This is a genomic window from Oceanobacillus sp. CF4.6, from assembly GCF_051262635.1.
Lineage (GTDB): Bacteria > Bacillota > Bacilli > Bacillales > Amphibacillaceae > Oceanobacillus.
Window position 1 is genome coordinate 173,014 of the sequence record NZ_JBIMEX010000001.1, and the last position, 57,051, is coordinate 230,064.

Here is a 57,051-nt window from a genome sequence, read left to right on the forward strand (position 1 = left end):
GCAAAGTCGGCGTTTTCGGCCAAAAATCCATAACCAGGATGGATTGCATCGACTCCTGTCAATGTAGCTACACTTATTATATTTGTGAAGTTCAGATAGCTGTCTTTACTTAGTTTTGGTCCAATGCAATAGGCTTCATCCGCCAATTGGACATGTAATGATTCTTTATCTGCTTCTGAAAAGACAGCTACAGTTTCTATATCGAGTTCCTTGCAAGCTCGTATAATCCGGACTGCAATCTCTCCCCTGTTAGCAATTAACAGCTTCTTAATCAATTGCTCCATCCCCTTATTTTTTCTTTACTCGGAATAATGGTTGCCCATATTCTACTAGTTCACCATTCTCTGCGATGATTTCTACGATATCACCAGATACTTCTGCTTCAATTTCATTAAATAATTTCATTGCTTCTACAATACATACTACCGTATCTGGTTCAACAGAACTTCCTTCTGTAACAAACCTGTCATTCTCAGGGGAGGATGCAGTATAGAAGGTACCAACCATAGGAGAAACTATTTCGAAATCGTAGTTAACACTGCTGGGTTGATCTTCAGTACTGATTTTTATTTCTGTCTGTGCCTGCTCCGATTGCCCCTGAACTGGCAGATTTTCTTCTTGCTTGAACTGTGTTTCAATCGTTTCTGTTCCTACAAAAGGTTTTTGATTTATATCTTGATTACTTTTTTTCAGAGAAACGCTTGTCCCATTCGTTTCATACGTAAACTCAGATATACTTGATTGATCAATTAATTTTATTATCTCTCTTATTTCCTGAACTTTTAACATTTCCGGCACCCCTCTAGTTTTCATAGTTTATGTGGATACAGATTTTTTATCAAATTATTATTAGGTACTAATAACTTCCCTTAACATAGTACGATAAAAGAGTGCAAAACATCAAGTCTGTACGTCCATGTTTGTATTTCAGATTTTAGACTTCAAGTTAATTATACCAGTATTCAAGTATCATTGCGAATAGAAACGAAAGAGAAATAACAAAACCCAGACGTGGAAATCGTCTGGGTCAATTCATTGTTTTCAAATTTTGCGAAAGTTGTATACTCTACTCACCAGTTGGTTGAAAGTTAACTTCAGCAGTTATTTCACCGAATTCGTCACGAACCATTTGCATAATATTTACAACTTCTGTTTCTGATAGTTGATCAGCTTTTACATGGACATGAACTTTTTGGCCATCTGATCTAACCAAAACATCTTGATATTCGGTTGCTCCAATTATTTGATCTTCAAGAATAGATTCTTTTGTAGTCAGACCCTCTAATACATCAATGTCTTTCATCGCTTGTTCCTTTTCATCTGTATTTGCGGATGCTGAAGCAACAATATCGGTTAAACGATCCTTTTTCATGCTTCTATCATCTAGTATTTCCATTCTGATTGTTGTAAACAATTCATCTTTCCCCAAGTTTGTGATGTTGTTTACTTCAGCCTCATTTGACTCTGACTCCTCTGTTCCTGTACTCGTAGTTTCTTCAGAATTTGCTTGTCCATCATCAATATAGGCCAAATCTTCACTACTTGGTGAAATGATATAATAAACACTTAGTACAATCATAAGACTCAACATTGTTAAAAGCCACACTGTTTGTTTTTTTAACATTAATAATTCCTCCTTAGTTTTTTGGCATTACAGAGATTTTGTGAGTTGGAGCATCAAGAACTCGTGAAATGGCTTCAACTATCTGACTTTTAAGAGACGGGTGGTCAGCCCCTTTTGCTACTACAAAGACGCCTCTTACTTCCGGCTGTTTCGTTTGTATTAGTAAAGGAACTTCCTGATCTCCTTTTCGAACGAGTACAACTTGATTCTCTTCGGTATGGTCCTCAATTTTTCTCGTCCCACCATTTGTATCATTTTCATCTGTCGTCTGCTGGCCCTTCATTAAGTTCTTCTCATAAACATGAGCACTCGTTGCATCGAGATTTACCATTACCTCTGTCTCTGTTACCCCTTGTATTTTATTAAGCATTTCTGCCAGTTCTTGCTCCAAGCTGTTTTCCAGCTCTTTTATATCAGAAGCAGATAACTCTGCTGAATTGTCAGCCTGTGATGAATTCTGAACTTCATTTTGAGACTGCATAATTATATCGGGTTCCTCTTCTGACGAAAAAATATTACTGATTATAATCAGGAATACTCCAGCCAGCCCTAGTAGTATAAGATACCCGATTCTTTTTGATGGAGGCTTGTCACCACCCTCTTTTTTTGGTCGAAAGAAATCTTCCAATTTATTCTTCAAGATGTCCCCCCTCCCAATAAATAGATACTTTCTTATCTGTCAACTCCCATACTTCCATTAATAAAACTTCAATTTCTGAGAGATCTTCCTCGGGCTCTTCCTGATTACGTTGAGAATTTATTACTACATCTTCAACTGTATTCACCGCTCCCTCCCCGTTTTGTGCTTCATTTATATAAACAATGACTTCTGTAAGCTCCTCGAAGGAAATATCCGGAGTATCATTAAAGCGAAACTCCATCGTTGTTATCTCGACCTGATATTCTTCCTTCAAGGGGTCCGCTGCTAAATTTTTCAGTTGGACAGCCATTTGTTCTAAAATATATGCATGTTGACTGCCCTGTATTTCTTTTTTTTGAAATTCAATCTGATTTTCTATGGTTTCATCCGATTTAAATTCCTGATCCAGTTCGTTCATCGATGTTTCAATGGTCTTCTGAATGTCTGTATTAAAAATATGGAAAATTGGTTTTAATAGAATTAAAATTAAAATTAATCCTACAACCAATTTGACATATTTCTTCATGGTGTCTGCCGGGATCAGCAAGTCGATAATTGAAGCAATGACAATAAATAAGATAATTTGTGTTACCCATTGGGTAATGACATCCATCGAACTCACCCTATCTCAGCAGAATTGTTATATTACTTGCAGAAATAATAATTACGATGGCCAATAAGAACATTAAAGAGACTGCCAGTAGACATGCAAGTATATACAAAATATACGTGCTGATTGTATTTAAAGCTGTTATAACAGGCCCCCCGCCGATTGGCTGCAGTATAGCAGCAGCCAGCTTATAAATTAGTGCAATTGCAGCAATTTTAATAGCTGGAAAAAGGACAATTAAAAGAATGATAAACAATCCTGCCATCCCGACTGCATTCTTAAGAACCAATGAAGCACTGAGAATCGTATCGGCAGCATCTGTGAACGTCCTTCCTACTACAGGGATAAAGTTACCCGTAATGAATTTAGCTGTTTTCATAGCGATACCATCCTGAACCGCTGCAGCAGTACCTTGAACGGAAATTACGCTTAGAAAAACAGTCAAGAAAACACCTAGTGTTCCTAGACTTACAGATTTAAACAGATTTGCCAGATGTGTCACCTTATAATTATCATTCATGCTGCTAACAATCAGTAATAGTGCGGATAAAAACAAGAGAGGTAAAATGAAAGATGAAACGAGTATTCCACTGAAATTAATTAGGAATATAATAATTGGATGAAAAAATGAAACAGAAATGACATTTCCAAAGGTTGCCATCATACCGAGCACTAGTGGAAGCAGTGCAATCATAAATCCCTTCATCGCATTAATTGCATCTTGTGTATAGGAAACAGCCAAATAAAAGCTGTTGAGCGCGATAAATAATAGGACAAGATAAATTACAAAATAGGCAATTTTACTAACTGCACTCTGTTCAAATGCCGTGTGCATCGTTTGTAAAACAACGGAAAACAATGTCAGCATCAAAAGGGTTCCGAGTAGCTTCCCGTTTAAAATAAGTTCATGAAACAAGTACTCTATAAAAGCAATAGCTGTATTTTTAAAAGAAAAGGAATCTTGATTTTTTATAAACTCGGTGATACTTGTCTTTTCCAAATCAGGTAGAAATCCACCATATTCTTTAACAAGCTGGTCCCAGTATTCTTTCACACCATCAAGTGAAATTTCCTGTAGTATTGCATCTTCAATTTCTATTTCATCACTGGCTGTAGAGGCATAGATGGAAGGTTGTCCATTTATTAAAAAAATAAATGCAAGAAAAAATACGATAACATTCTTATTTGATCTCATTCACCCCAATTGCTCCCTTCAGCCCTAACAGATTACTTATCGTATCGTACCATCCTAGACGGAAGGTAGAAAGCTTACAATAGCTTCTATAACAGCAGTAATAATTGGAACTGCCAACAATAAAATAAATATTTTTCCTGAGAGTTCGATATACTTGGCAACAGAACTAAGTCCGGCATCTTTTGTGAGGTTGGCACCTAATTCTGCAATATACGAAATTCCGATTATTTTAAGAATTGTTTCCATATATAGTCCTTCAATATTTGCCTTTTGGCCCAATGTCTGTATCATTTCAAAAATAATGCTTATTTGCTTGATAATGGCAAGAAATATGATAATTCCAGTAACCAGAATAATGATAAAAGCAAATGATTTGTTGATATCTTTTAAAATAATATATAAAATACTCGCTATGACGCCTAATATAGCAATCTGCAGGATATCCATATACTTTAGCTCCTAGAACAGAAATACAGATTTAATTTGTTGAAAAAGATCAGAAAGTCCATTTACCACAATTACCAGCACAATAATAAAACCAATTAATGTAGCAAACTGGGCAATTTCTTCCTTCCCCATTTGTTTTAAAATCGTATGAATCAATGCCACAATTATTCCTATTCCAGCAATCTGGAAAAGAACGGATGCATCTGTGAACATGAATATGCTCCTTTCTCTAGTCCAACTCCAGCGCTATTCATAATAATCTTCTCAGTTGTTTCAATAGCTTGATATGCAAGAAAAGTGCTTTTGCAATGAAATTATTCAAATGAGAAGCAACACAATAAATATTCCACTTAATATACCTAGACTTTTTGCCATTCTTCCATACTTATAATAATTATCTAATGCCTCTTCAAGTTCCCTGTCCAAGTGCACATTAGTCAGTTGTATATGCTTTTGCTGCTGATAAATATCATGCTGTCCCAACGTTCTGCCAAATTGATTTAAGATTTCCTTCTCGCTCTCGTTCATGGTTGAATTCTTCACCAGTTCATCCACCTTATGCTCCCAAAGGTTGAAAAAGTCCACTTGTACTTCCTGCATTTCCGTTCCTAAGGCAGCAAAAAATGATTTAAGCGGTTCTGGTATTTTCTGTGATATGGAAAAAAAAGCTTCATGCAAAGGTGCTTGACTATACACAATCTCAGCTTCTAAAATCTGCAATGCACTTTTCAATTGCCTAATATGTTTTGGGCGCTTCGTTAGTCGGTTACTCCATTCAAATCCGATCAAGGTGGCTGTGCTTATTAAAAGTAGTGCTCCAATCCACTTCATCTGTTACACCTCTCGATTTCTGCAACAGTTCATTTTCTCTTTGATCAAAAATCTTCCCTACTTGTCCAGGTTTTGATTGCCTATCCAATAAGATAAAGCGATCAAATATCTGTTGGTCGAAGATTGGCTTTAGTGAAGGTCGTCGCTTTAGTTCTCTCATATCGCTTCCATGGATAGTACAAATTATGGTAACCCCTGTATGGATTGCTTCCATCAATGCTACGATGTCTTCCTTATTGCCAATCTCATCCACCACCATTACATCAGGGGACATTGACCTGATTAACATCATCATTCCTTCAGCTTTTGGACAAGCATCCATCACATCCGTTCGTAATCCTAAATTATGGTATGGAACCCCTTTTAAGGAAGCCCCTATTTCTGATCGTTCATCAACAACTCCTACTTTTTTTGCCGCTATATTTCGGCTTCCACTTGCAATTAATCGTGTTAGGTCTCTGATCAAGGTTGTTTTACCTGTTTGAGGGGGGCCAATAATTAGCGTATTCAAGTATTTTTTATGGAATACATATGGGAGGACCGATGATGCGGCTCCAATTTTTTCTTTTGCTATCCGAATATTGAAAAATGTTATATTCTGAATGGCTTTTACTTTGCTATTTGAAGTTATCACTTTTCCTGCTATACCAACTCTATGTCCACCTTCAATGGTTATATAACCCTCTCTAAGTTCATCTTCCATTCGATATAACGAAAACTCACTAAGTTGATTGATTAAATACATGCCTTCATCACTCTTTGGTATAATTGTTTTCAGCCATTCCACCTCATCGTCAAATATTAATTCTACTGGGTGGTATAACCGAATCCGAATTTCTTGTAAAAATTGCCATCTGTTACCGATTTTTAATCGTATAGCCTGTCTCATTTCACTCGGAAACAAACGTATAATCTCGTTCATTCGAATACCTCACTTTTTTAGTGCTGCTTTATAGTAAATGTATGTTGGATGAGGTAATTTATGACTCATTAAAATGAAGTTCTTTCGCTTACATGAGGTCGATAGTGGGGATATATTTCTAAACGTTGTTTTCGCAGAGATCGTTACCATCAGCCGAAGTTGAGATAAAATGCGACATAAGATTAGTAGTTTCAGTGGCCGCTCTGGGAAATACACTGCGCTTTTCGCGGGCGGCTGGTGAGCCAACTTGCGCTAAGGCGCTGCGCTGTCTCACCGATGCCTCTGCTCCCGCAGAAGTCTCCGTGTATTTCCCAGAGCTGGTATAGTGTCCAATAAACAGTTAATAATCACTTTATTGAGTAGTAATGAATTCGCTCTATTAAGGCAGTTGATTGGAGCGGAGGACAGTTGACTCCTGCGGGAACAGCACGTGTCCGAAGACCCCGCAGAGTGGTTTTCTCGAGGAGGCTGAGGCCGTGCCCGCGGAAAGCAACTGTCCGCAGCGGAAATCAACCAGCAGTTACTTCGCAGTTTATACAAATTGCGAAGTAAAAAAAGCAACAAGTCTTATGGGTGGGACGAGTAACCGCAGCAGTCCAAGGTTAACTTGAAAAGTCCTTTTAAACAAAAAAGCAGTCCTGTGATTAGGACTGCTTTTAGAGAAGTATTCAATTAGGCTCTGGATACATATTTTCCATCAGATGTATTGATGACTAGTACATCGCCCTGATTAACAAAGAATGGAACTTGGACAACATGGCTTGTTTCCAATGTTGCCGGCTTTGTTCCACCGCTTGCAGTATCCCCTTTAATACCAGGTTCTGTTTCCACTACTTCCAGTTCGACGTTGTTTGGGAGGTCCACACCAAGAATCTCACCTTCATAGCTGATTACATGCACTTCCATGTTTTCTTTAATGAACTTTAACTGTCGCTCTATTTGGTTTGTTTGAAGATCAATTTGTTCGTATGTGCTCGTATCCATGAATGCATGCGTGTCTCCAGAAGCATACAAGTATTGCATTTTTTTATTTTCAATATGTGCTTTACTTACTTTTTCGCCACCACGGAATGTTTTTTCCTGGATGTTACCACTACGCAAGTTACGAAGTTTTGAACGAACAAAAGCAGCACCTTTCCCAGGCTTTACATGCTGGAACTCTAATACTTGCCAAATGTCGTTATCCACTTCAATGGTAAGTCCCGTTTTAAAATCGTTAACTGAAATCATTTTTATTCCTCCCTTATGTAGAAAAACTTAAAGTTGTATCAATTCTTTTGGAGCAAAGGTTAATCGTTCATTACCGGTTTCAGTGATGACAATATCATCTTCTATTCTGCAGCCGCCAAGTCCATTAATATAAATACCAGGTTCAACTGTAACGACCATGCCTTTTTCAAGAATTTTATCTGATCGATAGGATAATCCCGGTCCTTCATGTACTTCAAGACCTAAACCATGACCTGTTGAATGACCGAAATATTCCCCGTACCCTTTTTCTTTAATATAGTCTCTTGTTAATGCATCAGCTTCTTTACCAGTTAATCCCGGCTTTGTTCCGTTCACTCCACGAAGATTTGCCTCTAATACTATATCATAAATTTCCCTTAATTCGCTTGAAATTTCTCCGACAGCAATCGTTCTTGTAATATCTGAGCAATAACCTTGATACAGAGCGCCGAAATCCAATGTTACCAGCTCACCATTTTGAATTTCTTTTTCCGATGCAACACCATGTGGAAATGCAGAACGTAAGCCTGAAGCAACAATCGTATCGAAACTGGATGCTGTAGCACCTTGTCGGCGCATGAAAAATTCCAGTTCATTGGATACGTCAATTTCTTTTACGCCTGGTTTTATGAAAGATTGAATATGTTCAAATGCGTCATCAGCTATTTTAGCTGCCTTTTTCATAATATCCAGCTCTTCACTTGTTTTAATTAAACGTATTTCTTCAATTAATCCGCTAATTGGGACCAAACTCACATTAAGGTTTTTATTATAATTTTCAAATTGAGCGTACGTCACATAATCTTTTTCAAAACCAAGACGCTGAATTCCCAGTAATTTTAACTGGTTAGCTATCTCTGATTCGATCGGATGTGTATGTTCAATGATATTAAAATTCTTCGTTTGCTCTGTAGCTTGCTCCGTATATCTGAAGTCAGTAATGAATATAGCCTCTATTTTGGAAATCAAAGCTACCCCAGCTGTGCCTGTAAAACCAGTTATATATCTTCTGTTTATTGGACTAGTTATGAGAATTGCGTCCATTTCATTTGATTCCAATGTATTTCTTAACTTTTTAAGTTTATCCATATCCCGGATCCTCTCCCTCTCAAACAGTAACCAATTCTATGTTTTCTGTGTTTAAGTGTATCATAAATGGACAAATTTGAATAATTTATAAGTTATTCGATGCAGGACAGAAACTACTCCTTCGCTTTCTTCAGTTCCCTGATCTTCATATCATGATAATCGTACGAAATGGAGTAGCCTATGAACGTACCATATAGGATAAATAAACATAATGTTGATACAATTGTATTGTAGGTTAAATCAATTAATCGTGGTATATTAGGGAAGATCGGCTGCATAATATAAAAAATAATCACCCATAAAATAACCCCGTACAGTAGCCCCATCCACATCGAGTTAATTTTTTTGAATAAACCATAATAAATAAGCGCAGCCATGATGGAAAGTATCCCTGCCAAAAGGATAGTAATAATGACTCCAAGCCAACCGTCAGTCCAAGAAGCATCCAACCATGACTTTAAAAGAAATGACTTTGGAGATACTTCACTAAAGTTAAAATAATACATCAGGCTACCAATACTACTCCATAGAATACCTCCAATAAATCCAGTAAGTAATGCCCTTGAAAAAATAGACAACTGTTCTTCTGTATTAACTTCATTTGAATGTTGTTTTTCCGTTTTCATTTAAATACACCTCCAACGATATTATTACCAAACACGTCAAACAAATTACAGGAGGTCCATATAAATAACGGTAAATAGTAAAAAATAGTAGTTCACAAAGGATAACTTTAGTAGAATAGAAATTAGATAACGGCTTAATAGTAAAACCTTGAAGAAAATGATTAAAGGTATTGAATAATTTATGAATTGACTGGAAACAATTTTAATAGATACGTTTTACGCATTATTTTAGTAATGCTGATATAAAAGTCCTCATTAGTGGTATAGCATTAGTAAAAGGCCAGAGACTTTAAAAGGAGGAGATCTTATGGGACGCAGTAAATTTTCCATTGTCATTTATTTAATAATAGGTTTGGCAGTTGTCGGCTTGTTTTCGCAGCTTCTCGGTAATACGGCTAACTTCTTGACCAATATTCTCCTAATGGTAGTGGTGGGTGCAGCAATATTTGGGTTACTTTACTTTTTCGTTCTCCGAAAAAGAGGTCTTTCCAATACTGACGATATGAAGAAGTATAAACAGGCAGTCAAACAATCAAAATCAAAATACAAACAACCAAAGAAACCGAGTAATGTTGCAACTGCTTCCACCAAAGCAGTAATTCCACCAAAGAAAAAGCGTGGTAAACGAGCATCTCATTTAAGGGTAATCGAAGGAAATAAACCAAAAGGAAAAGACCGCGCTTCTTTTTAAGAAGTACGGTCTTTTTATCTACTCCAATTCTTCAAAAAATCAGTTGCATATTCCCTTCCGTTTTCAATCAGATTTTCTTTTGCAGTCTGTGAAATATGGAAATTAACTGTCCCAGTATTCTTAATAGGAACAAATAGTATATTTTGTTTTTCATTTTTGGATATATATCTTGCATCATGTGCCTGCTTCATTGTAGAAAACAAAGCATGGAACATATCTAATGCGTTCCTAATATCTCTCGGACCTATTCCATCTTCTGATGCGTCGGTTATTTTTATTCCGAGAAGCGGCCTTTTTTTAATTTCACTTCCATTATTATCAAAAATCCACAACGGAAAATTGCTCAAAAGCCCCCCATCAACCATGAGACTTTTTTTCTTATACTTCCCTGGCATTTTTTTTGGCATAAAAAAGAAAGGAAATCCGGCACTCATTCTAATTGCCTTGGCTACTGGGAAAAATTCCGGCTGAATACCATAGACCCTTTCGAGGTCATCAGGTATCACGATTAGCTTTCCTAATGAAAGATCACTAACAACCACCTTGAGATATCCCGGTTTAATGTCGTGAAAGGTATGGATATTTTTGCGAGCCAGTGTTAATTCAAGCCATCGTTCCAGTTTATCCCCTTTATTGATGCCAAGCATACGGTAGAGGAACAACCATTTTGTGAATGGGAGTAGTTTAGTAAGGACAGGTGGATCAACCAGTTGGGTTAAATCAAGCTGACTTATAAGTTCTTCCATTTCATCAAGTTCAAAACCCGCCGCAATAAAGGATGCTACAATTGCTCCGGCAGAAGTCCCGGCTACACGTTCCAACTGCAGGTTTTGCTCCTTCATGCTCTCCAGTACACCAACATAAGCAAAAGCTTTGACACCGCCACCTGAAAACACACCATCAATTTTCATGGGTTCTCTCCCTATGCATTTTTGTATGACTTGGTGAGGAATTTTATGAAATTTCGATTTATTATATATGTAAGCAATTCGGTATCAAATTAGAACCCGAATAATAGAAAAACCATACAATCACATTTCATAATTGTATGGTTTTTCTATTATTCATTTTCGTTTTCTTCTGCTGTTTTCTTTAATTCTTCAATTCTTCTCTTATCCGTTTTGAAATAGTTCACAAGATCGCCAATTCGATCAATCGAATTCCAACTTAGATGGTGTTCGATTCCTTCTACGTCCCCATATATATTTTCCTTCTCCACGCCGATTATACCAAGGAACTCTTCTAGAAGTTCGTGTCTAAAAACTAAACGCTCACCTATTTTCTTCCCTTTGGAAGTAAGTACAAATCCCCTGTATTTTTCGTAGTTCAAATATCGATCTTTATCCAGTTTCTGAACCATTTTAGTTACAGAAGAGGGATGTACTGCCAGGGCTTCTGCAATGTCAGATACACGGGCATACCCTTTAGATTCTATGAGGTTATATATTTGTTCTATATAATCTTCCATACTTGGTGTAGGCATTAAGAATCTCCTCGTTTCAAGAATATTTTTTATCTGGGGCAAAACTGTTTCCTCATTATCAGAATACATGAAAATCTATAGCAACTCAAGTTATTTCGTAAACAAGGAAAAAAGGACCTGAAATAAACCTGGTCCTTCCTCCCATCTGTATTATAAACCGCATTTTAGCTGTGCTCCACAACTCGTACACGTATTACAACCACCAATATCCTCGACATTTCCCTCTCGACATACAGGGCAGGTGTCGCCGACTTCAGAGCCGATAGTTACTTTTGTTTTTCCTAATTCTTGAATCGTGTCCATTAAAACAACTTTAGGTTTCTCTGCGTCTGCAAACAACTCTGTTTGCTCACCAACTGTATTTTCTTCGGCTTTCAGTGTCAATACTTGTGAGTCACGACTACCATCCACATACACAGTGCCGCCTTTTGCTCCACCGTTGTATAGTCTTTGGTATACACTTTCGACTTGATCTACCGTATACCCTTTAGGCGCATTCACTGTCTTGGAGATCGAACTATCAACCCAACGTTGGATAACACATTGCGTATCTGCGTGGGCTTCTGGTGCCAACTCCATTGCAGTTACAAACCATTCCGGCAAGTTGTCTGGGTGTGCATTTGGATTTCTGTCCAGATATTCCTGAACAATATCTGCTTTTACTTCGATAAATTTACCAAGTCGTCCACTTCGGAAATAGGAAAAAGAGAAATATGGTTCCAAACCTGTACTCACACCAACCATTGTTCCAGTGCTTCCAGTAGGAGCTACTGTCAACAGATGCGAATTTCGAATTCCATAACTCAATACATCCTGTCTAATATCTTCTGGCATCTTTTTCATAAAGCCTGTGTTAATAAACGCTTCTCGTAATGCTTTCGTTTCCTCTTCATTAGTACCAACAAGGAATGGAAAACTCCCTTTTTCTTTGGCAATTTCAATAGAGGTACGATAAGCAGTCGTTGCAATGGTTTCAAACACTTGATCTACCAGATTATTTCCCTCTTCAGTTCCATAAGTTGTTTCACAGTAGATTAATAAATCATGCATACCCATCACGCCAAGGCCAACGCGACGTTCACCGAGAGCTTGTTTTTTATTTTCCTCCAGAAAGTATGGAGTAGCATCAATAACATTATCCTGCATCCTTACACCAGTTTGTACGGTTTGTTTTAATTTTTCAAAGTTTACTTTCTTTGTATCTTTATCAGCCATTTCAGCTAGGTTTACAGCAGCTAAATTACAGACTGAATAAGGTGCGAGAGGTTGTTCGCCACACGGATTTGTTGCTACCACTTGATCTCCATACGCTTTTGCATTTGTCATATCATTTGCATTGTCGATATAGAAAATGCCGGGTTCTGCTGAGTATGTCGCACATACATTAATCAAATTCCATAATTCTTTTGCTTTTATGCGACGATAAACTCGAACACCATAGCCCATTTCTTCCCATTTACGTACATCGCCTACATCATGCCATTTTTCATTGTAAGCATCCATTTCCTCTTTTGTGTAATTTTCTACATCTGGGAAGCGAAGCTCGTAAACTTCATCATTTTCAACTGCTTCCATAAATTCTTTTGTAATACAAACAGAGATATTTGCACCGGTCAAAAATTCAGAGTTGTGAACAGAGTATGTTCCACCGATTCGCAGTTTTTCGTCTGCTTCACGGATAGCAGCTTCAGTGAAACCTCCCAGTCCAGCAATTGCTTTATAATTTACGACACTTTGGTATAAATCAAATTCTGTTTCTGTTAAAGGTGTAAATTTTAATTTCTCTTCTGCCAACCGTTTGATTTGTTCATCTTCACTATTTTCGATTAGATAGCGAAGTATCCTGGAATTTTGCATCTTTGAAATAATAAATTCGATAATATCAGGATGCGAATCGACTAACATAATCATTTGTGCCAATTATTGTTGCGTTGACTCGTTAAATCAACTCTCTAAGTTACCCTAGAGTTCAGACCATATCTTACACATTACATATGTGTCCTCGCACTTCGAAATCACTTGATTTCTACTCTACTCACTTCCGTCACTTGACGTGCTTTCGATGGTCGTTGAACCTTCTCCTTTTAAGGAGCTTGGCTGCTGATTGTCTTTGTCCACCTATTGTTTTTCAGCATTTCCGCTTACCGTTTCCAGTTTCGTTTTAGCCAATAGGTCATATATGGCGCTTTCCACAGTTTGAAAATTATTCAAAATATCATCTTCCCAAAACCGTAATATAACGTAACCGTTTTTCTCGGCTATCTCATTTTTTATAAGGTCAGTTTCTTGTCTTTTTACTTGCCAATCTTGAGGAATAGGAAAAAATTTAGGATTTGCATGCCAGTAATCACCATCACACTCAACAATCACATTGTAATCTAATAACAAAAAGTCGTATTGTCTTTGTTTAAGGATAAAAGAATATCTATATTTTATATCGTTATGGATTAAAAAACGTTCCATTATCTTCTCGATATTCGTTTTCCTGAAGTTTTGAGACTGCATTTGTTTTAAAGTTGAATTTCGTATTTTTTCGATCGTTTCCTGACTATATATACCTGTTTTCCCGCTATTCCATGAAGGTGTTTTATTTACTCTTCTAGTTTTAGCAGTCTTAGTAATAATGTTGTTAAAATGTTCCCTTTTTTTCTCAGGACTCATCGATTTGTGCCATTGTTTAAACTTAGTAGACTTGACTGATTTTGCACATTCCTTCGAACAAGTTTTAGTTTTTCGGTTTCTAGCTAAAAAACTATTCCCACATAAAATACATGTTAATGGGCCCTTTTTCGAACCACAAAACTTACTACAGTATTTATTCGGGACGCCTCTTGTAAGGTTAACTAAGTTAGTACAGGTATCACGAGAACATTTCAATTCATCTTCAGTATAATAGAATTTGACCAAATAACTGTTCAGTGTGTGTCCATGCACTTTTAAATGAGAAGTAAAACGACCTTGTTTATTATGAGATATTTGGTATCCGCAAATCTTACATGCATGCGGATTTTTAGCGTCATATGATTTCATAAATAGAGCACCCCATTTTTAACTATCAAAGGTGTTTATTCATTGTTGAAATCTAAAGAGTTTCCAGCAATTCACGAGGTTTATTTATAGACGAGGCACACTTGTTTACCACGTCTTGATCCACCCTGTTCCACTAGATGAGTAAGTTTTGCAATATCATCCAGCCATGAGACCGAACCGGAAGATTTTCCGTTCACTCCTCTTGCCAATGCATTTCTAGGACGTAGAGTTGATCCATTTGTTCCAACGCCGCCTCCGCGGGACATTATTTCCATTACCTGCTTGCGGTGATCGGAAATGCCTTCACGTGAGTCTTTAACATAGGGCATAACATAACAGTTGAAATAAGTTACATCCGTATCTGCTCCTGCTCCGTACAAAACTCTTCCTGCAGGAATAAAATTCAAATCGACAAGTTCTTTGTTGAATTCTTCAAACCACTTTTTTTTTCTTTCATCAGTCTGTTCCACACTGGAAAGTCCGGTTGCATTACGTTTTGCAATTTGTTCATAAAAAACTTCCAACGGTTTTTCAATAACATCGAGCGAACGTTTCACAATTCCGGTTTCGGATTCCTTTTCATCATCCAGCACCGAGATGAACTCGGGATCGACTTGTACATCTGCCTTATTTTGGTTCCAGTCAATGGATACAATGATGCCTAGCCCTCTCGCAGGGAATTTAGGATCTGCTTTTACTGTCAGGACTACAAAGTCGCCTATTTTTAATGTTTTCTTTTCTGTATCCTTGAATGCATATCGATCAAGCATCACCAAGCGTGAAACACCTTTATGCGTTAGATTCATATCCTCTGTTATGGGATGTACCGGCGGGAAAAGCTTTATATCCTCATTCAGTGCCTCCACATTCAGCCTATTTTGAGGTTTTACAACAATCGACATTCAATCTCTCCTTTTGTATATATCTACCTTTTAAATTTATACTAGTTATACAATACCACATTCAAATAAAATAAAACAATATATGGTATATGTTTTTTTGTAAAGTACTATATATTGTATGTGGAACGAATGATTTCTCATTTGTCAACAGCTAAAAATCTATGATTCCGTGAGAATGCTAGAGATATTTAGAGAGAAGTAGAGATTTTAACGTGGAATCTCACATTTTTGTTAGTTGCATTACTGGATTTATTTCGATATTAACCGACAATTGTAGTCATTTCCAATTTTAATTGTAAATAAGTATAAATAAAGGAGAAAAACTTTGAAATATAACCAAACTAACCATATAATAGAGGATGTACATTTTTGGACAGACGGGGGAAGTAAAATGGAGTTTTTAATTATTGCCGTAGTTGTTTTACTTGCGGTAGGAATTTTCCGCTATTATAGACAACGAAATTACACAAAGGTGCTAACCGAGGATCAGTTCCGGGAAGGTTACCGAAAAGCGCAACTTATAGATGTGAGAGAACCCCAGGAATTCGACCGGGGGCACATCCTTGGAGCAAGAAACATTCCTGTTAGCCAAATGAAACAGCGTTTAGTGGAGATGCGCAAGGATAAACCTGTATATCTTTATTGCCAAGGTAGTTCTCGTTCTGCTAGAGCTGCACAATTACTGCATAAAAAAGGTTACAAGGATATTTACCAGCTAAAAGGCGGTTTTAAAAAATGGACTGGTAAAATAAAATCGAAAAACTAATTGTAAAAGCCCAGGATTACTATTCCTGGGCTTTTTCTTGGTATTATTTTTTATATCTGAGAATAGGTTTTCTTGCTGCTGTTGTTTCATCCATTCGTTTAACAATTGTATTGTGAGGTGCTTCCTGAACAATTTCAGGATTGTCTTTCACCTCTTCAGCGATTGCAAGCATGGTATCGATAAAACCATCCAAAGTCTCCTTTGATTCCGTTTCAGTTGGTTCGACCATTAGTCCTTCCTCAACATTTAATGGGAAATAAATTGTTGGTGGATGGTAGTTGAAATCCAACAGACGTTTAGCAATATCAAGTGTTCGTACTCCTAATTTTTTCTGTCTGCTTCCAGATAATACAAATTCATGTTTGCAATGCTGTGGATACGGTAATTCATATTCTTTCTCCAATTTACGCATCATGTAATTAGCATTCAGTACTGCATATTCGCTTACCTTTTTTAGCCCTTCAGCACCCATTGTACGAATGTACGTATAAGCTCGTAAATTGATTCCGAAATTACCATAGTATGGTTTTACTCTGCCAATGGATTGTGGTCTGTCATCTTCAAAAATAAATTCATTGTCTATTTTTGTAATTACTGGTTTAGGTAGGAACGGTTCAAGTTCTTTGGATACTCCAACAGGGCCTGATCCAGGTCCACCACCACCATGGGGTCCAGTAAATGTTTTATGGAGATTGAGATGCACAGCGTCAAAGCCCATATCTCCAGGGCGGGTATAGCCCATGATTGCATTCAGGTTCGCTCCATCATAGTAGAGTTTACCGCCTGCTCCATGTACAATTTCAGCCATTTCGAGTATTTCTGTTTCAAACAATCCAAGTGTATTTGGATTTGTAAGCATAAGCGCTGCTGTATCGTTATCAACGACCCGTTTTAGGTCTTCCAAATCGACTATTCCTTGTTCATTTGATTTCACGGTTACAGCATCAAAACCAGCTACCGCAGCCGATGCAGGATTGGTACCGTGGGCAGAGTCAGGAACAATAACCTTCGTTCGATTAAAGTCTCCATTTGCTTCATGGTAGGCCCGAATCATCATAAGTGCAGTCCATTCCCCATGTGCTCCTGCGGCTGATTGCAAGGAAACTTCATGCATGCCAGTAATCTCTTTTAGTGAGGTTTGCAGATCATAAAGCATTTCCATTGCACCTTGAACCGTTTTCGGGTCCTGATAAGGATGTATATGACTGAAACCTTCCAATCTCGCAACATCTTCATTCATTTTCGGGTTATACTTCATCGTACACGAACCAAGTGGATAAAATCCGGAATCAACGCCGTAGTTTCTATTAGAAAGTCCTGTATAGTGGCGCATGATTTCCAGTTCGCTTACTTCCGGTAATTCAGGTGGAGTCTGACGAATATATACTTCTTCCAATTCAGATTCCAAATCGAATTCAGTGACATTCCACTCTGGAAAGCTGTAGCTTGTTCTTCCTTCTTTACTGCGTTCAAAAATTAATGGAAAATCCTGATTAGCCATTGATATCCCCCATTTCTTTTACAAATGCATCAATTTCTTCTTTGGTGCGAATTTCAGTTACCGCTACTAACATATAACCTTTTAATTCGGGATAATCCCGTTCCAGGTCATACCCGCCAATAATACCCTTTTCAAATAACTTCTTATTAATTTCAGAGACCGAATCAGAAAGTTTCACTACAAATTCATTGAAAAATGGACTTTCAAATACGACTTCAAGATTCGCTTCTTTAAGGCTGGATTTCGCATACCTTGCTTTTTGCATATTTAAGGTTGCCATCTTTTTTAATCCGTGTTTCCCGATAGAACTCATTGCAACAGAACTTGCAAGTGCATTTAAGGCCTGATTGGAGCAAATATTTGAAGTGGCTTTATCACGACGAATGTGCTGCTCCCTAGCTTGCAATGTTAAAACAAATCCTCTGACGCCGTCTTCATCTTTTGTTTGACCAACAAGGCGACCAGGTACTTTACGCATTAACTTTTCAGTAGTAGCAAAGTATCCACAGTGAGGACCACCGAATTGCGCCGGGATACCGAATACTTGTGTATCACCTACAACGATATCTGCACCAAATTCACCGGGAGGAGTAAGGTATCCAAGTGCCAATGGATTACTTGAAACAATAAACATTGTCTTCTTTTGCTGATTGATTAGTTCTTCCACTTTTTGTAGTGGTTCAATTTGACCAAAAAAGTTAGGGTATTGAATAACAACACCTGCAATTGTTTCATCCAATTCCTGTTCCAAATGATCAAGATCAGTTAAACCGTCATTTAATCCAATTTCCACTATCTCCACATTTTGACCTCTTGCATATGTTTCAATTACCGCACGTGATTCTGGGTGAACCGCTTTGGATACAAGTACTTTTTTTCTTTTCGTTTGGGCGGCACTTAAATTAACTGCTTCTGCCAGTGATGTTCCACCATCATACATGGAGGAATTGGCTACAGGCATACCGGTTAATTCGGATACCATCGTCTGAAATTCAAAAATTGCCTGGAGTTCCCCTTGAGAGACTTCTGGCTGATATGGTGTATAAGCAGTATAAAATTCAGAGCGTGAAATAACATGATCCACGACAGATGGAATAAAATGGTCATATACTCCTGCACCTAGGAAGGAAGTATACTCGCTTAAATTTGCATTTTTATTTGCCATCGCAGTAAGTTCTTTTTTTAACTCATATTCATTTGCTGGTTTCTTCAGATTTAATTCCCCTTGAAAACGTACGCTGTTTGGAATGTCTGAGAAAAGTTCATCCGTTGACTCAATACCAATTGTATCAAGCATCTCCTGTTTGTCGGTTTCAGTCATAGGTAAATAACGAAATTCCATTACTAGTTCCCCCTCTATTTATCTCGTTTGTAAAATGGTGTTTTTACAATTCGAGCTTTAAGTGTGCGTTTTCTTACCTGTACCTCCAATTCAGTACCTTCTGTTGCAAATTGTGAATCGATCAATACGAGTCCAAGATTTTTATTCAGTGTAGGTGATTGGGTCCCTGAAGTGACAAATCCAATTTCCACGTTATCTTTCCAAACAGGGTAACCATGACGCGGTATTCCTTTATCAATCATTTCGATTCCTACCAATTTTCTTGTTGTCCCATTCCTAACTTGTTCTTTTAATACATTTTTACCAATAAAATCTGCTTCTTTATTCACTTTTACTGCAAATGTCAAACCAGCTTCAACAGGTGTAATATCTTTTGATAATTCTTGACCATACAGGGCGAGTGTTGCTTCAAAACGAAGTGTATCTCTGGCGCCAAGTCCTATTGGTTCAATACCTGTATTATTACCTGCATCCATAATCAGATTCCACAATGCGGGTCCTTTCGATTTCTCAATATAAATTTCAAATCCGTCTTCCCCTGTGTATCCTGTGCGAGAAACAATTGCAGGCTGCTTCAGACCTGTAAATAAAACATGATCCATAAATCTAAAAAATTTAATTTCACTTAAATCTGTTTCCGTAACTTTTTGCAGTATTTTTTCCGATTCTGGCCCTTGCAGTGCCAATTGAACGTAATCATCTGATATGTTTGTAATGGAAAGCTCATCGCTATTGTATTGATTGTTTTGTACAAGCCATTCATAATCCTTCTCTGTGTTTGCTGCATTTACAACAAGCAAATAATCGTCAACTGCAAGCATATAAATAATCAGATCATCAACCGTTCCTCCATTTTCATAACACATGATCGTGTACTGTGCACGAGAGGGAACTAATTTTGCAACATCATTGGTTACTAAATGTTGCAGAAATTCCAAGCTTTTCTGTCCCTGAACAGAGATTTCACCCATATGGGATACATCGAAAAGCCCCGCTTTTGTTCGAGTTGCCTCATGTTCCTTTTTAATGCTGGAAAATTGTACAGGCAGATCCCATCCTCCAAAGTCAATCGTCTTTGCCCCATGTTTTTCATATTCAGGAAATAAAGGTGTACGTTTCAATTCACTCATCCCAACACGCTCCTGTTCTTTAGTTAAAAAAATGCACAAAAATAGAGATCTCTTCCAAACTGAAGAAATCTCTGTCCTTAAACCAGAAAGTTGCATACCTGCACTTAAACAATAGCCAATCCGTACAGATACTTGCTTCGTGGGTGGTTTACATACTGTAAACACTCTCCAGAGTTGCGTCCTACAAGAGTCTTTTTGCCTGAGAGATTCGCTCTTAACTTGCTCCTTCGGCGTTACTAATCGTAAGCTCTCCCCTTGTAATCATTCGCTGATGAAAAATCCATATTTGGTTATACTATGTACAGTAACAAGAAAATCTATTTCTTTTTGAATTATATCATAATTGGAAACAAAATTGTAGTAAAATCCAAATTTTATTAATAGGAAGTGGAATTATTATATGGATTCTATTCACATTGAGAAAGAATTAACCTTTATAGATCGACTAGAGTCAGTCATTGAGAAAGATGAGCAAATTTCCAGTTGGGAACTTTTTTCAATGGCTTACCAAGCTGAACTAACGACAATTGCCCCATCGTTTAACGGGTTGCGTTCGCTTGCGTATCTTCCACATATGGAGTTTCTAGATCATCAAATCGAAGTAGCACAACAAGCAATTGAAAGGATGAATGGCAGGGCAATATTGGCCGACGAGGTCGGTTTAGGCAAAACCATCGAAGCAGGACTCATTTTAAAAGAATACATGATTCGAGGCTTAGTACGTAATGCCCTTATTCTGGTTCCGGCTTCCCTTGTCAATCAGTGGGTAAATGAATTGAATGAAAAATTTTATATTCCAGCAGTAGCATATCGAAAGAACTACAGTTGGAAGGATAATTCAGTAATTGTTTCTTCGTTGGATACTGCAAAACGTCCTCCGAATCAGGGTGAGATTCTCGAGATGGAATATGACTTCATTCTTATTGATGAGGCGCATAAGCTGAAAAATCATAAAACGAAAAACTATCAATTTGCCCGTGCATTAAAAAAGAAATATTGTTTACTATTAACCGCAACCCCCGTGCAAAATCGTCTGATTGAAATATTTAATTTGATTACAATTCTAAAACCTGGACATTTGGGAAGCTATGAATCGTTTATTAATAAATTTGGAAAAGACCGAAGTAAGCTCGAACAAGATCCATATTTAAAGCAGTTGATTCAAAAGGTTATGATCAGGAATACAAGAAAAGCAACCAATCTTAATGAATCGAAACGCAAAATTGAAACAATCTGGCTTGATTTCCCCGAGGCAAGTCGCGATGTGTACGACCACTTGGTTAATATTTCTTTAGGATTCTCGACTTTTTCAAAAATAACTTATTTAAGAGAGATCTGTTCTTCGCGCGAAGCATGCTATATGTCATTAAGTAAAATCGCGGAACAGAAAAACAATGAAAATGTAATAAAGCCTTTATTATCCAAGATCGAGCAGCTTCCACATCACATAAAAGCAGATAAGATTGTAGAATTGATTAAATCATTAGATGGTGAGAAGGTCATTGTATTTACGGAATATCGAGCGACCCAATTTTATTTGCAATGGTATCTGCAACAGCATGGTATCTCATCTGTGCCGTTCCGAGGTGGATTTAAGCGGGGAAAAAAAGATTGGATGAAACAGCTTTTCAAGGATCATGCGCAAGTGCTCATTGCAACAGAAGCTGGCGGAGAAGGGATTAACCTTCAATTCTGCAGTCACTTGATTAACTATGACCTTCCTTGGAATCCAATGCGTTTGGAACAAAGAATTGGTCGTATTCACCGATTTGGTCAAAAAAGGGATGTGCATATCTATAATATCGTTATCCGTAATACAATTGAAGAACATATCCTTAATCTCTTGTATGAAAAAATCGACCTCTTTGAAAAAGTTGTGGGGAATCTGGACGATATTCTTGCAGAACTGAATATACAAAGCATCGAGTCAGAAATGGAATCAATTTACAACGAATCCACCTCTTCAGGTGAAGTGAGAATTAAATTAAATAATCTATCATCCATCATTAAAAGTACACCAATCCATCATACAACTGAGGAGAAGCTTTATGGCAATAACTAATTTAAATTCATTTTTATGTGATTATTTCTCAGCAAAGAATTGTGGGATTATCCACAATAATGAAGGCGTATTAAAAATACAGTTGAATGAGCAGATGGACCGGGAGCTGATGAATCGACCATTTTATTGGCATTACATTAAAAAAATTGGACGTGATGGTGATCCAATGCAACTCACAATGATTACAAATCCCCAAAAGCGTGATATTCCTGGTGAATGGATTCATTTTGGAAGTCCAAGACTGCAACAGATAATGAATAACTTAAAGAGCAATGAACGTTTCACAAAACTGTTTCAGAAAGTGAATACAACAAACAAGGTACCTCTATATCCATGGCTCGTTACTAATATTAAGGTTAGTTATCAAGGTCAGCATAAAAAAGATGAAGTTTTCTCTATCGGTCTGCATCTGGTGAATGGCAGAATGAAACTAGATATGATGACAGAATTGGGTGAGCTGCAGTTGCAGACAAAAATATCTGATTTCTGCTTTACAATCTCTCCTATCATAAAGCTGAGAAGTGGTTATTTGAGAATTGAGGATGTGATAACGAATTATATTTATAATCAGGAACATCAATGGGCGGAGAGATCGTTGGAAATACTGGATGAAGAAATTAGAACACTGAAACACTTTTACGAAGAAGAGACGGAAACGGAACAAATGAAGAATGAAATAGATGAATTAACCAAACGTTATGACCCGAAAATAACAATAAGTATGATCAATGGCGGGATATTTTATCTCAAAGAAGACGCATTATAAACCCACCAGTTTAGAAAACTAAGGCATTCGCCAAGCCTTTGGGCGAGTGCCTTAGTTGCACTTATGCAGATAGATAAGTTTTATACTTTTCTATCTGCCAACGAAAAAGAATAGCAGACCCGTTTATCTGCTATTCTCCTTTTGAAACATTATTCTTATTGTAAATGGGAGCATTCCAAGCCATTTGCTCGTATAAATAGGATAATCCTTTTTTCGCTTTTTCCGCTTCTGCTTTTCCTCTGAAGATAAGTCCATATAGGAGATCAACTGCTCGGTAATAAATTTTAAATAATCATTTCCTGACATATGAAGCCCACCCTATGTTTAAGTTATACCCTTATCCTTTGCATTATGAAAAAATATATTCAAAAATTTTTTAATTTGAAGAAGGAATTTAGCAAAACGTGTCGAATATAATATTTGTTGGATTTTATAAGGAGGTGAAAAATTATTGAATCCTGCAGCGAAATTATCTAATAGCCTTCTGAACGCTTCGTTAATAGCAAATGCTTCCGATATTCACTTCTATCCATTTCAGAATCATACCGACATCTATTTCCGCATTCTAGGAAAACGAATATTCCATAAAAGAATTCGAATGGAAAAGTTTCAATTACTTCTTACTTACTATAAATTCATATCTGGAATGGACATTGGTGAATCCAGGAAACCTCAGAACGGTACCATTGAGCATAAATCAGATTCCAAATTATTTTCATTGCGAATTTCAACACTCCCTCTCAATAATACAGAAAGTCTGGCTATAAGGATTCTCCCACAGGACACGACACTCTCTTTGGAACAACTATTTCTTTTCCCAAACCAATTAAATAAAATTAAGAAATGGATTACCAACCGTGCGGGAATCATTCTGTTTACAGGTCCTACTGGGAGTGGTAAAACGACAGCTCTATATGCACTTCTGGAATCCATTTTACAGGAAAAATCCTATCAGACGATTACATTGGAAGACCCAATTGAAAAGAATATGGAACACATTCTTCAAGTGCAGGTAAATGAAAAAGCTGGGATCACGTATCAAACAGGACTGAAAGCAGCCCTACGTCATGATCCCGATATTATTATGGTGGGAGAAATTCGTGATAAGTATACGGCGCGATTTGCTTTTGAAGCTTCTTTGACAGGACATCTTGTATTAAGTACTCTGCACGCAAAAAATGCTGCAGGCACGATTCACCGATTATTTGACATGGGGATTGAAGAAAGTGACCTTAAACAGTCCCTAATCGCAGTGGCAGCATTAGAATTGCTCCCCTTACAAATGAACAATGTAACACGCAGAGCTGCAATACTTGAATTGCTGGATGGTGAAATTCTAAAAAGCGTTATAGAAGGCCAGGAACATACGAAACCAGAAATGTTCCATTCATTTGAGTATTTAAGAAAGAAGGCTTTTGCATATGGATTCATTTCTGAAGAGATTTTCAATTCGTAACAGGAAGTTGAACAGTGATTTACAACTCCGCTTTCTTCGTTTACTACATCGTCTATTAACAAATGGCTATTCCTTATTGGAAGCATTGGAAACGATAAAATGGGATAAAGAAATGTACCAAACAACAGAGGTGATTATTACATCATTGAAGGAAGGATCAACCATTGATGTCGCATTTGAAAAAGCTACTTTTCATCCTACTATCACTTCTTACTTATATTTTGTACAAGGGAATGGAGATTTAACAGGAAGCATTGAAAAATGTGCTACCATGTATAATCATCGAATAAAATATATAACGAAATTTCAGCAGGTAGCCAGATATCCATTAATTTTATTCTTCGCCTTCATGTTGCTACTCTATTTTATCAAGACAAGTATTCTTCCCTCCTTTCAAGATCTTTTCCAAACAAGTACAGAAGCATCTTTGACTGTGTCGCTTTCAATTGTAATTATTGAATTACTTGGTAACACCGTATCTTTACTTTGTGCAGCATTTGTCATTGCGGTTGTTATATGGAATCTCACGAAGCACCGATTACCAATTGAGAAACAGATAAAAGTATATAGAGCAATCCCCATCTACAGAAGATTTTTGAAGCTGCAAACCTCTTTTCACTTCGCTGCACATTTTAGCTCCCTTCTAAAAACCGGTATGTCATTTCGGGAAATTCTTCAACATATGTCCAAACAACAGAAATTACCCATTATCGCTTATTATGCAAACCAAATGACAACCGAATTATCAAGGGGGCTTCATATCGCAAGTTTATTGACGGTATTTAGTTTTATGGAAAATCAGTTAACCGCTATTTTCCGTAAAAATGCGGACATGCATGCTTTGGAAAAAGATCTAACTATATACTCAGAGCTGTTGATGGAAGAAATTCAAAGGAAGATATTAAAAAGTATTACATTAATCCAACCCGTATTTTTTCTGATTCTCGCCAGCTTCATTATTTTTATCTATATAACATTGATGTGGCCGATGTTTCAGTTAATGAAAACAATATAGAAGGAGTTAAGATCATGTTTAATAACAATAAAGGTTTCACCCTGATTGAAATGTTAATCGTATTGATGATTATATCGGTTCTGATTATTCTTATCGTTCCAAACCTTGGAGATAAAGGAAGTGAAGTTCACAGTAAAGGATGTAAAGCGCTTGTCAGCGTTGTTCAGGCCCAAGTAGATGCTTATTATATTGAAAAAAATGAATATCCGTCGTCTTTAGATGATTTGGTGCCACAATATATAAATGACGAACAGAAAAAATGTCCAAATGGCAAAGAACTACAATATATTACAGATGATGAAGGAATTAAAAGACTTGTTGCTAAACCAGAAGAATTGTAACGGTTTTACCTTGCTGGAAGTCCTATTTGTATTAACTAGTTTATCTGTCATATTGTTACTCTTCCCTACAATTAATTTGGATGCAATTGAAAAACAGCAGGAAAAGCAGTTTTTAGAGACTTTTCAATTTGATGTGCTGTATGTCCAAAGTTTATCTACATTAAATACAGATGAGAAAGTTTTCATCCGATTATATAAGGATCATTATAAAATATTACAAGGTACTAAGAAGACAATTGCGGAAAGATTTTACCCCTCTGGATTGCTTATTGATCCAAGAGGAAATGCCGATATTATTTTCAATGAAAATGGAACATTTTTATATCCGCGCACAATTAAAATAACGACAAAACATGCGGTTTATGATGCCGTATTTCAACTTGGGAAAGGCAGGTTTTACATTGCAGAAAAATAGCGGATTTACACTGATCGAAGTGTTAATTGCTGCAAGTATTCTTTTCACCACAGTTTCCACTTTTATGCCGCTTATTTTAATAGTGGATGCGGAACAAAAAGTGTTAAGTGATCGTCGTAATTTGGCATCTATACTCCATGATGAATTGCAGCATGTGATTTGGGATACTCCTGGAGAACTTCCCTTGAAATTTACTGAAACGTTAAATTCCATTCAAGTCCGATTTGAATTTAATATGGAACAAGAATTTATAAAAGGATGTGTCGCATGGAATAATGCAAAGCAAAGAGAGGAAAGATTGTGTTTGTATGGTTTACAGGCATCGTGAAAAAGGTTTTACATTTGTTACGCTACTATTAATGATTACGATCCTATCTAGTACGTTGCCTTTTTTAAGCTATCTGATTCAATTCGCAGACTATGAGTCCAATTATGATGAAATTTCTGCACAGCAATTCTTTCATTTTATTCGGAATGATGTTATTAAATCAACATCCGTAGAAACCAATGGAAAAAAGTTGTACTTAAACCAACAATATGAAGATGTGACAGCTACATTTGAATTATATGGCAGTTTGATTAGACGCCAGGTAAACGGACAAGGTCATGAAATTTATTTAAGGGATGTAAAGAATATTTCTTTTGCCTCCCTCCCTTTTGGAATCCACGTGTCCGTAACGATGTTAACAGGAGCGAAACATGAGAAAATTATTATCCACTACCAATAATCAACATGGGTTTATCTTGCCATATGTATTATTTATCACGACATTAGCTTTGATATTGATCACCGCTCACATTCAAAGCTACCAACGCGGGATGGAAATAACTGACAGGTATCTCCAACAACTAAAAATGGAGACTCTCTTTCAGATGGGACGTGAAAGAATAAAATCGGATATCGATGAAATAACGGTTCCGGGTACGTTAGATTATAATTTTCCCTACGGAGAAGTGCGTATTGAAGTGCAGGAGATCGAACAGAATAACTATGAATTATTTTTTACAATTACTACAAATTCAAATAACCATATTTATGCCATTAAAAATATATTAGAAATTGAAGAAAATGTGACAGAATAAGCTTATACAGTTTATAACAAGCGCTCTAGGAATACCTCTATTTAACATATGATTTAAGCGATCCAACGACATATACGATTTACCAATAAATAATTAAAGAGAATAAAGACGCAGGTGTCGTGGAGATTTCCAATCTGGTTGAAACCGATTCAAGAATATGATTGATGGAAACGGTTAAAACTGTAAATATATAGCTAAACTTCAAATGTTTAATGACATTCGTTTACATTCTGTTAAACGTCGTATATAATAACTATGAAAAGGCTACATAAAAGGAGGGGGAAGACACATGGATCGGATGTTTCGTGTACTTGCCTTTTGGACAGGTATTTTTACAGTAATGTTTTACGTCGGTGACATGATGAATACTGCACTCTTATTCCTGGTTCAAACGGCGTTTTTCCTTACAGTAGGTTATTTAAAATTATCTGAACGTATGTATATGTATTTATTTGGAGCGTATTGCACCGTATTTATGGTTGGCTTTACTTGGTATTCTGAATTTATACTTGTACCTGGTTTCGGACATTAAAATGAAAAACCCCCGCATGTTTCACCATGCAGGGGTTTTTCATTTTGTTGTACTTCATATCCGTACAAAGGGATTTCTTTGCTTTTCCATACCGATTGTAGTTTCCTGACCGTGTCCGGGGTAGACGGTATATGTATCCACTAAAGTATATAACTGATTTCGAATACTCATTTCCAGCTCCTTCATATTGCCTCCATACAAATCCGTTCTCCCTATCCCCTGATAAAATAGGACATCCCCACTTACAATAAACTGTTCTTCTTCAAATACAAAACTTACACTGCCAGGCGAATGTCCCGGAGTATGCAAGACAGTAAAGTTAAATGGGCCAAGCTGCATCTGTCCAGGGTTTAATGTGAATTCTGCAGGACTGGCAGTGATTTCACTATCTTGCAGCTTCCGTGAACCGTTCTTCATTGGATCCGATAGCCAGGATACTTCATTTTTATGAATGAAAACTTCTGCGCCGGTATGTTTTCTAATTTCCTCTAGTGCTCCAATATGGTCGAAATGTGCATGCGTTAATAAGATAGCTTGGAGATGGAGTTGTTTTTGGTGTAAAAATGCGGATATTTTTTCCACTTCAGCACCAGGGTCGATCAGCAATGCCTCCTTCCCCTCGTAAATAATATAACAGTTAGTACCAATAGGTCCTAAAGACATACCCTCAATATTCATTATAAAACCCCCATATAATCACAAATTGGTAATTCAGGAAAACGTTTTTATTTTAACTCGACAAAAACAAACGAATGCTTTAAAATAGAAATAGATTGTCTTAGTTACATAATAATATAAAAGTATTCCCTAATACAATTATTAGTAACCTTGGTTGTCACCAAGCTTTTAAGTGACGACCTTAGTTGCACTTATGCAGTAAGAAAGGATTTATACTTTCTTAACTGCCAAGCTATTAGGAGTACAGCTTCAAAGGAGGATGAAATTTATGCAGCATATTGTATTAGCAATTGTATTTTTATTTGTAACATTACTGGCTGTCGTATCAGTCATTCGTCAACTTAAATACAAAAATCTATTTGCTTTAGCTTTTTCAGCGGTTACAGCGTTGGCATTTGGATTCTTCTCAATTGCAACGATTTTATCAGAGATTGGGATTATTAATTAAGTAAATTGCTCCAAGTGAAAAGTTAACTTTAACGGGTTAACTTTTTTTAATGTAAAAAACTGCTTTCAGTAAACACTGAAAGCAGTTTTTATTCTAAATGTTTATTCTTTCTCTTTGAAATTAATAAATCGAAACAAATCCCCATAAATCAAATTGTCGGAATAAGATAATTCTGCTTCCACTTTTTCCTCAATAGGGGAACAAACATTTGCTACTCTAGCTTGATTTTCAGTCTCTGTATCGGTTTCACTCGTAATTGGTTCACCGGTTTGACGATCATAGCAGATACCTGCAGTAGAAACGTACTCATCACTTATAAAATCACCATTTCTTAAGGCGATGTATTCCTTCCTATCTTCAGAAAAGACATCATTTCCAAAATAAATATCATTTTCGGCTTCGATACCCAACAGACTTAAAATAGTTGGTTTCATATCAATTTGACCGGTAATATCAGATATTAATTCCCCATTTCCATCACCGGGAATATGAATAAATAATGGTACCCGTTGTAATTGAACTTGATCGAAAGGAGTAATTTCTTCTTTATCCAAATACATACGCATTGCTTTATTGTGGTTTGCACTGATACCGATATGATCCCCCATGATAATAATCATAGAATCTTCATACAAACCGGAGTCTTTTAGCTGTCCGAAGAAGTCTTCAATAGCCTCATCCATATATCTAACAGCCGGAAAATAATTATTTAGTGTATTTGAATTGGAGTCATAAGGATCCATTGACGTATCTTCTTCATCCATTTCAAATGGAAAATGGTTGGTCAATGTAATAAATTTCGAATAGAATGGTTGTTCCATCGATTGTAAATACTTAATGGATTGTTCAAAGAATGGTTTATCTTTCAAGCCCCAACCAATTGAATTTTCTTCTGATACTTCATATGCTTCCTCACCATAGAAGTGATCGACTCCCAGGCTTTCATACATCCCTTCCCGATTCCAAAAGCTTTTGTTATTCGAATGGAGGACTGTTGAAGTATAACCTTCTTTTTCGATTACTTCTGGTAGGGCATGGTATTCATTACCACCATGTGTAAAGAATACAGCCCCACGTGATAATGGATAAAGTGAATTTTCTACTAGAAACTCGGAATCAGAAGTATTTCCCTGGCCCGTTTGTTCATAGAAGTTATCAAAATAATACGTGTCTTCATTCGTAACAAGACTGTTAAGGAAAGGTGTTACCTCTTCACCATGAAGTTGATTATCGATAACGAAATGCTGGAGCGATTCCGCGTTAATGAATATTACATTTTTACCTTCAGCGGCTCCAAACTTATCGGAATTCTCAACGACTTTTATGTTCTCATTAATGAAATCCTGTATTTCAGGTAATTCATTTCCATCAGCGAATACACGTTGCGATTCCGTTTTGGAATGTACAACTAGATCATAAACATGATAGTTAAATAACCCAATGTTTTTCACAAGATATTCACGATCAAATGCTCGTGTGAATAATTGTGGTCTTTCCATTTCTGCTAAGAAAAAATTACCTGCCAACAGCACAAGTGAGATTGCAAGCGCAAAGACTTTCCCGCTCTTCGGATATTCAACAGCCAATTCAGCTTCTTGTTTTTTACTTAAATACCATATAATGGCTGCATCAACAAAAAGCAAAATGTCCAAAGGCTTGATCAGTGTCATTATACTTGATCCTAAGTCAGACATATTACTTCCCATGAATAATTGAGGAATGGTTATAAAGTCTGTGAATTGACGATAAAACACTAGGTTTGCAAAAACAATAAATGTTACAAACAAAGCGGTATATCTAATGAATTTCATTTGCCGTGATGTTTTATTGAACCATACGCTGATAGCGAATATCAAAAATGCCGATACAAATGGATTTATAAATAAAATAAACTCCTGCATCATGTTTTCTAATTCAATATTAAATATTAATCGATAAACAATATATGTTTTAAATCCAAACAATAATGCCGCTATTATATATAAAGGCATTGTAGGTAGTTTAAACTTCATGATTCTTCCTCCTATAAAAACTCTCTCCATATTATTCTTTTTAATTACTAAATAAAATTGCTTTCTCATTCTTTCCCTATTTGATGGAAATGTAAACTAGGGTTTACATAAACAACTATTATATAAGACGGAATAGCCATTCAAAAGGTTTCACTATATTTACAATATGTTAATAAATAGCTTTTGTGAGATTACTATTTTAGTAGTAAGAGGAGGAAAAACAAGGTCTAAACATTTCTGTGCAATTTATCCAAAACTAAAAATGCGCCACCAATAATACCAGCATCATTACCAAGATGTGCTGCTTTTATTTCACAGGCTTCTATTACCCTAGGCAATGCATGTTTTTCAAATGCAATTCTAATCTCGTCTATTAGCTGATCGCCGGCAGTTGATACTCCGCCACCAATTAGAACCTTAGATGGATTAATAATAACACCCATATTTGCAATCACCCTGCCAAGTATATCTGCAGTATTTTTAATTATACTGTTTGAGATGGAATCGCCATTTTTTGCTAATTCAAAAACGTCTTTTGATGTGATTCGTTTATTTTTTTTGTAGGTTTCTCCAAGTAGACTAGCAGGAAACGCTTCTATTTTTTCAATCGCCTGTCTTACGATTCCTGTTGCAGATGTAACCGTCTCTAGACAACCACGATTTCCGCAATTACATGCATAGCCATTCTCTTCCACATGTATATGACCCAGCTCTCCCGCCATCCCATTCTCTCCACTGAGTATAGAACCATTGGCAATAATACCTCCGCCGACCCCAGTACCGAGTGTGATTGCGATCAAATTTTGAGCTTGGTTTCCTGCCCCAGTCCAATTTTCACCGAGAACGGCAATATTAGCGTCATTTTCCACAAATACTGGTAGGCCAGACTTTTCTTTCAATTGATTTGCCAAATCAAAATTTTTCCAACCAATATTTACGGCTTCATATACAAATCCGGTTTCTGCATTAATAAAACCCGGTGCTCCTACTCCTATGCCAATAATTGAAGTATTATTCAGGTTCAGTGAATCTACTTTTTCACGAACTGATAACCAAATATCATTCACAATAGCCATTCCACCATTCGAAATGTTTGTTGGGATTTCCCATTTTTTAAGGATTGCACCATTATTTTCAATTATTCCTATTTTTACAGATGTTCCACCAATATCGATTCCAATAAGAAATTCTGTCATGCGTTATTCGCTCCTTTATTTCCAGCAATTCTATTTTTCTCTCTTAGGAGTAAAAGTTTAGCCATTTGATATTCTTGAATTTTTATAAATTTCATTTGATAAAGTTCGTCGATTTCCATTTCCATCAGGTTTAGATCACCTACTCTGTCGCCAGTGTAGATAAATGTACCATATCTTTTAAGCAATTGTTGTATATCATAAATTGAATTCATTATAATCACCACTCTTTATTATATCAAAAATTAATGATTTAAGGTATTAATAATAAAAAACCCGGGTACGATTATCGATCCGGGTCTTGTGGATTTAGAAATGTCGGTCTTCGATTCTTTAATGGAATTGGAGTACGTATGAGTATGTCACGAAATGCCTTATATGAAAAGGGCATAAATGGCCAAAAATAAGGGATATGAAATACTTTCATTTTCGTAATATAAATAATCCAAATGGTTATCCCCAAAGCATATCCTGCAACACCAAATGCGGCGGTAGTCAGCAGCAGAAAAATCCGGGTCAGTCTGTTAGCCATACTCATTTCATAGCTTGGTGTCGCATAGGAACCGATAGCCGCAGTAGCTATATAGAGGATGACTTCATTCGTAAACCACCCGACCTCAACAGATACTTGACCAATCATAATGGCTGCTACTAAACCGAGTGCCGTGGCTAGTGAGGTCGGGGTATGGATGGCTGCCATCCGAAGCATATCTAAACCGAGTTCCGCAATGAGAAATTGAACAATTAATGGAATAACACCGGCATCATTTGGACCAATAAAGTCTAGTCCACTGGGCAACAGATCCGGGTTGGCAGAAAAAAGGTAATACAGGGGCAGAACGATGATTGAAAATAGTACCGCAATAAAACGGACAATTCGTAAATAGGCACCAACCATGGGTTTTTGCCTATATTCTTCAGCATGTTGCATATGGTGCCAAAACGTGGCAGGAGTAATCATAACACTTGGTGATCCATCAATAATTACTAGAATATGCCCTTCATATAAATGTGCTGCAGCAGTATCCGGTCTTTCGGTGTATCGAATGGAAGGATAAGGATTCCAGTGCCTGCTGCTCAGATATTCCTCAATCGTTTTCTCGGCCATTGGTAGTCCGTCCGTATCAATACTTTCTAATATTTTTTTAAGTTCATCTACCTTTTCTCCATCCGCTATATCTTCAAGATAACATACACAGATATCTGTTTTTGATCTTCTTCCGATTTGCAAATACTCCATTCGCAAGGAACGGTCACGTACTCTTCTGCGTGTTAATGCGGTATTGAAAACAATTGTTTCAACATATCCGTCCCTTGACCCTCTGACCACCCGTTCGAGATCTGGTTCTTCAGAAGATCTTACCGGATAAGTACGGGCATCAATCATAATAATTTTATTGACACCCTCTACTACCAATGCAGTTGTACCTGCAAGAACAGCGTCGGTAGCTTGATTCAAATTATCCTGCTGGTCTATTTCCATATATGGAATATATGTTTTCAGCAATTTAGCTAATGGGTCAGGTTTTAAATCCTCGGGTTCAAGTTTAGAAAGATATTTCATCAGCAAATGCATGATATCATCTTTTGCAAACCCGTCGATCATAAACATTGCCATTTTTGTTTCAGCGTATTCCAAATCCAGTTTGATAATATCGAAACTCTTATCGACAGCCAATCGATCCGTAATATAGTCTACATTTTCCTGATAACTATCATACATCTTTTGCTTGTTTTCTTTCATCTCATCTCACCCGACATTTAATTAAGGATACAGGTAGTTTGTTACCGAGATGGTTTTCTATACCTCAGTATGTAAACATAATTGCAAGGCAAAACACATACCTATTATAGACAAGTTATAAACAAAAACGAAAGTTGGCCGATTAGCGACGCACGGAGTGTTCCTACGAGGATAAAGGAAAAGCCTAAAGGATATGGGGGGAAACGTGTGAATAAATGGCGGTTACCATTAATCATTATTTTCAGCCTTATACTGGTATTAATCATTTTACTCCGTGGACATTCTGAACCAACGGTAAGTTTCTTCCCGTTAGATACAGATAGTACGATGGAACATACAGCAACAACTTTGAAATTATTATCAGAGGAAGGAATCAACACCTATAAAATTGATTGGAAGATAGAATCTGCGAGCGATAAAACAATGTACCTGAGGCAGGATGTTTCTCTTTTATTTGATAATGGGAGATTACGTGGAGTCAGAAGTAAATGGGTTCAAAATACGAATAGGATAAAAATAAATGAAAGACTAAAAAGTGAGGACTCCAGACATCTTCAAAGCATTTCATTTCACCATGGTGAAAATCATTATTCCGAGGAAGATATTCGAAGTATTCAACAGATGTCCTATGATGAGCTATATGTTATTGACTCTCCAACAACTCCTATAGCATCTTTTAAGACGCCGGAAAATCGATATGAAATGGAATGGAAAGAATTACTCGATCGAGCTACCAAACAACAATTGCTTTTTCATTGGCATGAATTACTTAACCACTTTAATCTAGATGTAGAAACCTATACGACTTTTCCACTAATTGATTTGTATAGATATAATAATAATCCACTTCCAAATCTGTCGCAGGAAGAAACAAATAATGCTATCGGAAGACTGTGGGAAGGTTTATATAAGAATTATATCATTCCTGCCTTAGATCCACCAAATGATAAATTAAATAGCTTTATGCCTCTTATCTTAATCGATAAACAAAGTACACATCTCATTGTATTATTTGAATTGAATGGAAAGAAAGAGCAATTAATACAAAGACTACCCAAATAACAAACGAATGAGAATGAAGCCAAAATAAAATGCGCTTTTTTATCTTGGCTTTTCTCCTGTGATCTCTTCATACAAACTTATAAAGTCTTCATTTTCCGGTTTTAATTCATAAGCGGTTGTTATCATTTCATTCGCATCTTCCAATTGCCCATCATTATAATATAAAAGAGCGAGGTTGTAATACGCTTCAGGTACTGTTGAGTCTGAAGCGATACTTCGTTCAAGGTCCCGAATAGCAAGATTCATCTTATTTAGTTCGATATAGGCATAGGAACGCTGAAACAAAATTGCTCCTTCCACTTCCCCATCTAATTGCAAAGCATCCGTTGCAAGGCTAACCACTTCTTCAAATTTATCTTCCATACGTAACTGCTCCATCTGCATTAGTTGGTAGGTTTGACTGTTTAAATTATTACCTATCCCGAATACAGCGATGCTTCCAACGAGTAGAATATAAACAATGACTGCAGGGAATTGTAATTTAACATTTCCTTTTTCTGGAAGATGAACAACAGCAGAGGCAATAAAACCAGCCAGCAGTCCTCCGAGATGTGCACCCATATCAATCTGAGGAACTAAAAATCCTAAAACAATATTAATCATAATAATAATTAGTATACTATTTCCTATTGTTTGCAAGAAAATACGTTTATAGATTAGTCCGAAGAAGAGCAAAGCCCCGAATAAGCCAAATACAGCACCAGATGCTCCTGCAGAAACACTAGTAGTAAATGCAAAACTTGCCAGCCCCCCTCCAATACCTGCTAAAAAGTAAATGATTAAAAATCTTAGTCGACCATAGATTCTTTCTACTGCTGTACCTAAATAATAGATAGCCAGCATATTCATGAATAGATGCAGGAAACCAATGTGAAGAAACATGGAACTTACAACCCGCCACCATTCCCCATCGATGATGTCAGGGTTATATTTAGCTCCCATTTCAATCAAAGTATCAATCGAGGAGCTTCCCCCATACATCTCAAGTAAGATAAACATAAGGACATTAATGGCGATTAATATGTATGTAAAATAAGGTTTGCCATAGGAGAACACATTTTGTTCTTCTTTTCTTTTACGTTGCAGGAAGTCAGAGAGATATCCTTTATATTTCATTACACTTTTTTCTTTAACTTCCTCACTGTACTCTTCCGGCTTTATTAGAAGTGAAAGTTTCAGGTCTCTTTCCAGTCTCTGAAATTCATTATATGAATCTTCATCATCCAAATAAAATATCTTCATCTTTAGTGGGTTTTTCTCTTTAAGCTGCATCGGTTTTTTTAATATTTCCCAATCGTCCACGGGTGCATGTGAGGAAACATAAACATTAAATAAATCAATTCGTTTACTACGTGTTAATTTTTTCATTGACTTCGATTTTTGAAATACGTGAGCAATATCTCTTTTTAAATGGTTTTTCCAGTCAAATCCCTTATGAACTAATCGAACGACCCGTGATCTTTTATTTTCATATTTTTCCAGCCATATTTCATCGGTTTTCTCATCTATATGCAGAATATCATAATTATTTTCTGTTACGAGACTATAAGCTGTATAATACAACTTATATTGTTCATCCAAAAACATACATTCACCTTCCCCCCATTTATCATAGCAGAACTAATTTCACTTGGATAGAACAAAAGCACACCGATATTATCAGTGGAATTTTTTAAAAGACTGAGACTGCGTTTAGCCGTCCTATCGAAGAAATGTTGCATTTTTAACCTTCGCAATTTCTCTACGGCATAACTTCTATATATAGCACGAATTATGAAACTTCGTATTTTATCTCAACTCAACGATGATTAAAATGCAACTAACATTACGAAGAGTGCCTTAACAAACAAAAAAAAGCCACTTAAAAGCAGCTTCATGTCTTCGTACTTCTTTAATAGGTATGCGATTTCGTATTAAATAATTCCGGCAATATGTGATTACGTACAGAAGGTAAGTTCATTGATGCGGACACCATTATTTTTCTGATAATACCAACTGCCAATAATGTATTCATTACCTTGTACCGCCACTTATATATCAAAGCTACCGTTGAAAACATTACTACAATTGCTAAAACTGTTTTCATAATAAACACCCTTTTCACTAATATGGTGTTATTAGTTATTTTCCTTATATGTAATATTATACATCGTATGAGATAGACATAATTTCTTTCTCGGTTATGATGTAGTTTACTGGAATATCAAAGTTTTCAGCTGGGACATGATCAACCAGTTGATCTGAGCTGCACAGAGAGACACTTGTATTTGCATAGTCCTTTAAAAATCGATCATAATAACCTCCCCCAAAGCCAATCCGATAACCATCCCTGTCGAAGAGAAGACCTGGTACAAGCAGGAGGTCCATAGAATTTTTTTTAACTTTCTTGCTAATATCCGGTTTCGGTTCCAGAAGATTATAGTATACGACTTCGAGTTGCTCAAAAGATTTCAGTTCATAAAAGATAAGTTCTTTTTGTTTTGGATAACACTTTGGAATACAAATGGTTTTATTCTGTTCCCAGGCCGCTTCTATAATTGGTTTTGTAGACCATTCAAATCCTTGTGCCATTGTAACGCCAATTGTTGTAGCCTCCTTCCAAAGTGAAGATAATAAAAGTTGTTGCTTTAATTTTTCTTCAATTTGCAGCTTTTCATGTTCAGGCAAATTTTTTAATCCTTTAATAGAATCTGTTCGCAAACTCGTTTTTTCATCCATCGTTCCACTCCTAAATAAAAAACTCTTATCTTTATGATAAGAGTTTTTGAGTAAAAATTCATTTATTTTGTTTCACGGTGCAAAGTGTGTTTTTTTAGACGTGGTGAATATTTTTTAAGCTCAATACGTTCAGGATTCGTACGTTTATTTTTAGTAGTGATATAATTACGATCCCCTGTTTCAGTACAAGCTAAAGTAACGTTTACGCGCATGTTTTTCCCTCCAAACTTTAACAACTTGCTTTATCATCATCTTTTTAATTCGTGCAGACTTTAATTATAATAGCAGAGTTCCTGAAAATTTTCAAGAATTATTGGGAAAAATTTAATGTTTTCTCACTTCCCATTCTATGATATAACTAATAGTGTACATCAAGGGAGGGAATATAAATGTTATATGCAATAATTTCCATAATTATTGTGGCAGTTGTACTTTTCGTTTTGTCATATTTAATGAATGACAGATTTGAGGAATTGGAAAATCAGCTCGAACAATTTTCGATTACAACGATGCAGGATACATATCAGATGAAGAAAAAAATTAAAATTCTAGAAGAAGAACTTATGCCCGAAGATCTTACACAGGACATCCTTTCAAAAAAGGAAAAAAGACCGCTATCCAAATAAACACATAGAAGGAGAATTTTATGAAACATACTGTACGTTCTTTTTCGGTAGGGTTGCTTACCAGTGGCGTTATCCTTCTGATTGCATTTTATTTTATTGATGATCCAGTTCAGTCGGCTGAAGATTTGGAACCGGAAGAAATGATTCCAGTGATAGAAGACAAAGGATATACCGTCCTTACAAAGGATGAATATATATCATTAAGCGTAAGTAGTGACTCGGAAACAGAAGAAACACCATCGGAGGAAAAGGTGGTTTCTGAAGATACATCCGACAAACAGCCAGAAACCAATTCAAAAGAGCAAGATAATGCTAGTGAAGAAGTGGAAGCTAAACAGGAAGAAACGGAGGAATCTACTTCAACAAATGAAGATGAAACAGAAGACGCTGTCAGCTATACACTAACAATCAGTCCAGGAATGGCATCTTCAGATATCAGCTCTCTTCTCGCAGAGTATCAAATTATCGAAAATGCTTCGGAATTTAACAGTTATTTAGATGAACATGAATATAGTCTTAAAGTACAAATTGGATCCTATGATCTATCCAGCGGTATGAGCTTTTATCAAATCGCTGAAAAAATATCCAATTAAAAAAAAAGGCAGCAAGGAACTTTCCCTTGCTGCCTTAACTAATTAGTTTAAATTAAAATTCTCACCCTTCACCAAGTACAGAATACTCTCTCCGATATTCGTTATATGGTCTGCAAATCGTTCAAGATACCTTGCACAAAACGCGATTTGCATCACATATTGGATTTTATCCGGATGGGTGGCTGTTTCTCCAAGTAATTCACTAACAATGGTTTTATATAATTTATCTACTTCATCATCCATATCAGCTAATTTTCTTGCAACCGAAATATCTTCATATTTAAAGGCCTGTGTTGCTGAAAACAGCATATCCTTTGTCATTTGATGCATTTGCCTAAGATCAGATGGGATGGCAGAGGAATTCTTTCCTAAATGAATCGTGGATTTAGCTATATTTTTAGCGTTATCACCCATTCGCTCAATATCTGTAAGAATTTTCAATGCCGTAATTACCCTTCTCAAATCGGTTGCAACTGGTTGCTGTTTAGCAATTAGCAAAATAGTTTTATCGTTGATTTCCAGTTCTTTTCGGTCGATTTTTTTATCATTTTCTATGACGTGTTTAGCAAGCTCCACATCTTGATTGAATAAGGAATCAATCGACTCATCCAAAGCCTGACCACTGGCATTGGCCAATTCAATAATATCTTCATTTAATACATCGAGTTCATTTTGAAACTGATTACGTGTCGCCATTTATATACCCCCGTCTAACTGTATTTTATGTTTACCTTTTATTATAGCTAACTTTTATTAAGAAATAGTAAATTTAATGTAATTTATACTTATTAAATCAAAAAACTACCAACCTTTTGTTTTGGGATGGTAGTCTTTTAGAAAAAACTTATTCTTCCTCGTCTTCAGTATTTTCTTGTTCTTCTTCTTCATCCAGACTTACTTGCGCTCTTTCTTTTTTTAATTCGAAGTAAGTATCCAGGATTTTTCTTCCTATCTTATGGTTTGAAATATTATTCGTGTTTTCTCCGGTAGTCGGCACAATAATGGCAAAAGCGATTTCGGGATCTTCGTATGGCGCATAACCGACTAAATTATGGCTTAAGGTATCTGTTTCCCCATCATCAAATACTGTAATTTCGGCTGTTCCCGTTTTTCCTGCAACGGTATAATCTGCATCATTATAATGCCTGTAAGCTGTTCCACCTTGTTGGAAAACTTGGCGAAAACCTTCTTGAACTCGATCAATATAACTATCATCCATCGTAATTCTATTCATAACATCCGTGTTTACTGATTTATATACGGGACCTAGTACATCCTGTGATGCAAGTGGTTCTCGAACTTCCTTTAGAAAATGAGGTCTTACCCGGTAGCCATCATTCGCAATTGTTGATACATACTGTGCGAGTTGCATCACTGTATATGTATCAAACTGGCCAATACCATGGTTCATCATGTCACCTGGTTTATTAGCGCTTCCTTGATATCCTGTTGATTCAGTTGGATAGTCAATTCCAGTAGAAACACCTAACCCAAATTGATTGAAATAGTTTCTTAATGTTTGAAAAGCGTTTGGATTTGTTCGATTAACACTTTCAAAATTCGGAAATGGATAGCGGTTTTCACCCATCATACGTAAAGAGATATAGTACATATAAACATTGGATGATTTTTGCAGTGCAGTAATGTCGTTAACTGAACCTATATTATTGGAATAGGACCGCATTATGTCATTTTGGCCTATTCTAATTGGTCTATCATAGATTACTTCCCCAGGTGAAATAACACCAGAATCAAGTCCTGCAAGAACGGTTGCACCCTTTACGACAGATCCAGGAGTGTGTGCATCAGAAAGTGCCCGAAAGCCCCCATCCTCGTATCTATTCTTTTCTTTATTAAAATGACTTCCGGAAACTGCTAAAAGTTCTCCTGTCTTCGCATTCATGACTACAGCCAAGGCATCAGTCAAATATTGATTTTCATACGGATATTGACTCTTAGCCGCTTTCAGCTCTTCCTCAACAATTTTATCAACCTCTTCCTGGAACTCCATATCAATAGTTAAAACAAGGTCTTTCCCTCGTTCCCCTTCCACAATTGTTTCTGAATCGATGACGGTCCCGCTTTTCGTTGTTGTATATTGTATTTGCTCTTTCCTTCCTCGCAGAAGATCTTCATATTGCAGTTCCAAACCACTTTTTCCGACTCGATCATTTCTACTATAACCTTTACTTAGATAAGATTCTTCCTCATCAGCAGGAATTCCCTCATCCTGTGAGGAAATGGATCCGAGTAAACTGGTTAGCGTTGTTCCAAAAGGATATTCCCTATTCCAGTCAGTTGTTGCATTTATACCTGGCATTTCATCTAAATGTTCTGCGACCACTGCATATTCTTCAGTTGTCACATTTTCATTTTTTACAACTTGAGGTGTTAGAGAATATGCTTTATCGAGTTCTTTTTTTATGGAAATTACTTCCAGTTCCTGTTTACTGAAATCACTGATCTCTTCCTCCGTAATTAAATCAAGTGTTATATTATAAACTTCTGCATTGCTCATTCCTTCTGTTTCTATCTCCGAAAGTCTGCCGTCAGCTTCCTCCTTGTTTAGTAAATACCAGTATTCTTTCTTGTTTCTTTCCGTAATTCGTTCTAGCGTATCCTCATCGTCCATAGCAATATATTCCGCCAGTTTTTCAGCAACTTCGAGTCTGTCTTCTGCCTGTACTCCTTTTGGTGGAGTATAGGTAATCGAATATACTGCATTATTATCGACAATGACATTCCCATATCGATCATATATTTTCCCTCGTGGTACCGGGGTTTTGGTTGTATCCAGATTAGTTCGTTCAATCTCATCCTGGAAATCTTCTCCATTAAGAATCTGAACGACACCAAGTTGAAGAATTAAAACGGAAAATAATAAAAATACAACAAAGAACAATATATTGATACGAAAGGGAAGTTGTGTTTTCTTTTTCTTATTTTTCATTCGTTCTCCCCCAATGCGATAAGTAATTTTCTATTGTATAAACTACAATATTGATTTTACCATATTCATCGGTTTTTTTCGTCAGATAATTGATCCTTTAACATAACTTCTTTCTTTTTCGAACTTCCTAAAAAGATATTTCGCACAAAAAAGTAAATTACAATATGTCCAGCTCCTAAAACAGCCAGTAAAATTGGTATGATCTCTTCTGCTTCATAGAAATAAACACCTGCAAGAAATATTAAAATGGAGATAATTCGTCCACAATTTAAAAATAACTCTCTGACAACAATATATTCTACGCGCATTTCGCCTGCTTTCCAGGCCTTCCCGATTACATCAAAGGTTAGCGAGACATATGGAACGTTTATCACAGGATATGCAATACCAATAACTACTGCATAAACCATCAATAAAAAATAATTTATTTCAAACAGTATAATAAAAATAGAAAAGTAAAGAACCAACGCACCAAAAAGAATTGCTTTTTTTCGCATTGCCGGTTTTATGAACTTCGTTGCAACCATATAAAAAATAACAGATAGTCCAGAGAGAAACATATTAAACGTACCAAGTGCTAATTCACTCTTTGTTACCAGGAAAACCCAGATGGAAATAACGAATGCAAATATACCTTCGCGTAACCCTTGGAAAAAATGTGCATGAAGTATTCTCTTCCAGTTTTTATTATGATGACGCTCGTCCATAATTCTTTTGAAGTGAAATACTCCTTCAGCGCCACGGCGTTTTAATAAGAAACTGGTACCAACTGCACATGCAAATAAAAAGAATGATATTGCAAATATAACGGTATAACCGACATTATCTGTCATCCGTGCAATAATTAACCCAGCAAATAGAGGCCCTGTCATACCGCCTAAAGATTGTAATATACCAAGGAAACCATTAAAAAAGTCTCTTGTATCCGGCTCTGTAATTTCAAATGTTAACACATTAAATGCTAGCCAATAAAACCCATACCCTATACCAAGCAGACTCCCGAGCATAAAGTTATACGTTGCTGCATTTTCTCCAATTATAAGCACACTAAGAAAAAATAGTGACAGAAAGAATACGCCTAATCGTAAAACAATAATACGATCCCATTTTTTAGCCAATCGCCCTGCTAAAACAAAGGTAATCGTCTGAAATAAACCGATTGCCAGATTATAAAACGCGATTGTAAGATAATCTCCTGACTGCTTCCAAAGATAAATATTAACAAATGTATTTGATAGGAAAATCCCTGCAGAATATAAACCGCCTATCAGCAACAAGATGAATAAATCTCTATTACGATCCATTTTTTTTCGAAAAAAATTCATTACATTTTTTATCATAAGAAGACTCCTTTGCATCTCTAATAGTGTAAGCGAAGGAGTAACTTATATACAAAAAAACACGCGGATAATTTTCCGCGTGTTTAATGATAGTTTTATTTTGCTTCGTTGTAGTTTTTAGTAACTTCATCCCAGTTAACAACATTCCAGAATGCTGAAATATAATCAGGACGCTTATTTTGATATTTAAGGTAATACGCATGCTCCCATACATCTAGACCCAATAATGGAGTTTTACCATCCGTTAGTGGTGAATCCTGATTCGGAGTGCTTGTTACTTCTAGCTCTCCATTATTAACTACTAACCATGCCCAGCCTGAGCCAAAACGTCCAGTAGCTGCTGTTCCAAATTCTTCTTTGAATTTATCAAAACTACCAAATTTTTCCGTGATTTTGTCAGCTAATTCACCAGATGGTTCACCGCCACCATTTGGTGATAATAGTTTCCAGAAAAGACTATGGTTTGCATGTCCACCACCATTGTTGCGAACTGCGGTACGTGCACTTTCAGGTACAGCATCCAAGTTACTGATTAGCTCATCAATGGATTTATTTTGAAGATCTGACTGACCTTCTAATGCAGCATTTAATTTGGTAACATACGTGTTGTGATGCTTCGTATGGTGGATGTTCATCGTTTCTTTGTCGATTGCTGGTTCTAATGCATCATATGCATACGGTAATTCTGGTAATTCAAATTTCGCCATAATTAAACTTCCTCCTCAAATAAAAATGATATAAAGGAATTAAAATCCCTTTATATAGAAGGTTATCAGAGGTTTCGTATACTTGCAAATCTTATGCTTTATATTATTTAAAGTTTCAGAAGACATAATTATATAAAAAAATACAATTTTTGCTAAAGAAAAAAACAAGCTGGTTGCTTGTTTTCAAAAGTGGCTCGAGACGGAATCGAACCGCCGACACAAGGATTTTCAGTCCTCTGCTCTACCGACTGAGCTACCAAGCCGTATAAAATAATAATCTGAATATATTTCCTGTTTTTGATAAGATTTCGAAGCAAATTCTGGAAGCATTCTGCCCGTCCTGTTGCAAGAATTTTCGGTGATGCTGCACTCTTCGCAAAACCTACAATGTTGTTATTCAAGATGTTTGCGGTTTTGCTCTACCGACTAAACTACGAAACCAAATTGTATTATGTATAAATAAAAATGGAGGAGGTAGAGGGATTCGAACCCCCGCGCGGTTTGACCCGCCTGTTGGTTTTCAAGACCAATCCCTTCAGCCGGACTTGGGTATACCTCCGCAAGTTTATGGTGGACCCTGTAGGACTCGAACCTACGACCGATCGGTTATGAGCCGATAGCTCTAACCAACTGAGCTAAGGGTCCTTTTTAATTTAAAATAAATGGGGCGACCGATGGGGATCGAACCCACGCATGCCGGAACCACAATCCGGTGTGTTAACCACTTCACCACGATCGCCATATTGTTATTTAAATTGGTAGCGGCGGAGGGGATCGAACCCCCGACCTCACGGGTATGAACCGTACGCTCTCGCCAGCTGAGCTACACCGCCACTTGGCTCCACAGGTAGGATTCGAACCTACGACCGATCGGTTAACAGCCGATAGCTCTACCACTGAGCTACTGTGGAATAGTAGTAATTATTTGTTATCCATTAATAACAACGTTATTTAATTTACCATGTCTACGTAATTCTGTCAACCATTTTTTTGCGTCCTCGCAAAACTTTTTATGTAGTACCTATTTCAAGACTGCGATATTTATAATAGCATGTTATTTATGTAATTTCAAGGATGAGAGTTAAAAAATGTCTAATTTTGTTGATTTTTGTCTGATGAGTAAAAAAAGGAGAGGTTGTAATGACCCCTCTCTCTTCTAGTTTCTATTTATTCATCCAATACGCCTTCTGCAATATTAACAGCATGATCTCCAACACGTTCGAGATTACTGATAATATCAACGAATACAATACCAGCAGAACCACTACATAGGCCCTCATTCATACGTATAATATGTTTTTTACGGAATTTGCGTTCCATTTTATCAATTTGATCCTCTTTTTGAACCACTTCAAGTGCTGCTTCTCGGTCCATATTTTCCAGGGCACTTACTGCTTGTTTGACCGTTATAATTGTCAAATCAAACATATTGTTGAGATCTTCCATTGCTCCCTCAGTTAATATTACTTTGTTTGAGATTTTGTAATCAATTAATTCAATCACGTTTTCAAAATGATCTCCAATCCGTTCAATATCTCTAACTGTATCCATCAATGATGTGTGTTTTGCACTTTCAACCTCTGAGAGTGAACCTGCAGATATATCCACAAGATACTCTGTTATTTTACGATCAAGATTATTGATTGCACCTTCAATTTGCATCGTCATTTCAGAGTGTTTTGGATTTTGTGTTGTTACATATAAATGAGACTCTTCTAGCCCTTTGTGTGCATATTCACCCATACGGATTACTTCTGCCTTCGCTTGATCCAGCGCCAATGCTGACGATTGTTGAATGAATATAGGGTCCAAATGCTTTGGTTTATATTCGATAAGGGTATCTTCACCTGGAATCAGTTTAGTAACTAACCAAGCCAATGCTCCTATAAACGGAAATTGGATTATTGTGTTAAGAATATTGAAGCTACCGTGTGCAAAAGCAATTGTCATTTCTTCATTCAAATTAAATTGCGTTTGCCAGAAAATGACCAGCTGTGTAAATACGCCTAACAACAAGAGCACGAACGTCGTACCTACCACGTTGAAGACTACATGAGTTGCAGCCGCTCTTTTAGCCGCTACAGATGCACCAAGTGATGCAAGAACTGCCGTAATGGTTGTACCAATATTGTCACCAAACAATACTGGGAGTGCTGCATTTAGCCCAATTGCCCCTTGTCCATAAAGTGATTGTAGAACCCCGATGGTTGCACTGGAACTTTGAACGATTAAGGTGAATATCGTACCAACAACCACACCTAATATTGGATTTGAACTCATACTTACGGTTAAATCATGAAATGCTTCTAAACTACGTAATGGTGACATTCCACTGCTCATTAATTCGAGACCGAAGAATAATGCTCCAAAACCAAATATCGTTTGTCCAATGTTACCAACTTTTGGATTTTTAAAGAAGAAAATCAGGAAGCTTCCTAGTGCAACAATAGGAAGTGCGTAAGCTCCAATATCAATACCAATAATAAACGCTGTAACAGTGGTACCTATGTTGGCACCCATAATAACACCAATTGCTTGTCTAAACGTCATAAATCCTGCGTTAACCAACCCGATTGTTAATACCGTTGTACCTGTACTGGTCTGAAGAAGTATCGTTACGACAATACCAGCCAATACACCCATAAAAGGGTTACTTGTAAATTTATCTAAAACCTCTCTTAATCGGTCACCTGCTATTTTTTGTAAACCGTCCCCCATGTATTTAATACCAATGAGGAAAATACCTAAACCACCAATGAATTCAAAAATCAATGCTTGTATATCCATTTAAATCCGCCCTTCAGTAATTGTTGAAATATGTCGTTTAATACCCTAACCATTATTAATGATTTATGAATCACTTGTAAAGGTTTTATTAAAAAGTTTACATTAAATTTACAATTCTTTTTTTACCTATATTTATTAACTACCCATATAAGCAATATTTCATTCAGCATATCCATATCAGTCAAATAAAAAAGACAATTCACTATCAAGTGAATTGTCTTTTTTTATGAACGTTTTATGAAATTTTTTCAACCAATATTTTCGTTCCATCAACTTGAACTACCTTTACTTTACTCCCCTTTTCTACCCACTGACCATCCGATACTGCACTGTAATCTTTATTGTTGATTTTTATTGTTCCAACTGGCCGAAGATCATTCAAGGTAATTCCTTCCTGACCTAATAACAATTCGTAATCCATATTCATGGAGTTATATCCTGCCTCTTTGGTTAATTGATCTTTGAGAGCAAGCTTCGTCCACATCTCTCGCTTCTTAAAAACTTTTAAAAAGAAGAAGGATGCGCCACTACCAAGAAGAACCCCCAATACTGCATAGAGTCCGGAAGTGAAGTCGGGGGCAGCCAGTGCCACTGCAGTCAGCATACTAGCCAGACCCAAGGTGGCAAGTGTGCCATCATTAACAACTTTACCATCGATGATAATAAGTAATAATCCTACAAAATATATAATAAGCATAAGAATGAAAGATCCACTCTGCACATAGGCTGCAAAATATACCGTTATAAATCCTATACCCAGTAATCCAAAGAAGCCTCGCATGTTAACAAGAACTTCACCAATTAAAAATAACGTACCAAAAAAAGTAATGATGAAACCGATCCATTGTAATTCAAAAATATCCATTTATTTTCCTCCCCTCTTGTGTAATACGTATGAACATGTAAATGGTTTCATCCAAAAAGGAGGAAACATATGTATACTTTAAAAAGGTTTTCTTTATATCTATTCATTATATTGCTTTTAATCAGTATTTATCAAGATATAAATACCAATCCTTCTTCTACAACAGTTATTAATAAGGAAGAAAATGTCATTGTTAATAATGCGTATTCTATTGCACATGTTAAAGTTTTCCCTGGAGATACTGTCCTGTCTATTACTGAGACAATTAATCAGGATCGTTTGGCACAAATGGATCTTCAACAAATATTGAAGCATTTTGAAGAACTAAACCCGACCACAGATCCATACAAACTGCAGCCATATACCGTTTATTATTTTCCGGTGTATACTCCATAACCGTTTAGAAATACGCATAAAGAAAGAGGCTGCACTAAGTCAGCCTCTCTTTTTTAACTTAAACAAACGGTAATATAAACAAGGTGATTAAAATGGAAATTGCACCAGCAGCGATTGCTATGTTTCCTAACGTATCTGCACCTTTACTTCTCGATACAAATCCGACAATAATTCCCGCAGCGCCAAGAACAATAGGCCACATAAAGAAAGAGATAGCTGAAAGCGCGATGGCAATCCATCCATACATCATTACACCATCATCCGTTCCGATACCTTCCTCTCGCTTCTGTTCATAATCGTCTGCAGTTATCTCTGCTGCATATTCCTCATTTCTTGAACTATCGGGCTCAATACCTACAAAATCTTGATTTTTAACGGTCTCTCCGTGATTTTCTCCATGTTTTGGAGGAACCTGTACATCTTTGTTCCGCCCATTTTTGAATTCGTCCATAATCATTACCTCCTCGTATGCATTGATGAGGTGCAACTATAGTTTATGGAAAGATTCGTCTAATACTGATGTTATATTTTGGAATAAGCGAATGTGGTTACATTTTTTAAAAGCGCAGCATAGAATACTACGTATATAAAAAGGAGAATCTGATATGTCAATGTTTATTAAAGAAATGGTGAAAAATAAGTTGAAGAACATTCGTACGGAGGAATTATTGCACTACAGTAAGCAATATGGATTTAAAATATCTGAGAAACAAGCACGTCTTATAACGGAGTACTTAAGAAAAAATTCCCCGGATCCATTCGATGCAGCATCTCGTGATGTAATGTTTGTGCAACTAGCTGTGATTACCGATAAAGAAACCGCCAAACAAGCACAAAAATTATTCGATGAAATCATCCGTTCTTATGGACTACAACATTTGTTTGACTAAAAAGAGGAATAACAACTAGTTGTTATTCCTCCCTGTAACTATGCTTCCATAATTTTTTCTTTAAGGTCCTCAACAAAATTCCCGTCTTTAAGCATGTTGATTTCCAATTTATATGGGGCCTTTTTATTCTTCTTATCGGTTCCTACATATGGTGTTTCCAGTATTTTAGGTAAGTCCTGGAGTTGAGGATGATGAACGACATAATGGAGTGCTTTAAATCCAATATAACCAAAGCCAATATTCTCATGGCGGTCTTTATGTGCAGCACGTTCATTTTTACTGTCATTCACATGGATTACTTTTATTCGATCCACGCCAATAATTTTATCGAATTCATTTAAGACACCATCAAAATCATCGATAATGTCATATCCTGAGTCATGAATATGGCAAGTATCCATACAAACTGATAAATTCTCATTATGTGTAACACCATCAAAGATCCTTGCTAATTCTTCAAAGTTGCGACCAATTTCCGAACCTTTTCCAGCCATTGTTTCCAGAGCGATTTGCACGTTACTGTCTTTTACAAGTACTTCATTCAATCCTTCAATGATTTTTTTGATTCCTGTTTCAGCACCTTCTCCAACATGTGCTCCGGGATGAAGGACAATTTGTTTTGCTCCTAGTGCTTCTGTACGATCGATTTCATTCCTTAAAAAGTTCACGCCCAATTCGAATGTCTCTGGTTTAACTGAATTACCAATATTAATAATATAAGGTGCATGAACAATAATATCCGAAAGACCATTTAATCCCATATGTTCGTGACCTTCCATTATATTCAATTCTTCTATTGGTTTTCTTCTCGTATTTTGTGGTGCCCCCGTATAGATCATAAATGTATTGGCACCGTAAGAAGTGGCCTCCTCACTAGAACCAAGTAACATTTTCTTTCCACTCATGGATACATGAGATCCTAATTTTAACAATTACTACACCTCTCCCTGTACTACTTCATCATTTCATCTCTATTTATTATATTTAGATTTCTTATTCAATTGTTTTTTAATGGATTCCTGCTGTCTTTTCATTTTTTTCTTGTACCCAGGTTTAACTTTATTTGTTTTATGCACCTTTTTCCATGCTTCTTGTTCTACATTTGTGGTCTTGTTAGTACGCAATTGACGTTCATTCCATGGTTTGGCCTCTTTCCATTCCCCATTTTTAACTTCAACATAGGAAAAAGTTAAACCTTTTTGTTCAAGCTTATTAACCAAATCAAGATCTGATTCTTCATATAGACTGATGGCGGTTCCTTCCATACCAGCTCTGGCAGTTCTACCTACACGATGAATATAAAATTCTTCCTCTTTTGGAATTTGGGCATTGATTACATGGCTGACACCCTTAATATCGATTCCCCGTGCTGCCAAATCAGTAGCTACTACATATTGATAGCGAAGACTAAGAATCTCTTTAAGGACACGTTTACGCTCTCTAGGGGTAAGACCACCATGAATTAAACCTGCATCCAATCCGCGATCTTGGAGAGATGCTGCTAGTTCATTTGCTTGTTTTTTACCATTTGTAAAAATAATGGCCAAGTAAGGTTGAATTACTTTTGAGATATCCATGATAATATCTGCTTCACTTCGATGTTTACGTGCAATTAATCGATGCTCCATCGTTTCGGGAGAAAAATGCTCTTCAATTTGTACATACAAAGGGTTTTCCAAGTATTTCTTAAAGAAATGTTGCAGTCGTTGCGGAATGGTAGCTGAAAATACCATTAATTGAATATCTTTTTTAGATCTGACTAGTAGTTGATCTACTTCATTAATAAAGCCAAGATCTAACATCAAGTCTGCTTCATCAATTACAAAAGAAGAAGCGGAATAAATAGATAAGGCATTATCTTTAACTAAATCAAGAATTCTTCCTGGCGTACCAACAATTATATGTGGAGGTGTTTTTAATTTGTCTGCCATTTTCTGTTTATCTGTCCCACCAACGAGAAGTTTAGCTATCCATTTACCATCTTTTTCTGCATAGTGAATCATTTTCCTGACTTCCTCATGGATCTGTGTTGCCAATTCTCTTGTTGGGGCAGTTATGACAAATTGTACTTCCTGTCTTTTGGTGTCTATTTGGTTAAACAACGGTAATAGATAGGCATGTGTCTTACCTGAACCTGTACGGGATTGTCCGATCACACTCTGACCTTTTAATATAGCCGGAATAACTTTTTCCTGTATTTCTGTTGGTTGTTTAAAACCCAGACTGCCAATGATGTCTTGTAGTATGGGATGAAAAGCGAAATGATTAAAATTATTTTTCATATAGGGAATACTCCTTTTGTTTTTTCGATTACATAAATGTAAATGGCTCTGTATTCGTAGTGGATATTAATATTTCAACTTTGTTCTGTTTTAGCTTCTGTTCTAAATACTCTTTGGTTGCCTTCTTCATCACTTTCTCAATATAATGCCCAGGATCGATAACGGAAAGTCCTATCTGTTCTGCTTCCTGGGCAATATGGAATGACATATCCCCTGTAATATAGACATCTGCACCTTTCCGATTGGCAGTATGGATATATTTTTCGCCACTTCCACCTAGTACTGCGATGCTCTTTACTTTCTTATTGAGATTACCCGTCACGCGAAGTGCAGGAACGTCCAAAACCTCTTTCACATGTACACACAATGACTTGAGATCCATTGGTTTATTCAGTGTTCCAATTCGACCAATTCCATATTGTTTTCCTTCATTTTCAAGTGGATAGATATCGTAGGCGACTTCTTCATAAGGATGGGCATCAATTAAATGATTAATAACGTTCTGAAGATTGGACTGTTGAACGATTGTTTCCAGTTTAACTTCATTCACTATTTCGATTTCATTTTCGGCTCCAATAAATGGATTTGTTCCTTCAAGGGGTTTGAAAGTTCCTTGGCCTTTAGATTGAAATGTACAGTGACTGTAATTTCCGATATGTCCAGCACCACTATCACTTAGGGATACACTTACATCTTTTACATGCGACTCAGGGACATAGACTGCAATTTTATATAATTTTTCATTGCTTGTCTCCAATAGAATTTCCCTTTGATCGATTCCTAATAAATCACAAAGCATATCATTCACACCACCATCTGCAGCATCCAGATTGGTATGTGCTGCATAAACTGTAATTCCATTGTTTATCAGTTTTTGGATAATTTTACCCTGAGCAGTTTCTATATTAACTTGTTTCATCGGTTTAAACAATAAAGGATGATGTGCGATGATTAAATGAACATCATTTTCAACCGCTTCATCGACTACGGATTCCGTAACATCGAGTGTAACCAATATTTTTTTCACTGGTTTATGGTAAGAACCTATTTGCAGTCCGACGTTATCCCACTCATATGCCAAACTTTTAGGAGCCCAATTCTCCATGATACGAAAAATATCTGAGTTATTTAGGACTTTGCTTTTCATCCTTTAATACCTCCTCCATCCAAGCTATTTCTCTTTCAAAAAGTTTAATTCTAGAAGAATCTGGTGTACTTGCATTTCTCATTTGCGCAATGACTTTGGTTAACTTCTGATGTTCAAGTGTCCATTTTTCCTTAAATACTGCTGACTTGTTTCTTAATAACAACGGACCAAACAATAATTCCTTTTCCATAAATTCTTTGGAATATGGGTTGCTATCAGACACTTTATCTGCAACAAGAACTTCATATATATGGTCGTTTTCATCCAATATAGCCTCATGCGTCAATATATAATCATTTTCATAAAACCATCTTCTAACATTTCTAGCATCTACATTCGGTTGTGCAATAATTCGCTCTACCCTAGATAATTTAGATTTACCTTTTTCCAAAATAGTTTTAATTAAAGAGCCTCCCATACCTGCAATGATAATTTGGCTGACTTCTTCTTGCTGCAATACTTCCAATCCATCACCGAGCCTGACATCAACTTGCTCATTAAGATTATAGGTACGAATCGTAGCTTTCGCACTATCGAAAGGACCTTCGTTAATTTCACCAGCAATTGCTTTTGCTGTTGGGTCAGAGAGACAAACATAACATGGTAAATAGGCATGATCCGAACCTATATCTGCAAAATAAGCTCCATTCGGTAGGAACGAGGCTGCTGTTAATAATCGGTTTGAAAGTTTTAGATTGTTATTCATCATGTTCTCCTTTTAGAAAACTTGGCATTCGCCAAGTCACGGACGAAAGCCTTAATTGTTTATATAATCCGTTATGATAATAGACGGTGGTTGCGCAGAGCGGAGGCATGTTGGCTTCCTATCTGCTAAAAAAGAAAAGCTTTCTGTTTTTGGCAGAAAGCTTAATCTTTTGTTCACCTATTACTTATTAAGATTATTGTTTTTCACTAAGCCATTCTGAAAGGGCTGAAAGTTCTTCTCCAGCAACCTGTGATTGTGCTGGCATAGCTCCAACACCATTTTGAATAATTTCTGCAATTTCATCTGCTGAATATTTGGAACCAACTGCAGTTAAGTCAGGACCGGCTCCACCGGATAGGTCTGCGCCATGACAAGCAGAACAATTAGCCTGATATACTGCATCTGCATCTCCACCAGCTGTTTCACCTTCTTGTGTTTCTTCTGATTGCTCGCCGCCTTCTTCAGCTTGTTGAATATCTGCTCGCTGATTCAATCCGACAACGGAAATAATTACTACTGTTAGTACCCCTAAAATCGCAATAATTGCGTATGGCACAACTGGGTTTTTTCTCATTATGTTTCCTCCTTATGTATCCCCATTATAAATCTATAAAAGACTATATATAGTTTACTTGAATTTTGATAATTTTTAAAGGATTAAGCTGCGAAATTTTTAAAAACAATATAACCGATTGCGAATACAATCAACAAAATACTGACAATCCGTAATATTTTAATTTCCTTAGCAATACTTATGAACAGCCATAGTGTAAAATTTACCAGAATGATAACTAAATTAATGATGCTATTTGATGCTAAAAAATTGCTGACTGATAAAGTTAGTAAGAGCACCAGTAATAATGCCACAAATAAAGGAAATTGAACATATTCATTTCCATTGCCGTGAAAGTATACATAAAGCCCAATAGCGTATATACAAAAAAGAGTTAATATACTAATTTGCAAAATCGGAAGAAATTCAGTAAAATAAACTACAAGAAATGAAACCGGTATCATGGAGAGCAATAAAATAAAGTGGATGATGATGTATGGAGTCCACTGACTCCGTATATCATCATCGTCAGCTTTATCTGATAATTCCTGCCCATTCGTATAGAGTGCCAATAAATAATCACAATATCTTTCAGGAAGCAGTCGATGTTCTTTCCAGTACTTAATTTCTTTAACAATAATAGCGGTTCGTTCATCCGCCATGTTCTTTCACCCCAATGTAGGATGCTTTATTTTGATTTTGCTGCTCTAAAAAACAGGTATAGGGAAAGTCATTATTCACACAGCACGTGAACAATGACTACCTAGTCAGTCTAAAAAGTCTTTCAGACGTTTGCTTCGGCTTGGATGTCTAAGTTTACGAAGTGCCTTTGCTTCAATTTGACGGATACGTTCTCTCGTAACCCCAAAAACTTTACCGACTTCTTCAAGCGTTCTTGTACGTCCATCATCTAAACCAAAACGAAGACGTAATACATTTTCTTCCCGATCTGTGAGAGTGTCCAATACATCTTCGAGCTGTTCTTTCAGTAATTCATATGCTGCATGGTCAGATGGTGAAACAGCTTCCTGATCTTCGATAAAATCTCCGAGATGGGAATCATCTTCTTCCCCAATTGGAGTTTCGAGTGATACCGGTTCCTGTGCTATTTTTAAGATATCCCGTACTTTCTCAGGACTAAGTTCCATCTCCTCACCGATTTCTTCCGGTGATGGTTCCCGACCTAAATCCTGTAGTAAGGATCGTTGAACACGAATGAGTTTATTGATGGTTTCCACCATATGCACAGGTATTCGGATCGTTCTTGCCTGATCAGCAATTGCGCGTGTAATTGCCTGTCTAATCCACCATGTTGCATACGTACTGAATTTAAAGCCTTTACGGTAGTCAAACTTTTCTACAGCCTTAATCAGCCCCATATTACCTTCTTGAATCAAGTCGAGGAAAAGCATGCCACGGCCAACATACCGTTTAGCAATACTTACAACAAGACGTAAATTAGCTTCCGCCAAGCGGCGTTTAGCTTCTTCATCGCCATCTTCAATGCGGGAAGCCAGTTCGATTTCCTCAGCTGCTGATAATAAATTAACTCGCCCTATTTCTTTTAAGTACATGCGGACAGGGTCATTTATTTTAATACCTAGTGGCACACTTAAATCACTTAGGTTAAATTCTTCTTCTTTTGCAATCTTTTGCATATTGGGGTCATCTTCTGACTCACCTATCACATCCACACCTTGTTCTTCCAGGTGCTCATAAAATTCATCCATTTGATCGGATTCAATTTCAAAATTGGATAGACGGTCTGCCACCTCTTCATAGGCTAATGTACCACGTTTCTTACCCATTTCAACCAATTTTTCCTTTGCCTGTTCAAGTGTTAGTTCAGTATCTTTTGTTTGCGAAGGCTTATTTTCGGCCATGAGTCCCCCTCCTTCCAGTCTACTTTGAAATATTTTTTAAATGTTTTTGAATCTCAATGATCTGCATAGCAATTTGTGCTGCTTTTAGCGGATCATTTTGCTGTTCAGCTAGTTTTTGCTGTTCTTTTAGTGATTTTATATTCAACGAATCATTTGATTCATTTAAGATAATTCGGATATAATCATTAATTTCCCTGTCACTGATTTCATTCAGTTCCGGCATCATTGCTACCTCAACCACTTGTTGTTTTAATCGATCATCATTCAACCTTTCAATAAATAAACTTATATCTGGTGAATGACCTTCCTCATAAAATGCGTATAAGTGTGTAGCAATAATTTTATGATCATCCACATTAAATCCAGCACCTAATTCGTCTTTAACCTTATCTGTAATGTACGAATCCTGAAGCATATAGGAGATAAGTTTCTTCTCTGCATTATAAAAAGCTGGAAGCAACTTTTTATTGCGCTGTGAGATTGTAGTCTTATTAGTATATCTGTTCTTTTGCTGATTATCCTTAGGGATTCCCTGTTTTTGCCTATATCCATGCATTTCAGAGGTTAAAGATTCGATAGAGATGTTGTACTCATTGCTAATCTCTTTCAAATAATATTCCCTTTCGATGGAACTCTCAATCATCGCAAGTTCTTTCAATACATTCTCAATATATTTTATCCGGTCTCCTTCAATCTTCAGGTTGAAATCCATTTTAAGGTATCGCATATAAAAGCCCATATAGGTATCACTTGCTTTTATAACCTTGTTTTTGAACGCATCTGAACCATGCTGTTGAATAAAACTGTCAGGATCCATATCATTATCAAGTTTCGCCACTTTTATTGAGCAACCCGTTTTCCGTAATAAGTTTGCAGCTTTATATGTCGCTTCAAGTCCTGCATGATCCCCGTCGTAGCATATAATCACAGTTTCTACGTAACGATTTAAAAGTTTCGCTTGTGGTTCTGTTAAGGAAGTACCAAGTGTTGCCACTACATTTTTTACATCTGCCTGATAAGCGGAGATAACGTCCATGTATCCCTCAAATAATACGACTTCATTCTCTTTACGTATATGTTTTTTAGCTAAATCAAAGTTGTACAACAGCTTACCCTTTTGAAATAACTCACTCTCCGGACTATTTAAATATTTTGGTTCCTGTTCATTAATCGAACGTCCGCCAAATGCAACTGTTTTTCCTATATGATTTCTAATAGGGAACATGATTCTTCCCCTGAAACGATCTGTTACATCATTATCATTTAATTGGGATAAGATTCCTGCTTTAACCAGTAGCTGTTGCTGAAACCCTTTTTTGGTGAGAAATTCTGCGACAAAATCTTTTACATTTGGTGCAAATCCTAATTGAAAAGTTTCTATCGCTTCATCGCCAATACCTCTATCTTTCATGTATTGGTACCCTTCTTTTCCATCTTTTGTATATCTCAGAAGGTGATGATAAAGTTTAGTTAACCAATCATGGGCAGAAAGAACACTTTGGCTTTCCTGGGACATCGATGATTCCTTTTTTATACCAGAATCAGGAAGTGTCGTACCACTTTTGTCTGCAAGAAATTTTATTGCCTCATAGAAAGAAAAATTTTCCATTTCCATCATGAAGGTTATAACGTTCCCCCCTTTACCACATCCAAAGCAATGAAATATTTGCTTTTCCTGTGTTACAGAGAAAGAAGGGGTTTTTTCACCATGGAATGGACAAAGACCAAAATAGTTTCTGCCC

At 36.6% G+C, this 57,051-nt stretch carries 62 protein-coding genes, 6 tRNA genes, 2 pseudogenes and 1 riboswitch (2 of these 71 cut by a window edge); of the genes and pseudogenes, 18 read left to right on the forward strand and 52 right to left on the reverse strand.

What is annotated here, in order from left to right; all coding sequences use genetic code 11:
- The 13 genes from accC to ACHABU_RS01025 form a co-directional block, all read right to left on the reverse strand.
- A protein-coding gene (gene accC, locus ACHABU_RS00965; protein ID WP_435761344.1) for an acetyl-CoA carboxylase biotin carboxylase subunit crosses the window boundary here: on the reverse strand, window positions 1-275 show its beginning. The gene continues 1,084 nt to the left of window position 1, outside the view; the window shows 275 of its 1,359 coding nt (coding positions 1-275); the start codon lies at window positions 273-275; its stop codon lies off the left edge, out of view.
- Between the two features lie 13 nt (window positions 276-288).
- Window positions 289-789: an acetyl-CoA carboxylase biotin carboxyl carrier protein gene (gene accB, locus ACHABU_RS00970; protein ID WP_435761346.1), complete on the reverse strand. Its 501-nt coding sequence runs from the start codon at window positions 787-789 to the stop codon at window positions 289-291.
- Between the two features lie 277 nt (window positions 790-1,066).
- Entirely contained in the window at window positions 1,067-1,624 is a 558-nt protein-coding gene (locus tag ACHABU_RS00975; protein WP_435761348.1) for a SpoIIIAH-like family protein, read from the reverse strand.
- Window positions 1,625-1,637: 13 nt separating this feature from the next.
- Complete coding sequence (gene spoIIIAG / locus ACHABU_RS00980) at window positions 1,638-2,264, reverse strand: stage III sporulation protein AG (protein WP_435761350.1); 627 nt, start codon at window positions 2,262-2,264, stop codon at window positions 1,638-1,640.
- Complete coding sequence (gene spoIIIAF / locus ACHABU_RS00985) at window positions 2,254-2,877, reverse strand: stage III sporulation protein AF (protein ID WP_435761352.1); 624 nt, start codon at window positions 2,875-2,877, stop codon at window positions 2,254-2,256. Before spoIIIAF ends, spoIIIAG begins: the two co-directional genes overlap by 11 nt.
- 10 nt (window positions 2,878-2,887) lie before the next feature.
- Window positions 2,888-4,069, reverse strand: a complete 1,182-nt coding sequence (spoIIIAE, locus tag ACHABU_RS00990) for a stage III sporulation protein AE (protein WP_435761354.1) — start codon at window positions 4,067-4,069, stop codon at window positions 2,888-2,890.
- Between the two features lie 54 nt (window positions 4,070-4,123).
- Window positions 4,124-4,516, reverse strand: coding sequence for a stage III sporulation protein AD (gene spoIIIAD, locus ACHABU_RS00995; RefSeq protein ID WP_435761356.1), 393 nt, complete (start codon window positions 4,514-4,516; stop codon window positions 4,124-4,126).
- 12 nt (window positions 4,517-4,528) lie between these two features.
- A complete protein-coding gene (gene spoIIIAC, locus ACHABU_RS01000) occupies window positions 4,529-4,729 on the reverse strand; it encodes a stage III sporulation protein AC (protein ID WP_379495317.1) in 201 nt (66 codons plus the stop codon).
- A gap of 105 nt (window positions 4,730-4,834) precedes the next feature.
- A complete protein-coding gene (gene spoIIIAB, locus ACHABU_RS01005; protein ID WP_435761359.1) occupies window positions 4,835-5,347 on the reverse strand; it encodes a stage III sporulation protein SpoIIIAB in 513 nt (170 codons plus the stop codon).
- Window positions 5,292-6,269 carry a stage III sporulation protein AA gene (gene spoIIIAA, locus ACHABU_RS01010; protein WP_435761361.1) on the reverse strand — a complete coding sequence of 326 codons (978 nt, stop codon included), beginning with the start codon at window positions 6,267-6,269 and terminating at the stop codon, window positions 5,292-5,294. Before spoIIIAA ends, spoIIIAB begins: the two co-directional genes overlap by 56 nt.
- A gap of 672 nt (window positions 6,270-6,941) precedes the next feature.
- The gene (gene efp / locus ACHABU_RS01015; RefSeq protein ID WP_435761363.1) at window positions 6,942-7,499 is read right to left on the reverse strand and encodes an elongation factor P; all 558 of its coding nucleotides are present in this window, start codon (window positions 7,497-7,499) and stop codon (window positions 6,942-6,944) included.
- Between the two features lie 27 nt (window positions 7,500-7,526).
- Window positions 7,527-8,588 (reverse strand): M24 family metallopeptidase, encoded by a 1,062-nt coding sequence (locus ACHABU_RS01020; RefSeq protein WP_435761365.1) that lies wholly within the window; start codon window positions 8,586-8,588, stop codon window positions 7,527-7,529.
- 113 nt (window positions 8,589-8,701) lie between these two features.
- Window positions 8,702-9,214 (reverse strand): YqhR family membrane protein, encoded by a 513-nt coding sequence (locus ACHABU_RS01025; RefSeq protein WP_435761367.1) that lies wholly within the window; start codon window positions 9,212-9,214, stop codon window positions 8,702-8,704.
- Window positions 9,215-9,521: 307 nt separating this feature from the next.
- On the opposite strand from ACHABU_RS01025, the gene ACHABU_RS01030 reads away from it, so the two are divergent.
- On the forward strand, window positions 9,522-9,905 hold the full coding sequence (locus ACHABU_RS01030) for an SA1362 family protein (protein ID WP_435761369.1): 384 nt from the start codon (window positions 9,522-9,524) through the stop codon (window positions 9,903-9,905).
- Between the two features lie 14 nt (window positions 9,906-9,919).
- On the opposite strand, the gene ACHABU_RS01035 is transcribed toward ACHABU_RS01030, so the two are convergent.
- The 5 genes and pseudogenes from ACHABU_RS01035 to ACHABU_RS01055 all read right to left on the reverse strand — a co-directional run.
- A complete protein-coding gene (locus ACHABU_RS01035; protein ID WP_435761371.1) occupies window positions 9,920-10,816 on the reverse strand; it encodes a patatin-like phospholipase family protein in 897 nt (298 codons plus the stop codon).
- A gap of 149 nt (window positions 10,817-10,965) precedes the next feature.
- Window positions 10,966-11,388 (reverse strand): transcriptional regulator MntR, encoded by a 423-nt coding sequence (mntR, locus tag ACHABU_RS01040; protein ID WP_435761373.1) that lies wholly within the window; start codon window positions 11,386-11,388, stop codon window positions 10,966-10,968.
- A 150-nt stretch (window positions 11,389-11,538) separates the two neighbouring features.
- Window positions 11,539-13,305: pseudogene (locus ACHABU_RS01045) on the reverse strand (vitamin B12-dependent ribonucleotide reductase); the annotation flags it as partial.
- A gap of 201 nt (window positions 13,306-13,506) precedes the next feature.
- Window positions 13,507-14,418: an endonuclease domain-containing protein gene (locus ACHABU_RS01050; RefSeq protein WP_435761375.1), complete on the reverse strand. Its 912-nt coding sequence runs from the start codon at window positions 14,416-14,418 to the stop codon at window positions 13,507-13,509.
- Window positions 14,419-14,507: 89 nt separating this feature from the next.
- Window positions 14,508-15,320, reverse strand: a pseudogene (locus ACHABU_RS01055) (ribonucleotide reductase N-terminal alpha domain-containing protein); the annotation flags it as partial.
- A gap of 391 nt (window positions 15,321-15,711) precedes the next feature.
- On the opposite strand from ACHABU_RS01055, the gene ACHABU_RS01060 reads away from it, so the two are divergent.
- Entirely contained in the window at window positions 15,712-16,086 is a 375-nt protein-coding gene (locus ACHABU_RS01060) for a rhodanese-like domain-containing protein (protein WP_435762328.1), read from the forward strand.
- Between the two features lie 43 nt (window positions 16,087-16,129).
- Here ACHABU_RS01060 and gcvPB read toward each other — a convergent pair whose 3' ends face one another.
- The 3 genes from gcvPB to gcvT are packed head-to-tail and all read right to left on the reverse strand — an operon-like array spanning window position 16,130 to window position 20,059.
- Entirely contained in the window at window positions 16,130-17,587 is a 1,458-nt protein-coding gene (gene gcvPB / locus ACHABU_RS01065) for an aminomethyl-transferring glycine dehydrogenase subunit GcvPB (protein ID WP_435761377.1), read from the reverse strand.
- Window positions 17,580-18,929 (reverse strand): aminomethyl-transferring glycine dehydrogenase subunit GcvPA, encoded by a 1,350-nt coding sequence (gene gcvPA / locus ACHABU_RS01070; RefSeq protein WP_435761379.1) that lies wholly within the window; start codon window positions 18,927-18,929, stop codon window positions 17,580-17,582. The genes gcvPB and gcvPA overlap by 8 nt, the downstream gene beginning before the upstream one ends.
- A gap of 14 nt (window positions 18,930-18,943) precedes the next feature.
- A complete protein-coding gene (gcvT, locus tag ACHABU_RS01075; RefSeq protein ID WP_435761381.1) occupies window positions 18,944-20,059 on the reverse strand; it encodes a glycine cleavage system aminomethyltransferase GcvT in 1,116 nt (371 codons plus the stop codon).
- A 177-nt stretch (window positions 20,060-20,236) separates the two neighbouring features.
- A riboswitch (glycine riboswitch) is annotated at window positions 20,237-20,324 on the reverse strand.
- A gap of 135 nt (window positions 20,325-20,459) precedes the next feature.
- On the opposite strand from gcvT, the gene ACHABU_RS01080 reads away from it, so the two are divergent.
- Both ACHABU_RS01080 and ACHABU_RS01085 read left to right on the forward strand, forming a co-directional pair.
- The gene (locus ACHABU_RS01080; protein ID WP_435761383.1) at window positions 20,460-22,121 is read left to right on the forward strand and encodes a DEAD/DEAH box helicase; all 1,662 of its coding nucleotides are present in this window, start codon (window positions 20,460-20,462) and stop codon (window positions 22,119-22,121) included.
- Window positions 22,108-22,887, forward strand: coding sequence for a YqhG family protein (locus ACHABU_RS01085; protein ID WP_435761385.1), 780 nt, complete (start codon window positions 22,108-22,110; stop codon window positions 22,885-22,887). The genes ACHABU_RS01080 and ACHABU_RS01085 overlap by 14 nt, the downstream gene beginning before the upstream one ends.
- A 123-nt stretch (window positions 22,888-23,010) precedes the next feature.
- Here ACHABU_RS01085 and ACHABU_RS01090 read toward each other — a convergent pair whose 3' ends face one another.
- Window positions 23,011-23,193 (reverse strand): YqzE family protein, encoded by a 183-nt coding sequence (locus tag ACHABU_RS01090; protein WP_435761387.1) that lies wholly within the window; start codon window positions 23,191-23,193, stop codon window positions 23,011-23,013.
- A 145-nt stretch (window positions 23,194-23,338) separates the two neighbouring features.
- Between ACHABU_RS01090 and comGA the strand changes: the two genes are divergently transcribed.
- The 8 genes from comGA to ACHABU_RS01130 all read left to right on the forward strand — a co-directional run bounded on the left by comGA (window position 23,339) and on the right by ACHABU_RS01130 (window position 27,729).
- Entirely contained in the window at window positions 23,339-24,343 is a 1,005-nt protein-coding gene (comGA, locus tag ACHABU_RS01095; RefSeq protein WP_435761389.1) for a competence type IV pilus ATPase ComGA, read from the forward strand.
- A complete protein-coding gene (comGB, locus tag ACHABU_RS01100) occupies window positions 24,309-25,358 on the forward strand; it encodes a competence type IV pilus assembly protein ComGB (protein ID WP_435761391.1) in 1,050 nt (349 codons plus the stop codon). The genes comGA and comGB overlap by 35 nt, the downstream gene beginning before the upstream one ends.
- 14 nt (window positions 25,359-25,372) lie before the next feature.
- Window positions 25,373-25,699 (forward strand): competence type IV pilus major pilin ComGC, encoded by a 327-nt coding sequence (gene comGC / locus ACHABU_RS01105; protein WP_435761393.1) that lies wholly within the window; start codon window positions 25,373-25,375, stop codon window positions 25,697-25,699.
- Complete coding sequence (gene comGD, locus ACHABU_RS01110) at window positions 25,674-26,114, forward strand: competence type IV pilus minor pilin ComGD (protein ID WP_435761395.1); 441 nt, start codon at window positions 25,674-25,676, stop codon at window positions 26,112-26,114. The genes comGC and comGD overlap by 26 nt, the downstream gene beginning before the upstream one ends.
- Window positions 26,101-26,442 carry a type II secretion system protein gene (locus ACHABU_RS01115; protein ID WP_435761397.1) on the forward strand — a complete coding sequence of 114 codons (342 nt, stop codon included), beginning with the start codon at window positions 26,101-26,103 and terminating at the stop codon, window positions 26,440-26,442. Before comGD ends, ACHABU_RS01115 begins: the two co-directional genes overlap by 14 nt.
- Window positions 26,423-26,842, forward strand: coding sequence for a competence type IV pilus minor pilin ComGF (locus tag ACHABU_RS01120; RefSeq protein ID WP_435761399.1), 420 nt, complete (start codon window positions 26,423-26,425; stop codon window positions 26,840-26,842). Before ACHABU_RS01115 ends, ACHABU_RS01120 begins: the two co-directional genes overlap by 20 nt.
- Entirely contained in the window at window positions 26,814-27,197 is a 384-nt protein-coding gene (locus ACHABU_RS01125) for a hypothetical protein (protein WP_435761401.1), read from the forward strand. Before ACHABU_RS01120 ends, ACHABU_RS01125 begins: the two co-directional genes overlap by 29 nt.
- A gap of 289 nt (window positions 27,198-27,486) precedes the next feature.
- Window positions 27,487-27,729: a DUF2626 domain-containing protein gene (locus tag ACHABU_RS01130; RefSeq protein ID WP_435761403.1), complete on the forward strand. Its 243-nt coding sequence runs from the start codon at window positions 27,487-27,489 to the stop codon at window positions 27,727-27,729.
- Window positions 27,730-27,783: 54 nt separating this feature from the next.
- Here the strand turns inward: ACHABU_RS01130 and ACHABU_RS01135 are convergent, their stop codons facing one another.
- Entirely contained in the window at window positions 27,784-28,407 is a 624-nt protein-coding gene (locus ACHABU_RS01135; RefSeq protein WP_435761405.1) for an MBL fold metallo-hydrolase, read from the reverse strand.
- Window positions 28,408-28,675: 268 nt separating this feature from the next.
- Between ACHABU_RS01135 and ACHABU_RS01140 the strand changes: the two genes are divergently transcribed.
- Window positions 28,676-28,855 (forward strand): DUF2759 family protein, encoded by a 180-nt coding sequence (locus ACHABU_RS01140; RefSeq protein WP_435761407.1) that lies wholly within the window; start codon window positions 28,676-28,678, stop codon window positions 28,853-28,855.
- Between the two features lie 101 nt (window positions 28,856-28,956).
- Here the strand turns inward: ACHABU_RS01140 and ACHABU_RS01145 are convergent, their stop codons facing one another.
- The 4 genes from ACHABU_RS01145 to ACHABU_RS01160 form a co-directional block, all read right to left on the reverse strand.
- Window positions 28,957-30,867 carry an LTA synthase family protein gene (locus ACHABU_RS01145; RefSeq protein WP_435761409.1) on the reverse strand — a complete coding sequence of 637 codons (1,911 nt, stop codon included), beginning with the start codon at window positions 30,865-30,867 and terminating at the stop codon, window positions 28,957-28,959.
- A 227-nt stretch (window positions 30,868-31,094) separates the two neighbouring features.
- Window positions 31,095-32,063 carry an ROK family glucokinase gene (locus tag ACHABU_RS01150; RefSeq protein ID WP_435761411.1) on the reverse strand — a complete coding sequence of 323 codons (969 nt, stop codon included), beginning with the start codon at window positions 32,061-32,063 and terminating at the stop codon, window positions 31,095-31,097.
- On the reverse strand, window positions 32,060-32,275 hold the full coding sequence (locus tag ACHABU_RS01155) for a YqgQ family protein (RefSeq protein WP_435761413.1): 216 nt from the start codon (window positions 32,273-32,275) through the stop codon (window positions 32,060-32,062). Before ACHABU_RS01155 ends, ACHABU_RS01150 begins: the two co-directional genes overlap by 4 nt.
- 71 nt (window positions 32,276-32,346) lie before the next feature.
- A complete protein-coding gene (locus ACHABU_RS01160; protein WP_435761415.1) occupies window positions 32,347-33,804 on the reverse strand; it encodes a spore germination protein in 1,458 nt (485 codons plus the stop codon).
- A gap of 207 nt (window positions 33,805-34,011) precedes the next feature.
- Here ACHABU_RS01160 and ACHABU_RS01165 point away from each other — a divergent pair, with 207 nt between their 5' ends.
- A complete protein-coding gene (locus ACHABU_RS01165) occupies window positions 34,012-34,866 on the forward strand; it encodes a hypothetical protein (protein ID WP_435761417.1) in 855 nt (284 codons plus the stop codon).
- Between the two features lie 39 nt (window positions 34,867-34,905).
- On the opposite strand, the gene ACHABU_RS01170 is transcribed toward ACHABU_RS01165, so the two are convergent.
- The 4 genes from ACHABU_RS01170 to rpmG all read right to left on the reverse strand — a co-directional run bounded on the left by ACHABU_RS01170 (window position 34,906) and on the right by rpmG (window position 37,796).
- A complete protein-coding gene (locus ACHABU_RS01170; protein WP_435761419.1) occupies window positions 34,906-36,453 on the reverse strand; it encodes a rhomboid family intramembrane serine protease in 1,548 nt (515 codons plus the stop codon).
- A 304-nt stretch (window positions 36,454-36,757) separates the two neighbouring features.
- On the reverse strand, window positions 36,758-36,952 hold the full coding sequence (locus tag ACHABU_RS01175) for a hypothetical protein (protein WP_435761421.1): 195 nt from the start codon (window positions 36,950-36,952) through the stop codon (window positions 36,758-36,760).
- Between the two features lie 56 nt (window positions 36,953-37,008).
- Window positions 37,009-37,584 (reverse strand): 5-formyltetrahydrofolate cyclo-ligase, encoded by a 576-nt coding sequence (locus ACHABU_RS01180; RefSeq protein ID WP_435761423.1) that lies wholly within the window; start codon window positions 37,582-37,584, stop codon window positions 37,009-37,011.
- A 62-nt stretch (window positions 37,585-37,646) separates the two neighbouring features.
- Complete coding sequence (gene rpmG / locus ACHABU_RS01185) at window positions 37,647-37,796, reverse strand: 50S ribosomal protein L33 (protein ID WP_067730425.1); 150 nt, start codon at window positions 37,794-37,796, stop codon at window positions 37,647-37,649.
- A gap of 177 nt (window positions 37,797-37,973) precedes the next feature.
- On the opposite strand from rpmG, the gene ACHABU_RS01190 reads away from it, so the two are divergent.
- Window positions 37,974-38,210, forward strand: a complete 237-nt coding sequence (locus ACHABU_RS01190; RefSeq protein ID WP_435761426.1) for a hypothetical protein — start codon at window positions 37,974-37,976, stop codon at window positions 38,208-38,210.
- A gap of 20 nt (window positions 38,211-38,230) precedes the next feature.
- Window positions 38,231-38,803, forward strand: coding sequence for a hypothetical protein (locus ACHABU_RS01195; RefSeq protein WP_435761428.1), 573 nt, complete (start codon window positions 38,231-38,233; stop codon window positions 38,801-38,803).
- A 42-nt stretch (window positions 38,804-38,845) separates the two neighbouring features.
- Here the strand turns inward: ACHABU_RS01195 and phoU are convergent, their stop codons facing one another.
- The 12 genes from phoU to ACHABU_RS01255 form a co-directional block, all read right to left on the reverse strand.
- On the reverse strand, window positions 38,846-39,499 hold the full coding sequence (phoU, locus tag ACHABU_RS01200) for a phosphate signaling complex protein PhoU (RefSeq protein WP_435761430.1): 654 nt from the start codon (window positions 39,497-39,499) through the stop codon (window positions 38,846-38,848).
- A gap of 148 nt (window positions 39,500-39,647) precedes the next feature.
- Window positions 39,648-41,753: a peptidoglycan D,D-transpeptidase FtsI family protein gene (locus ACHABU_RS01205; protein ID WP_435761432.1), complete on the reverse strand. Its 2,106-nt coding sequence runs from the start codon at window positions 41,751-41,753 to the stop codon at window positions 39,648-39,650.
- 65 nt (window positions 41,754-41,818) lie between these two features.
- Window positions 41,819-43,093: an MFS transporter gene (locus ACHABU_RS01210; protein ID WP_435761434.1), complete on the reverse strand. Its 1,275-nt coding sequence runs from the start codon at window positions 43,091-43,093 to the stop codon at window positions 41,819-41,821.
- A gap of 95 nt (window positions 43,094-43,188) precedes the next feature.
- Complete coding sequence (locus ACHABU_RS01215) at window positions 43,189-43,800, reverse strand: superoxide dismutase (protein ID WP_435761436.1); 612 nt, start codon at window positions 43,798-43,800, stop codon at window positions 43,189-43,191.
- 190 nt (window positions 43,801-43,990) lie between these two features.
- Window positions 43,991-44,063, reverse strand: a tRNA-Phe gene (locus ACHABU_RS01220).
- Between the two features lie 203 nt (window positions 44,064-44,266).
- A tRNA-Ser gene (locus ACHABU_RS01225) sits at window positions 44,267-44,359 on the reverse strand.
- Between the two features lie 9 nt (window positions 44,360-44,368).
- Window positions 44,369-44,445, reverse strand: a tRNA-Ile gene (locus tag ACHABU_RS01230).
- Between the two features lie 18 nt (window positions 44,446-44,463).
- Window positions 44,464-44,539: transfer RNA gene (locus ACHABU_RS01235), tRNA-His, on the reverse strand.
- Window positions 44,540-44,556: 17 nt separating this feature from the next.
- Window positions 44,557-44,633 (reverse strand) — tRNA-Met (locus ACHABU_RS01240).
- A gap of 3 nt (window positions 44,634-44,636) precedes the next feature.
- Window positions 44,637-44,711 (reverse strand) — tRNA-Asn (locus ACHABU_RS01245).
- A 256-nt stretch (window positions 44,712-44,967) separates the two neighbouring features.
- Complete coding sequence (locus ACHABU_RS01250) at window positions 44,968-46,587, reverse strand: Na/Pi cotransporter family protein (RefSeq protein ID WP_435761438.1); 1,620 nt, start codon at window positions 46,585-46,587, stop codon at window positions 44,968-44,970.
- Window positions 46,588-46,822: 235 nt separating this feature from the next.
- Window positions 46,823-47,452, reverse strand: a complete 630-nt coding sequence (locus ACHABU_RS01255) for an NfeD family protein (protein ID WP_435761440.1) — start codon at window positions 47,450-47,452, stop codon at window positions 46,823-46,825.
- A 69-nt stretch (window positions 47,453-47,521) separates the two neighbouring features.
- On the opposite strand from ACHABU_RS01255, the gene ACHABU_RS01260 reads away from it, so the two are divergent.
- Window positions 47,522-47,848: a hypothetical protein gene (locus ACHABU_RS01260; protein WP_435761442.1), complete on the forward strand. Its 327-nt coding sequence runs from the start codon at window positions 47,522-47,524 to the stop codon at window positions 47,846-47,848.
- Between the two features lie 58 nt (window positions 47,849-47,906).
- On the opposite strand, the gene ACHABU_RS01265 is transcribed toward ACHABU_RS01260, so the two are convergent.
- Window positions 47,907-48,305, reverse strand: a complete 399-nt coding sequence (locus ACHABU_RS01265) for a hypothetical protein (RefSeq protein ID WP_435761444.1) — start codon at window positions 48,303-48,305, stop codon at window positions 47,907-47,909.
- A gap of 148 nt (window positions 48,306-48,453) precedes the next feature.
- Between ACHABU_RS01265 and ACHABU_RS01270 the strand changes: the two genes are divergently transcribed.
- Window positions 48,454-48,738: a DUF2624 domain-containing protein gene (locus ACHABU_RS01270; RefSeq protein ID WP_435761446.1), complete on the forward strand. Its 285-nt coding sequence runs from the start codon at window positions 48,454-48,456 to the stop codon at window positions 48,736-48,738.
- Between the two features lie 38 nt (window positions 48,739-48,776).
- On the opposite strand, the gene ACHABU_RS01275 is transcribed toward ACHABU_RS01270, so the two are convergent.
- The 8 genes from ACHABU_RS01275 to dnaG all read right to left on the reverse strand — a co-directional run.
- On the reverse strand, window positions 48,777-49,670 hold the full coding sequence (locus ACHABU_RS01275; RefSeq protein ID WP_435761448.1) for a deoxyribonuclease IV: 894 nt from the start codon (window positions 49,668-49,670) through the stop codon (window positions 48,777-48,779).
- Window positions 49,671-49,709: 39 nt separating this feature from the next.
- Window positions 49,710-51,020, reverse strand: coding sequence for a DEAD/DEAH box helicase (locus ACHABU_RS01280; RefSeq protein ID WP_435761450.1), 1,311 nt, complete (start codon window positions 51,018-51,020; stop codon window positions 49,710-49,712).
- Between the two features lie 28 nt (window positions 51,021-51,048).
- Complete coding sequence (locus ACHABU_RS01285) at window positions 51,049-52,167, reverse strand: Nif3-like dinuclear metal center hexameric protein (protein WP_435761452.1); 1,119 nt, start codon at window positions 52,165-52,167, stop codon at window positions 51,049-51,051.
- Entirely contained in the window at window positions 52,145-52,873 is a 729-nt protein-coding gene (locus tag ACHABU_RS01290; protein ID WP_435761454.1) for a tRNA (adenine(22)-N(1))-methyltransferase, read from the reverse strand. Before ACHABU_RS01290 ends, ACHABU_RS01285 begins: the two co-directional genes overlap by 23 nt.
- Before the next feature lie 193 nt (window positions 52,874-53,066).
- Complete coding sequence (cccA, locus tag ACHABU_RS01295; RefSeq protein ID WP_435761456.1) at window positions 53,067-53,447, reverse strand: cytochrome c550; 381 nt, start codon at window positions 53,445-53,447, stop codon at window positions 53,067-53,069.
- 83 nt (window positions 53,448-53,530) lie between these two features.
- Window positions 53,531-54,088, reverse strand: coding sequence for a hypothetical protein (locus ACHABU_RS01300; protein WP_435761458.1), 558 nt, complete (start codon window positions 54,086-54,088; stop codon window positions 53,531-53,533).
- Between the two features lie 105 nt (window positions 54,089-54,193).
- Entirely contained in the window at window positions 54,194-55,309 is a 1,116-nt protein-coding gene (gene rpoD / locus ACHABU_RS01305) for an RNA polymerase sigma factor RpoD (protein WP_435761460.1), read from the reverse strand.
- A 19-nt stretch (window positions 55,310-55,328) separates the two neighbouring features.
- A protein-coding gene (dnaG, locus tag ACHABU_RS01310; protein ID WP_435761462.1) for a DNA primase crosses the window boundary here: on the reverse strand, window positions 55,329-57,051 show its 3' portion. The gene runs 98 nt beyond the window's last position; 1,723 of the gene's 1,821 nt are visible here — the last part of the coding sequence; its start codon lies off the right edge, out of view; the stop codon is at window positions 55,329-55,331.

Excerpts from the sequence above, each read along its gene's own strand:
- accB (WP_435761346.1), bottom strand. The coding sequence starts at position 789 with ATGTTAAAAGTTCAGGAAATAAGAGAGATAATAAAATTAATTGATCAA.
- ACHABU_RS00975 (WP_435761348.1), bottom strand. The coding sequence starts at position 1,624 with ATGTTAAAAAAACAAACAGTGTGGCTTTTAACAATGTTGAGTCTTATG.
- spoIIIAF (WP_435761352.1), bottom strand. The coding sequence starts at position 2,877 with ATGGATGTCATTACCCAATGGGTAACACAAATTATCTTATTTATTGTC.
- spoIIIAE (WP_435761354.1), bottom strand. The coding sequence starts at position 4,069 with ATGAGATCAAATAAGAATGTTATCGTATTTTTTCTTGCATTTATTTTT.
- spoIIIAD (WP_435761356.1), bottom strand. The coding sequence starts at position 4,516 with ATGGATATCCTGCAGATTGCTATATTAGGCGTCATAGCGAGTATTTTA.
- spoIIIAC (WP_379495317.1), bottom strand. The coding sequence starts at position 4,729 with ATGTTCACAGATGCATCCGTTCTTTTCCAGATTGCTGGAATAGGAATA.
- spoIIIAB (WP_435761359.1), bottom strand. The coding sequence starts at position 5,347 with ATGAAGTGGATTGGAGCACTACTTTTAATAAGCACAGCCACCTTGATC.
- spoIIIAA (WP_435761361.1), bottom strand. The coding sequence starts at position 6,269 with ATGAACGAGATTATACGTTTGTTTCCGAGTGAAATGAGACAGGCTATA.
- efp (WP_435761363.1), bottom strand. The coding sequence starts at position 7,499 with ATGATTTCAGTTAACGATTTTAAAACGGGACTTACCATTGAAGTGGAT.
- ACHABU_RS01020 (WP_435761365.1), bottom strand. The coding sequence starts at position 8,588 with ATGGATAAACTTAAAAAGTTAAGAAATACATTGGAATCAAATGAAATG.
- ACHABU_RS01025 (WP_435761367.1), bottom strand. The coding sequence starts at position 9,214 with ATGAAAACGGAAAAACAACATTCAAATGAAGTTAATACAGAAGAACAG.
- ACHABU_RS01030 (WP_435761369.1), top strand. The coding sequence starts at position 9,522 with ATGGGACGCAGTAAATTTTCCATTGTCATTTATTTAATAATAGGTTTG.
- ACHABU_RS01035 (WP_435761371.1), bottom strand. The coding sequence starts at position 10,816 with ATGAAAATTGATGGTGTGTTTTCAGGTGGCGGTGTCAAAGCTTTTGCT.
- mntR (WP_435761373.1), bottom strand. The coding sequence starts at position 11,388 with ATGCCTACACCAAGTATGGAAGATTATATAGAACAAATATATAACCTC.
- ACHABU_RS01050 (WP_435761375.1), bottom strand. The coding sequence starts at position 14,418 with ATGAAATCATATGACGCTAAAAATCCGCATGCATGTAAGATTTGCGGA.
- ACHABU_RS01060 (WP_435762328.1), top strand. The coding sequence starts at position 15,712 with ATGGAGTTTTTAATTATTGCCGTAGTTGTTTTACTTGCGGTAGGAATT.
- gcvPB (WP_435761377.1), bottom strand. The coding sequence starts at position 17,587 with ATGGCTAATCAGGATTTTCCATTAATTTTTGAACGCAGTAAAGAAGGA.
- gcvPA (WP_435761379.1), bottom strand. The coding sequence starts at position 18,929 with ATGGAATTTCGTTATTTACCTATGACTGAAACCGACAAACAGGAGATG.
- gcvT (WP_435761381.1), bottom strand. The coding sequence starts at position 20,059 with ATGAGTGAATTGAAACGTACACCTTTATTTCCTGAATATGAAAAACAT.
- ACHABU_RS01080 (WP_435761383.1), top strand. The coding sequence starts at position 20,460 with ATGGATTCTATTCACATTGAGAAAGAATTAACCTTTATAGATCGACTA.
- ACHABU_RS01085 (WP_435761385.1), top strand. The coding sequence starts at position 22,108 with ATGGCAATAACTAATTTAAATTCATTTTTATGTGATTATTTCTCAGCA.
- ACHABU_RS01090 (WP_435761387.1), bottom strand. The coding sequence starts at position 23,193 with ATGTCAGGAAATGATTATTTAAAATTTATTACCGAGCAGTTGATCTCC.
- comGB (WP_435761391.1), top strand. The coding sequence starts at position 24,309 with ATGGATTCATTTCTGAAGAGATTTTCAATTCGTAACAGGAAGTTGAAC.
- comGC (WP_435761393.1), top strand. The coding sequence starts at position 25,373 with ATGTTTAATAACAATAAAGGTTTCACCCTGATTGAAATGTTAATCGTA.
- ACHABU_RS01120 (WP_435761399.1), top strand. The coding sequence starts at position 26,423 with ATGGTTTACAGGCATCGTGAAAAAGGTTTTACATTTGTTACGCTACTA.
- ACHABU_RS01125 (WP_435761401.1), top strand. The coding sequence starts at position 26,814 with ATGAGAAAATTATTATCCACTACCAATAATCAACATGGGTTTATCTTG.
- ACHABU_RS01130 (WP_435761403.1), top strand. The coding sequence starts at position 27,487 with ATGGATCGGATGTTTCGTGTACTTGCCTTTTGGACAGGTATTTTTACA.
- ACHABU_RS01135 (WP_435761405.1), bottom strand. The coding sequence starts at position 28,407 with ATGAATATTGAGGGTATGTCTTTAGGACCTATTGGTACTAACTGTTAT.
- ACHABU_RS01140 (WP_435761407.1), top strand. The coding sequence starts at position 28,676 with ATGCAGCATATTGTATTAGCAATTGTATTTTTATTTGTAACATTACTG.
- ACHABU_RS01145 (WP_435761409.1), bottom strand. The coding sequence starts at position 30,867 with ATGAAGTTTAAACTACCTACAATGCCTTTATATATAATAGCGGCATTA.
- ACHABU_RS01150 (WP_435761411.1), bottom strand. The coding sequence starts at position 32,063 with ATGACAGAATTTCTTATTGGAATCGATATTGGTGGAACATCTGTAAAA.
- ACHABU_RS01155 (WP_435761413.1), bottom strand. The coding sequence starts at position 32,275 with ATGAATTCAATTTATGATATACAACAATTGCTTAAAAGATATGGTACA.
- ACHABU_RS01160 (WP_435761415.1), bottom strand. The coding sequence starts at position 33,804 with ATGAAAGAAAACAAGCAAAAGATGTATGATAGTTATCAGGAAAATGTA.
- ACHABU_RS01170 (WP_435761419.1), bottom strand. The coding sequence starts at position 36,453 with ATGTTTTTGGATGAACAATATAAGTTGTATTATACAGCTTATAGTCTC.
- ACHABU_RS01175 (WP_435761421.1), bottom strand. The coding sequence starts at position 36,952 with ATGAAAACAGTTTTAGCAATTGTAGTAATGTTTTCAACGGTAGCTTTG.
- ACHABU_RS01180 (WP_435761423.1), bottom strand. The coding sequence starts at position 37,584 with ATGGATGAAAAAACGAGTTTGCGAACAGATTCTATTAAAGGATTAAAA.
- rpmG (WP_067730425.1), bottom strand. The coding sequence starts at position 37,796 with ATGCGCGTAAACGTTACTTTAGCTTGTACTGAAACAGGGGATCGTAAT.
- ACHABU_RS01190 (WP_435761426.1), top strand. The coding sequence starts at position 37,974 with ATGTTATATGCAATAATTTCCATAATTATTGTGGCAGTTGTACTTTTC.
- ACHABU_RS01195 (WP_435761428.1), top strand. The coding sequence starts at position 38,231 with ATGAAACATACTGTACGTTCTTTTTCGGTAGGGTTGCTTACCAGTGGC.
- phoU (WP_435761430.1), bottom strand. The coding sequence starts at position 39,499 with ATGGCGACACGTAATCAGTTTCAAAATGAACTCGATGTATTAAATGAA.
- ACHABU_RS01205 (WP_435761432.1), bottom strand. The coding sequence starts at position 41,753 with ATGAAAAATAAGAAAAAGAAAACACAACTTCCCTTTCGTATCAATATA.
- ACHABU_RS01210 (WP_435761434.1), bottom strand. The coding sequence starts at position 43,093 with ATGATAAAAAATGTAATGAATTTTTTTCGAAAAAAAATGGATCGTAAT.
- ACHABU_RS01215 (WP_435761436.1), bottom strand. The coding sequence starts at position 43,800 with ATGGCGAAATTTGAATTACCAGAATTACCGTATGCATATGATGCATTA.
- ACHABU_RS01250 (WP_435761438.1), bottom strand. The coding sequence starts at position 46,587 with ATGGATATACAAGCATTGATTTTTGAATTCATTGGTGGTTTAGGTATT.
- ACHABU_RS01255 (WP_435761440.1), bottom strand. The coding sequence starts at position 47,452 with ATGGATATTTTTGAATTACAATGGATCGGTTTCATCATTACTTTTTTT.
- ACHABU_RS01260 (WP_435761442.1), top strand. The coding sequence starts at position 47,522 with ATGTATACTTTAAAAAGGTTTTCTTTATATCTATTCATTATATTGCTT.
- ACHABU_RS01265 (WP_435761444.1), bottom strand. The coding sequence starts at position 48,305 with ATGATTATGGACGAATTCAAAAATGGGCGGAACAAAGATGTACAGGTT.
- ACHABU_RS01270 (WP_435761446.1), top strand. The coding sequence starts at position 48,454 with ATGTCAATGTTTATTAAAGAAATGGTGAAAAATAAGTTGAAGAACATT.
- ACHABU_RS01280 (WP_435761450.1), bottom strand. The coding sequence starts at position 51,020 with ATGAAAAATAATTTTAATCATTTCGCTTTTCATCCCATACTACAAGAC.
- ACHABU_RS01285 (WP_435761452.1), bottom strand. The coding sequence starts at position 52,167 with ATGAAAAGCAAAGTCCTAAATAACTCAGATATTTTTCGTATCATGGAG.
- ACHABU_RS01290 (WP_435761454.1), bottom strand. The coding sequence starts at position 52,873 with ATGAATAACAATCTAAAACTTTCAAACCGATTATTAACAGCAGCCTCG.
- cccA (WP_435761456.1), bottom strand. The coding sequence starts at position 53,447 with ATGAGAAAAAACCCAGTTGTGCCATACGCAATTATTGCGATTTTAGGG.
- ACHABU_RS01300 (WP_435761458.1), bottom strand. The coding sequence starts at position 54,088 with ATGGCGGATGAACGAACCGCTATTATTGTTAAAGAAATTAAGTACTGG.
- rpoD (WP_435761460.1), bottom strand. The coding sequence starts at position 55,309 with ATGGCCGAAAATAAGCCTTCGCAAACAAAAGATACTGAACTAACACTT.